The following is a 56,328-nucleotide window of genomic DNA, read 5'->3' on the forward strand; positions in this document are numbered from 1 at the left end:
CCGCGACACCGTGCTGCCCGAAGTGATCATCGAGAAGCGCTTCAAGCCCTTCGTCGAAGACCGCCTGCCCGCGCTGGCCGCCGGCAGCCTCGGTCTGATCGGCCACCCTGGCCCCTGGCCCGAATGCCCAAGGGCGCTGAGCGAGCCGGTAACCCTGGCCATCGGCCCGGAAGGTGGCTGGATTCCCTACGAAGTCGACAAGTTGCGCGAAGCCGGTCTGAACCCCGTGCAACTGGGCGAACGCATCCTGCGCGTCGAGACCGCCGTGACCGCGCTTTTGGCACGCCTGTACTAACGGGAAATGGCTAGAGGCCAGTAACCACGCGGCCTCCAGCGTGAACCACCAGTCAGAAAATTACCGCAAAACCCTTCAGTTCCCCGCAGCGAAGCCGATATCAGCGGTACCGGTCGTCCCCACTCTGCGCATTTCCTGCTCAGCCATGCGTACCGGCCCTGTTCATCGCTGGAGCGCCGCCTTCATGTTTCGCTGGTTCAACAACCTGACTGTCAAACTCAAACTCGCCTCGGGCTTCGGCCTGGTGCTGCTGCTCACCCTGCTGATCGCCCTGACCGGCTGGATCAACCTGGGCAACGTGATCGAACGGGGCGACAAGCTCGGCGAGATCTCCGAGCTGATCGCGATCGCCAAGGACCTGCGCATCGCCCGCCTGAAATTCCAGTCCACCCGCGCACCGGAGGATGCCAAGGCAGTGGTCGATACGCTGGACCAGCTCGATGCACGCCATCGTTCATTGAACGAGCGGTTCACCGAGGCCGAGGATCGTCGTGTCATCGACCAGCAACACGAGCTGAGCGTGGAGTACCGCAAGCTGTATACCCAACTGCTGAAGTCCTATGAAGAGCGCGACGCCGCCAAGCAGGTGCTGATCCAGGCTGCCGGCGCGGTCAGCGAAGGCATGCAGAAGGCCGAGCAGAAGCTGGTCAACAGTGCCAGCGCGGAAGGCCTGCAACACCTGCAGGACCTCGCCGGCCTCGGTCGCAGTGTCATGCAGGCGCGCCTGCAGGTCATGGCCTACACCAGCACCGATGCGCAGAACCTCGAGCAGCCCGCCTTCGCCGGCCTGCAGAAACTGATCGACGGCGTGAAGAGCGATATGAGCACTTCGCCGGCCGAGCTGAACGGCGAGTTCCGTGCCACCCTCGACGCGCTGGAGAGCTACCGCAACGCGCTGACCAACTACCGCAACGAGGTCAACGACAGTCAGGCCGCCCGCGACCGCATGCGTGACGCCGGCCAGCAGATCGAGAAGCTCAGCGCCGAGCTGACCACCACCCAGACCGCCAAGCGCGACGCCGGCGTTGCCCAGGCCAAAACGCTGCTGGGGCTGGCCGCGGCAATTGCCCTGGTGCTGGGCAGCATTGCTGCCTGGATCATCACCGGGCAGATCGTCAATCCGCTGCGCGACGTGCTGAGCCATGCCGAGCGCATCGCCGACGGCGACCTCAGCCGCGACATCCCCACCAACCGTCGCGACGAACTGGGCCAACTGCAGAAGAGCATGCAGCGCATGAACCTGTCTCTGCGCGAGCTGATCGGCCGCATCCATGACAGCGTGACCCAGATCGCCAGCGCCGCCGAGGAGCTGTCCGCGGTGACCGAGCAGACCAGCGCCGGGGTGAACAATCAAAAGGTCGAGACCGACCAGGTCGCTACCGCCATGAACGAGATGGCCGCCACCGTGCAGGAAGTCGCGCGCAACGCCGAGGAGGCTTCCGAGGCCGCCTCCACCGCCGACCGCCAGGCCCGCGACGGCGAAGGCGCAGTGACCGAAGCGGTGACCCAGATGGATCGCCTGGCCGGTGAAGTTGGCCGTACCAACGAATCGGTGCTCAAGCTCAAGCGCGAAAGCGAGAAGATCGGCAGCGTGCTGGATGTGATCAAGGCGGTCGCCGAGCAGACCAACCTGCTGGCGCTCAACGCCGCCATCGAAGCCGCCCGCGCGGGCGACGCGGGCCGTGGTTTCGCTGTGGTGGCTGATGAGGTGCGCGGCCTGGCGCAGCGCACCCAATCCTCCACTGAAGAGATCGAGGAGCTGATCGCCGGCCTGCAGAGCGGTACCCAACAGGCCGTGCAGATGATGGAAACCAGCCGCGACCTGACCGTCAGCACCGTCGACCTGACCCGCCGCGCCGGCGAGCGCCTGGGCGCCATCACCCGCACCGTGTCGACCATCCAGTCGATGAACCAGCAGATCGCCGCCGCTTCCGAACAGCAGAGCGCGGTAGCCGAGGAGATCAACCGCAGCGTGATGAACGTGCGCGATATCTCCGAGCAGACCGCCGCCGCCAGCGAGGAAACCGCCGCCTCCAGCGTCGAGCTGGCACGCCTGGGCAACGAGCTGCAGGTACTGGTGAGCCGCTTCCGCGTCTGATCCGGCCCCACCACGAAAAAGGCCCGCGCACTGCGGGCCTTTTTTATTCACCGACACTCCCGGACACCGCCCAGCGGCTTTTCGTAGGAGCGAGCTTGCTCGCGAACCTACTCCGCTGCGGGGCCGGCTCGCGAGCAAGCTCGCTCCTACAAGAGCCCGCACACTGGAAACATCGCTACTAATTCCCGCTTCAGTTTCCTATTTCGCCGCCGATAGCCTCTGACGCACGAAGATGCGTCCCGACAATTCCGCCTCGCCTCTGCACACTCGTTCTTGCCAGCCACGGGCCGTCGATCCCGTGGCGACGCCTGCCTGGAGTTTTCGACATGTACGATTGGCTAGTGGTACAGCTGGGACGCCTGAACGTCAGCCTGAAGCTGGTAGTGGGCTTCGGCATCCTCCTCTTCCTCACCCTGCTGGTTCTGCTCAGCGGCCTGCACAGCCTGGACAACCAGGCCGAGCGCGGCGGGCAGATGGCGACCATCACCGAACTCAACGACCTCAGCCAGCAGGCCAACCTCGCCCGCCTGCAGTTCGAACTGGGCGGCGACCACAGCCAGGCCGAACGCGTGGAGCAGCACAGCACGAAGATGCTGGAGCTGATCGAACAGCGCCTGAAAGGCAGCGACATCGACGCCAAACAGCTGGAGGCTGCACGCCAGGCCGTCAGCCAGTACCGCGAAGCCTTCACCGCCCTGACCCGCGCCGTCGATCAGCGCACGCAGGCCCGCGGCACCCTGGTGGGAAGCGCGCAGAGCGCCCTGCAGGCTTTCGAAGCTCTGGACAAGCAACTCTTCGAGCTGCTCGCCGAACAACCCGGCGACGCCCAGTTGCTGCATGGCGCGCAGGCCGTTGGCCAGCTGCACCAGCAACTACTCGTGGTGCGCTACCAGGTGCGCGGCTACGTCTTCGAACAATCGGCCAGCGCCGAGCAGGCCGCGTTTACCGCCTTCGACAAGCTGCGCGACACCGGCACGAGCCTGCAGAGCCAGTTGCCGGCCATCGCCGCCGACGGCCTGGGCACTGCGCTCAAGGACCTGCAGAACTACCGCAGCGGCATCGAGCATTTCCGCGAAGGGGTGAACGCCACCCAGCAGGCACGCAAGGCTCTGAGCGGCGCCAGCGAAGCGCTGCTCGCTGCCGCCAGCCACCTCTACGATGACACCCTGGCGCGCAACGATGCCGAGACGGCCGCGGCCAAGACCCGGCAAATCCTCATCGCCGTGCTTGCCCTGGCCTTTGGCTTGCTCTCCGGCTGGGCGATCAACCGCCAGATCGTCCGCCCTCTGCACGAGGCCCTGGAACTGGCCGAGCGCATTGCCCAGGGCGACCTCTCCCAGGGTCTGTCACGCGACCTCAACCTGCAGCGCAGCGACGAGCTGGGCCAGTTGCAGCGGGTGATGCTGCGCATGCGCGAAAGCCTGGCGCAGCTGCTCGGCCACATCGGCGGCAGCGTCAGGCAGCTGGCCACCGCGGCCGACGAACTCTCCGCCGTCACCGAGCAGACCCGTGACGGCGTAAACAGCCAGCGCGTGGAGACCGAGCAGGTCGCCAGCGCCATCCATGAAATGGCCGCCACCGTGCAGGAAGTCGCGCGCAACGCCGAGCAGGCTTCCGCCGCCGCCCAGCAGGCGGACCAGCAGGCCCGCGAGGGCGACCAGGTGGTGCAGGACGCGGTGAACCAGATCGGCCGCCTGGCCACCGAGGTGGATCGCTCTGCCGAGGCCATGGAGCTGCTGCGCAAGGAAAGCGAGAAGATTGGCAGCGTGCTCGACGTGATCAAATCGGTGGCCGAACAGACCAACCTGCTGGCGCTCAACGCCGCCATCGAGGCCGCCCGCGCCGGCGAGGCCGGGCGCGGTTTCGCCGTGGTCGCCGATGAGGTGCGCGGCCTGGCCCAGCGCACGCAATCTTCCACCGCCGAGATCGAGGGCCTGATCGCCGGACTGCAGCGTGGCGCCCAGGAAGCGGTGACGCGCATGGACGACAGCCGCCGCCTGACCGGCAACTCGGTCGAACTGACCCGCCGTGCCGGCGAGGCGCTGGGTGTGATCGCCCGCACCGTGGCCGACATCCAGGGTATGAACCTGCAGATTGCCTCGGCCGCCGAAGAGCAGAGCAGCGTCGCCGAGGAGATCAACCGCAGCGTGGTGCAGGTGCGCGAGATTGCCGACCAGTCCGCCGCCGCCAGCGAGCAGACCGCCAGCTCCAGCACCGAGCTCGCGCGCCTCGGCAACGAGCTGCAATTGCAGGTGGGCCGGTTCCGCCTGTGAGGCGCCAGTCGGTCGGTGCGCCCGCGCCGGCCGACATTGGCAGGACAGCTGTCATGCGCATGGCGTAGGATCGGTCACTCGCCATATAGGGAGAGTGACCATGCGCCCGCTGACCATCGACCTCGACGAACTGGCCTTCGCGCTTGATACCCAGGGTATCGATCACTACCTCGATCTGTTCAGCGGCCAGGTGCTGCTGATCCCCGAAGAAGACCCGGACCCGGAACTGGCCGAGTTGCTGCACCGCGAGCCGGAACGCCTACTGCCCATCGACCCGCTGAGCAGCGGCCAGTCGCTGGACCTGATGCGCGACTTCCTGCGCGAAGTGTCCGAACCCCACGCCTATTCCGCCCTGGCCAATGCCATCGAGGGGCGCAAGCCGTTCAAGGCTTTCCGCCATGTGCTGATGGGTTACCCCGAGCTGCTACAGGCATGGTACGTCTACCAGGGAGAACGCCTGCGCGAATGCGCGCTGGACTGGCTGGCCGACAACCAGATCCAGCCGGCCGGGCGCGGCGCGATGCTGTAGTTCGCAGGTTCGCGAACACCGAGGCAACCCGTAGGGCGCATAACGCCTAAGGCGTTATGCGCCGCCAACACGGCGCACCAACGAAAACGCCGCCCCGAGGGGCGGCGTTGTTGTTTCCAACCGAAGAGGGTCAGCCCTTGGGCGCCTCGCTGGAGATCGGCTTGGCTTGCGCCGCCGTCGCCTGCCAGCCGCCGCCGAGGGCCTTGTACAGGTTGACCTCGCTGGTCAGCTGGTTGAGGCGGTCAGTGATCAGCTGCTGCTGGGCACTGAACAGCGAGCGCTGCGCATCGAGCACGGTGAGGTAGTTATCCACACCGGTGCGGTAGCGCTTGTCGGCCAGGCGGTAGTACTCGCTGGTGGCGTCCACCAGCGAGCGCTGCGCCTGCAGCTGCTCATTGAAGGTACCGCGTGCGGCGAGGCCGTCGGCAACCTCGGAGAAGGCCGTCTGGATGGCTTTCTCATACTGCGCCACGTTGATGTCCTTCTGCACCTTGGCCAGGTCCAGGCTCGCCTGCAGGCTGCCGGCGTTGAAGATCGGCAAGGTGATCGAAGGCTTGAACAGCCAGCTGCCGGAGCCGCCGTCGAACAGACCGGACAGGTCCGGGCTGAGGCTGCCGGCGTTGGCGGTCAGGCTGATGTTCGGGAAGAACGCCGCCCGCGCCGCGCCAATGTTGGCGTTGGCCGCCTTGAGCTGGTGCTCCGCCTGGAGGATGTCCGGGCGGCGCTGCAGCAGATCGGAAGGCAGGCCCGCCGGCACCGTGGCCAGCAGCTCGTCGGACAGCTGGCGGCCCTGGGGCAGATCGCCCGGCAGGCCGGAGCCCAGCAGCAGGACCAGCGCGTTCTGGTCCTGCGCGACGAGACGGGTGTACTGCGCCAGGGTAGCCCGCGCGCTTTCCACCGAGGTCTGCGACTGGCGCAGGTCCAGGGCAGAGGCGACACCGACTTCGTAGCTGCGTTTGGTCAGGTCGTAGCTCTTCTGGTATGTAGCCAGGGTGTTGCGGGTCAGCTCCAGTTGGGCCTGGTCGGCGCGCAGCGTCAGGTAGGCGTTGGCGACGTTGGCCACCAGGCTGGTCTGGGTGCTGCGACGGGCCTCTTCGCTGGCGAAGTAGGTTTCCAGCGCCTGGTCACGCAGGGCACGCAGGCGGCCGAACAGGTCGAGCTCCCAGGAGGTAACGCCCAGGGTCGCGCCGTACTGGCTGCTGATCATCGAGCTACCAGTGGTCGACAGGTCGGCCGGCAGGCGCTGGCGGGAGCCGGTGATGCTGGCGTCCACCGCCGGGAACAGGTCGGCCCGCTGGATGCGGTACTGCGCCCGGTAAGCTTCGATGTTCAGCGCGGCGACGCGCAGGTCGCGGTTGTTTTCCAGCGACACTTCGACCAGTCGCTGCAGTTGCGGGTCCTTGAAGAACTCGCGCCAGCCGATGTCGGCACCGGCCGTGGCCGGCTGCCCCGCATCGTAGGCTTCGCCCTGCGGATAGGCCGCGGCCACGGGCGCCTCGGGGCGCTCGTAGTCGGGGATCAGCGAGCAGCCGGACAACACGCCGGCTGCTATCGCGAGGGACAGTAAGGACTTTCTCATATCAATGCCCCTTCTCGGTGGATTCCTGCTCCTTGGACGCCGGGTCCTTGAACAGGGTACTGACCACCACATAGAACAACGGCACCCAGAAGATCGCGAGGACGGTCGCGGTGACCATGCCGCCGATCACGCCGGTACCGATCGCGTGCTGGCTGCCCGAGCCTGCGCCGGTGGAAATCGCCAGCGGCAGCACGCCCAGGACGAAGGCCAGGGAGGTCATGATGATCGGGCGCAGACGCATCCGGCACGCCTCGATGGCCGCCTCGACGATGCCCTTGCCCTGCTCGTGCAGTTCCTTGGCGAATTCGACGATCAGAATCGCGTTCTTCGCCGACAAGCCGATGGTCGTCAACAGCCCCACCTGGAAGAACACGTCGTTGGACAGGCCGCGCATGGAGGTCGCCAGCAGCGCACCGATGACGCCAAGCGGCACCACCAGCATCACCGAGAACGGGATCGACCAGCTCTCGTACAGCGCCGCCAGGCAGAGGAACACCACGATCAGCGACAGGGCATAGAGGGCGGGGGCCTGCGAACCGGACAGGCGCTCCTCGTAGGACAGACCGGTCCAGGCATAGCCGACGCCCTTGGGCAGTTGCTTGACGATGTCCTCGACCGCCGCCATGGCCTCACCGGTGGAGCGGCCCGGGGCCGGTTCACCGAGGACTTCCATGGCCGGCACGCCGTTGTAGCGCGCCAGCTTCGGCGAGCCATAGCTCCACTCGCCGGTAGCGAAGGCACTGAACGGCACCATCTCGCCGGCGCTGTTGCGCACGTACCACTTGTCCAGGTCTTCCGGGCTCATCCGCGCATTCGGCCGGCCTTGCAGGTAGACCTTCTTCACCCGACCGCGGTCGATGAAGTCGTTGACGTAGTTCGAGCCCCAGGCGATGGAGAGGGTGCTGTTGATGTCCGCCAGCGAGATACCCAGCGCACTGGCCTTCTCGTCGTCGATCAGCAGCTTGTACTGCGGTTCGTCGTTCAGGCCGTTGGGACGCACGCGCTGCAATACCGGGTTCTGCGCGGCCAGGCCGAGGAACTGGTTGCGCGCCTGCATCAGCACTTCGTGGCCGACGCCGGCCTGGTCCTGGAGGAAGATGTCAAAGCCCACGGCGTTACCCAGTTCGAGTACCGCCGGCGGGGCGAAGGCGAACACCATCGCGTCCTTGAAGCTGAAGAAGTGCATCTGCGCACGCTGGGCCAGCGCGAACACGCTGTTCTCCGCACCAGGACGCTCTTCCCAGGGCTTGAGCATGATGAACGCCATGCCCGAGCTCTGGCCGCGGCCGGCGAAGTTGAAGCCGGTCACGGTGAACACCGAGGCCACCGAGCTGCTTTCCTTGTCCAGCAGATACTCACGCATGGAGTCCACCACCACCTGGGTGCGCTCGGCGGACGAACCAGCCGGGGTCTGCACCTGGGCGAACAGCACGCCCTGGTCCTCGTCGGGGAGGAACGCGGTCGGGATGCGGGTGAACAGGTAGATCATGCCGCCGAGGATCAGCACGTACATCAGCAGGTACGGCACGCGGTGCTTGAGGATCGAGGTGACACCGCGCTCGTAGCCGTGGGTGGTGGAGAGGAACGCACGGTTGAACCAACCGAAGAAGCCGCGCTTGTGTTCGCCGTGGTCGCCCTTCTCGATGGGTTTGAGCATGGTGGCGCAGAGCGCCGGGGTCAGCACCAGGGCCACCAGCACCGACAGGGCCATGGCCGAGACGATGGTGATGGAGAACTGGCGGTAGATCACCCCGGTGGAGCCGCCGAAGAAGGCCATCGGCAGGAATACCGCCGAGAGCACCAGGGCGATACCCACCAGCGCGCCCTGGATCTGGCCCATGGATTTGCGCGCGGCTTCCCTGGGTGACAGGCCTTCCTCGGCCATCACCCGCTCGACGTTTTCCACCACCACGATGGCGTCGTCCACCAACAGGCCGATCGCCAGCACCATGCCGAACATCGTCAGGGTGTTGATCGAGAAGCCGAAGGCGGCGAGTACGCCAAAGGTGCCCAACAGCACCACCGGCACGGCAATCGTCGGGATCAGCGTGGCGCGGAAGTTCTGCAGGAACAGGTACATCACCAGGAACACCAGCAGGATCGCTTCGCCCAGGGTCTTCACCACCTCATGGATGGAGGCGGAGACCACCGGGGTGGTGTCGTACGGGTAGACGATCTTCATGCCCTGCGGGAAGAACGGCTCCAGGGTACTCAGGGTCGCGCGGATCGACTTGGCGGTGTCCAGCGCGTTGGCGCCGGTGGCCAGCTTGATCGCAATACCCGAGGCCGGCTTGCCGTTGAACTGGGCGTTGATGCTGTAGTCCTGGCCACCCAGGGCGACGTCGGCGACGTCCTTCAGGCGAACCTGGGAGCCGTCGGCGTTGACCCTGAGCAGGATGTCCTTGAACTGCTCGGCGCTCTGCAGGCGGGTCTTGCCAATGATGGTGGCGTTGAGCTGCTGCCCCTTCACCGCCGGCAGGCCGCCCAGCTGGCCGGAGGAGATCTGCACGTTCTGCGCCTGGATCGCCGTCTTCACGTCGCCCGGCGTCATCTGGAAGCTGTTGAGCTTCGCCGGGTCGAGCCAGATGCGCATGGCGTACTGCGAACCGAACACCTGGAAGTCGCCCACACCAGCAGTCCGCGACAGCGGGTCCTGGATGTTGGAGACGATGTAGTTCGACAGGTCTTCCTTGGTCATGCTGCCGTCTTCGGAGACGACGCCCACCACCATCAGGAAGTTCTTCACCGCCTTGGTCACGCGGATGCCCTGCTGCTGGACTTCCTGCGGCAGGAGCGGTGTGGCCAGCTGCAGCTTGTTCTGCACCTGGACCTGAGCGATGTCAGGGCTGGTGCCCTGGTCGAAGGTCACGGTGATGGTCATGCTGCCGTCGGAGTTGGATTCCGAGGAGATGTAGCGCAGATGGTCGAGACCGTTCATCTGCTGCTCGATCACCTGCACCACGGTGTCCTGCACCGTCTCGGCGGAGGCGCCCGGGTAGCTCACCTGAATGGCGATGGCCGGCGGCGCAATGGCCGGGTACTGGTTCACCGGCAACTTGAGGATCGACAGACCGCCCGCCAGCATGATCACCAGGGCGATCACCCAGGCGAAGATGGGCCGGTCAATGAAAAACTTCGACATTACGAATCCCCTTGATTAACCCTGCTTGGCCGGTTGAGCGGCGGCGGGCTTGTCGGCGGCACCCGCGGTGGGCGCCACGTTCTTCGCGGGTACGGCCTTGGCCTGGGCGCCCGGCTGGACATACTGCAGGCCTTCGGTGATCAGGCGGTCGCCGGCTTTCAGGCCATCGCTGACCAGCCAGTAGGCACCGACGGTGCGGTCAGCCTTGATGGTGCGCAGCTCGACCTTGTCCTCGGCATTGAGCACCAGTGCGGTCGCCATGCCACGGAAGTCACGGGTCACGCCCTGTTGCGGCGCCAGGATGGCCTGCTTCTTGATGCCCTCTTCCAGCTGCGCATGGACGAACATGCCCGGCAGCAGCTCCTTGTTCGGGTTGGGGAAGATGGCGCGCACGGTCACCGAGCCGGTGCCCTGGTCAACCGAGACCTCGGAGAACTCCAGCCTGCCCTCGACGGGGTATTCGGAGCCGTCTTCCAGGTACAGCTTGACCTTGGCGGCGTTGTCGCCGGCCTTCTCCAGCTGTCCGGCGGCCAGCTCGCGGCGCAGGCGGATCAGCGACGTGGAGGACTGGGTGACGTCGACGTAGATCGGGTCCAGTTGCTGCACGGTGGCCAGTGCGGTGCTCTGGCCGTTCTGCACCAGGGCGCCTTCGGTCACGTTGGAGCGGCCGATGCGGCCGGAGATCGGCGAGTAGACCTTGGTGTAGCGCACGTTGATCTGCGCGCTGTCTACAGTGGCCTTGGCCTGCAGGTAGGCAGCCTGGGCGTCGGCGTACTGCTGCTTGCTCACTGCCTCGTCCTTGACCAGTTCCTTGTAGCGCTCGGCCTGCTGCTGGGTGGATACCAGGTTGGCCTGGGCGCTCTGCAGCGTCGCCTGATAGGTGGCCGGGTCGATCTGGTACAGCTGCTGGCCTTCCTTGACGTCACTGCCTTCCTTGAACAGGCGCTTGAGGATGATGCCGTTCACCTGCGGGCGAACCTCGGCAATGCGATACGCGGTAGTACGGCCCGGCAGTTCGGTGCTCAGGGTGACTTCCTGCGGCTGCAGGGTCACTACACCGACCTCGGGGATCTGCTTCTCCTGCGGCGCCTGGGCTTTGTCGCAGCCGGCAAGAGTGGCCATGGCGACGAGCAGGGCCGGGACCAGGGCGCGCATGGCTGGCTTTCGTTGCATATCGTTGTCCTCGTGAGCAAAGCATCCGGTTTGGCTGTGGGCTTACCGGTCCGGAAAAGCTGGCAAAAATACTTACATTCAGCTGTGTTTGTAAACGTCCGAAAGCCCTGAGGGAAACCTACTGAAACGTTTTAGCCAAAGGCTGATATCGCAGTAGGTTTCCCGCAAGGCAGTCGCGGCGGCGTACAAAGTTGATAACATCAACTAAAATACGAAAAAATGGTTGAGCCAATCAACCTGATTTACACAACACTTACCGTGACCGAGCCAATGACCCACAGCGTGAATCCCGACCTGCCGCAGACCCTGATGAAGGTCCTCGAACACTTGCGCGAGAGCCTCCAGGACCAACTGTGCGCGGAGGGCATCGATCTCACGCCGCCGGATATCCGCCTGCTCGAACTGATCGGCGCCGATGCCGGCCAGAGCCTGCAGAGCCTCGGTCGCAAGATGTGCCGCGACAAGGCGCTGGTAACCCGCAAGATCCGCGAGATGGAGACACTGGGCCTGGTGCGGCGCGAACGCAACCCTGACGACCAGCGCAGCTTCCAGCTATTCCTTACCGAAACCGGGAGCCGCATCGACGAGCGCACCCAGGCCATCCTCGCACGCACCCATGACAGTCTGTTCGCGCCGCTGGACGACGAGGAGCAACGCACCCTTACCCAGCTCCTGCGGCAGTGCCTGCAGGGCCACACCGACTGACAGCACAAACGAAAACGCCGGCATTAGCCGGCGTTTTCGCAATCCTGCGTCTTACTGACGCACCCCTTCTACCGACAGGGTCAGCTCGACTTCCTGGGAAGCCGGGCCGAGATCGCGCTGGATGTTGAAGTCCTTCAGCTTGAGGGTGGTGGTGCCGAGGAAGCCGGCACGGTAGCCGCCCCACGGGTCATCGCCCTGGCCGATCAGTTCAGCCTTGATGGTGACCGGCTTGGTCACGCCGTTCAGGGTCAGGTTGCCGGTGATCTCGGCATTCTTGCCCTCGGCCTTCACGCCGGTGGATTCGAAGGTCGCGGTCGGGTTCTTCGAGACGTTCAGGAAGTCCGGGCTGCGCAGGTGCTTGTCACGCTCGGCGTGGTTGGAGTTCACGCTGTTGGTGTTGATGGTCACCTTGACCTTGTCGGCGGACGGGTTCTTCTCGTCGAAGGTGAAGGCACCGTCGAAGTCGTCGAAGCGGCCGTACAGCCAGCTGTAACCCAGGTGCTTGATGCGGAACTCGATGAAGGCGTGCTGGCCTTCCTTGTCGATCTTGTAGTCGGCGGCCATGGCCTGTCCAGCGGAGAACAGGGCGGTACCCAGCGCCAGAGCGGCGAACGTCTTCTTCAGCATTGAAGCAATCTCCCTTTGAGGTGAGGTGTTATTTCGCGGCACGACCGAGCATGCGGACCAAGGTCTCATCACGGTCGAAGAAATGGTGTTTGAACGCCGCCAGGGCGTGCAGCGCGGCCAGCACCACGAGGGTCCAGGCCAGGTAAAGGTGGATGGCGCCGGCGATATCGGCCTGGTCGGTGATGCCGCTCAGGGTGGCGGGCACGTTGAACCAGCCGAATACGCTGATGGGCTTGCCTTCTGCGGTGGAGATCAGGTATCCGGCGATGATCACCGCGAACAGCAGCGCGTAAAGCGCCAGGTGGCCGAGCTTGGTGGCGAGGCGGGTCATCTGGCCGTGGTTGGCCGGGGTCGGCGGCGCCGGACTGATGAAACGCCACAGAACGCGCACGATGAGCGCGATGGCCAGGAGGATGCCGATGCTTTTGTGGATTTCCGGCGCGCGGTGGTACCACGTGTCGTAGTAATCCAGCTCACGCATCCACAGGCCCAGGCCGAACAGGCCGAAGATCACCAGCGCACTGCCCCAATGCAGGAACAGGCTGACCAGTCCGTAGCGAGCAGGGGAATTACGCCATTGCATCGATCGACTTCCTTGAAAACGGGAGTTCAAGACTAGCGGTTAATCCATCGAAGAAAAGCAGAAAAATCTGCTTTGAAACATCGACTGACAAGATAGGTCAGGGGCTGAAACACCCGTCCCAGAGCCAGAAACGACAATGCCGGCTTTCGCCGGCATTGTGGATGGAACGGGTGCGATCAGAACGGCAGCCAGGACATGATGCCCTTCTTCTCGCCCTTGGCATCGGCCGGCTTTTCGCTGGCCGCCGGCTTGTTGTCGGCCACCAGGGACGCGCCTTCGAGCACCGGCGTCTTGCCGGCGTAGAGGTCGCGGACCTGGCTGGCGGCACGCTTGCCGCTGCGCAGGGCGCCTTCGATGGTGCCCGGATAGAGCGCATCGGTGTGCTCGCCGGCGAAGGCCACGCGGGACACCGGGGTCTCCCACACACGCCAGAAGCGGCTGATCTGGCCCGGGCCGAAGGCCAGGTAGGAACCGCCGGTGCCGGCGTCGGTGCTGTAGCGACGCATTTCGTAGCCGTCGTAGGCGCCGCGCATCTTCGGGTAGTACTTGTTCATGCGGATCAGCACCTGCTCGGAGAGCTGGCGGTCACCGAAAGCCTGCATCACGCGGGCGTTGTCGCCGGACAGGTTGATCAGCACGTTGGCGCCGCCCTTGGTCGCAGGCTCGACCCAGATCATGCCCAGGCCCTGGTCGCTGTAGATCTCGCCGGACAGGCGCGACTTGTCGTCCCAAACCGGGCGTTTGAACTTCATCAGGATCTGGTCGCGCCAGCCGTAGTTGGTGCCCTTGAGGGCCGCCAGCTGCTTCTCGTTCAGGCCCGGAGTCAGGGTGATGTTGCCCAGGGCGCGCAGCGGCACGGCCAGCACCAGGTAGTCCGCGGTATAGCCGGTGGGGCCGACCTTGACGGTCACGCCGTCCTTGTCCTGGCTGATCGCGGTGACCTTGGCGTTGGTCTTGATGGTCTTGATCTGCTTGACGAAGGCCTGGGCCAGCACCTGGCTGCCGCCGGGCAGACGCGACGCGCGCAGATCACGGTCGTCGACGCCGCGGTACACACGGCCCTGCTGGGCGAGGTAGAGCAGCGACAGGCGCGACGGTTCGTCGTAATGCGAACGAATGCGTTGGTTGACCAGCAGGCGCGCGGTCGGCGACAGGTTCAGCTTGTCCAGCCAGCGCGCGGCGGTGAGCTGGTCGAGGGCGAACAGGGTCTTGTTCGCCAGCGGGTTGAGCGGGTCGTCGATGGAGGCGGACAGCTCGTTCAGGGACTTCTCGAAGCGCTCGAGGTCCGCGGCGACGGCCGGCATCTTGGTCTTCAGATCGGCGCTGGTGTAGTAGACGCCGTCGATCAGGTAGCTCGGGGTACGGACGAACTCCGGTGCCGGCACCGAATTCACCTTCAGGGTTTCCAGGTAGCCGTTGAGGGTCGGCTGGACCTTCTTGTTGCCGATCCACTCGCTGGTCGCCAGGCCCGAACGGCCGCCCACCTGCGGCTTGGCTTCGAGCAGGGTGACCTGCCAGCCCGCCTGCTGCAGCTCGTAGGCTGCGGAAAGACCGGCGAGACCGCCGCCGACCACGATGGCGGTCGGTTGTTTGTCCTTGCCCAGCGCCACTACGCTGAACACCCCCAGAGCAAGCAACGCGGCAGCGCGCAGCCATCCCATTTTCATCGCCAGACTTCCCCGAATTGGTGCAAAGGCGCGAAGCATACGTGAGCGCCGGAAAGCCGAATAGCCGTGTTGGTCGGCTGCCCGCAACATGTGCCGTGGGACGCATCCTTGTTCATCTCAGGTGCATTGAATAGGCTTGCCCGATCCGGGCGAGTCGACCGTCTGACGAGCCATCATTTCAAGGAGCAGACCATGGGCCTGAACGCCGAGTGGATGCAGCGCGATCTCGAGGTGCTGTGGCACCCCTGTACCCAGATGAAAGACCACGAGCGCCTGCCGGTAATCCCGATCCGCCGCGGCGAGGGCATCTGGCTGGAGGATTTCGAAGGCAAGCGCTATATGGACGCGGTCAGCTCCTGGTGGGTCAACGTCTTCGGCCACGCCAACCCGCGCATCAACCAGCGCATCAAGGACCAGGTCGACCAGTTGGAGCACGTGATCCTCGCCGGCTTCAGCCACCAACCGGTGATCGAGCTGTCCGAGCGCCTGCTGCGCCTGGCGCCGGCCGGCTTCTCCCGTGTCTTCTACGCCGACAGCGGCTCGGCCGGCATCGAAGTGGCGCTGAAGATGAGCTACCACTACTGGCACAACCTCGGCCAGCCGGAAAAGAAGCGCTTCATCACCCTGACCAACAGCTACCACGGCGAAACCGTGGCGGCGATGTCGGTGGGCGACGTCGCGCTGTTCACCGAGACCTACAAGTCGCTGCTGATGGACACCATCAAGGTGCCGACCCCCGACTGCTACCTGCGCCCCGAAGGCGTGAGCTGGGAAGAGCACTCGCGGACGATGTTCGCCGCCATGGAGCAGGCGCTGGAGCAGCACCATACAGAAGTCGCGGCGGTGATCGTCGAGCCGCTGGTGCAGGGCGCCGGCGGCATGCGCATGTACCACCCGGTCTACCTAAAGCTGCTGCACGAGGCCTGCGACCGCTACGGCGTACACCTGATCCACGACGAGATCGCCGTCGGCTTCGGCCGCACCGGGACGATGTTCGCCTGCGAACAGGCCGACATCACCCCCGACTTCCTGGTGCTATCGAAGGCGCTGACCGGCGGCTACCTGGCGATGAGCGCAGTGCTCACCACCGACACGGTCTACCAGGCCTTCTACGACGACTACGCCACCCTGCGCGCCTTCCTCCACTCGCACACCTACACCGGCAACCCGCTGGCCTGCGCCGCCGCCTTGGCGACCCTGGACATCTTCGAACAGGACAACGTCATCGAGGCCAACAAGGCCCTCGCCGCAAAAATGGCCAGCGCCACCGCGCACCTGGCCGACCACCCGCACGTCTCGGAAATCCGCCAGACCGGCATGATCCTCGCCATAGAGATGGTTCAGGACAAGGCCAGCAAGACGCCCTACCCGTGGCAGGAGCGCCGCGGCCTGAAGGTCTTCCAGCATGGTCTTGCGCGCGGCGCGCTGCTGCGCCCATTGGGCAGCGTGGTGTACTTCCTGCCGCCGTACATCATCACCCCCGAGCAGATCGACTTCCTTGCCGAGGTCGCCAGCGAAGGCATCGATATTGCCACCCGCGACAGCGTGAGCGTGGCGGTCAGCGAACGCTTCCCCGAGCATCGCGATCCGGGCTGATCGGCTACAAGCGGCAGGCCGAAAGCTTTAAGCTTGCCGCTTTCCCCCATCAGTTCGACATTGCCATGCGCCTTTCCCGCTTCTTCATTGACGCCCCGCTCTCCCTCGGCCAGCACGAACTGCCCGAAGCCCAGGCCCACTACATCGGCCGCGTGCTCCGGCACACGGTCGGCGACGCCGTGCAGCTGTTCGACGGCTCCGGCCAGGAATACCTGGGCGAACTGATCGAGGTCGGCAAGAAGAACGTCCGCGTGGAACTGCGCGAAGTCTTCGCCGGCCAGGCCGAACCGCCGCTGCGCGTGCACCTGGGCCAGGGCCTGTCCCGCGGCGAGCGCATGGACTGGGCGATCCAGAAGGCCACCGAACTGGGCGCCAGCGAAATCACCCCGATCGTCAGCGAACGCTGCGAAGTGCGCCTGAAGGACGAACGCGCCGACAAGCGCATGGCCCACTGGCGCCAGATAGCGATCAGCGCCTGCGAACAATGCGGCCGCTCGGTGCTGCCGGTGCTCAACGCGCCGCTCACCCTTGCCGAATGGCTGGCGAGCTGCGAGGCGCAACTCAAACTGGTGCTGCACCCAGTCGCCGAACCACTGAGCAGCCATGACAAGCCGGCCAGCCTGGCCTTCCTGATCGGCCCGGAAGGCGGCTTGAGCGATGCGGAAGTGGAACAGGCCAAGTGCGCCGGATTCCATGCCGCGCGATTGGGGCCGCGGGTGCTGCGCACCGAGACTGCTCCGGTGGTTGCGCTGAGCGTGGCGCAGCAGCTTTGGGGTGATTTCTAGAGCCTCTGCGCTTGAAGAGCCCGTCTCCCTGAGGGAGAGGGGACTGTCCTCAGCAAGATGAAACCTAACCATCAGCCGGCACATTCGGCTCCCTCTCCCTCTGGGAGAGGGCTGGGGGAGGGTAAACCGACGGCGCCGATGTTAGGCGGGTTCGCGAGCGAATCAGATTCCCCGCAACGCCAACCCCGCCAGCACCAGCAGTACCAACCCGCACAACGCATGGCTGACCCGGTGCCAGCGCGGTGAGGCGTTGCGCCGCAGCCAGTCCACCAGTGCCGCGCAGAGGAAGCAGCAGAGCACCGAAGCCGTCATGAAGCCGGCGAAGAACACCAGCGAGTCCGCCAGCGACGGCACGCCGTTCACCAGTCCGGCCATGGCACCGCCCAGCGCGCCCCAGTAGACGATGTTCTTCGGGTTCGACAGCGACAGCATGGCCCCAGACGCGAAAGCCCCGGCGTTGTGCTCGCCGCTATCGCCCTCCTCCGCCAGGCCAACCTGGCGAGCATCCAGCAGGCTCTGCACACCCAGCCAGGCCAGATAGGCCGCGCTGGCCAGTGTCAGGGGCAGGCGCAAGGTCTCGTGGCCCAGCAGCAGCGCCAGCCCGGTGAGGCCGATCAGCGCCCACACCGCGTCGCCGATCAGCGAGCCGAACTGCACCAGCAGCGCCGGGCGAAAGCCGCCCTTGAGGCCCCGGCGCAGGGTTTCGGCGAGCACCGCGCCGGGGGACAGGCAGAAGACGATGCCGAACAGCAGGGCGGCGAAGAACAGGGTCATGGATCAGCTCTCGAACAGGATGGCGATGGTGTGATTCTGCCTGGACGAAGGCCGCCGCACTTGAACCGGATTGCTCAGCGCAGGGCGCGCTGGAAGTTTCCCGGCGAGACGCCATAGGCGGCGCGGAAGTGCCGGTTCAGGTGGCTCTGGTCGGCGAAGCCCAGTGTGTGCGCCACGTCGGTGGCCGGCAGCCCCGCGCGCAGCAACGCCTGGGCGCGCCGGGTGCGCAGTTGCATGGCCCACTGCCGCGGGCTCAGGCCGACCTGCTTCTGGAAGCTGCGCAGCAGGTGGAAGCGCGACAGGCCGAGATAAGTCGCCATTTCATCGAGGCTGGGTTGTCGCGCCAGATCGGCGGCCAGCCACTCCTGCAGGTCGGCAATCCGGCCACCGTTCCCGGTAGCCTCCTGCGGCAACCGCACGCCCATGGCGCGGATGATCTCGGCCAGCAGCAGCGTCAGGCGTTCCTCTCCGTGCAGGCGAACGAAGGCGTCTTCGCCCAGCGCGCGCTCCACGGCATCGGCCATGGCAGCGGCCAGGACGGGCAGGCGGTCGGTGGGGCGTTCGAACTCCAGGCGTTGCAGTCCCAGCATCGCGGCCAGTTGGTCTGGCGCAACGTAGAGGCTGACGAATTGCCAGGGCTGGCCTTCGTCGACGCCGCCGCCCTGAATCTGCCCGGGGTTGTAGGCGGTGATGGCGCCGGGGCCGGCGTCGAAGGTGCGGCCATCCAGCCACACGCTTTCCTCGCCGTGCAGGTTGGCGCTGATGACGAATTCGTCGTGGCTGTGGCGTTCGAAACGGTGGCCGCCGAGGGTGGCGCCGGCGACCTCGAAGCCGGGTTGCCCCCCGAGCTGGGCGAGGCGCAGACCGGCGGTCATGGCGGGCTCAGATCAGGCCGGAGTCGGCCAGCTTCTGCTCCAGCGCGGCCAGGTCGGGGATGCGCGCCTGGGCGTCTCCCAGGTCCACCGCGTCCAGCTCCAGCGGCGCCAGCGGCACGTCGGCGCGCTTGAGGTCGCTGCCGACCTTCACCGAACGCGGGATGCCCTGCACCAGCAGGGCGAAGAACTTCACGTTGGGCCGCCCGCCGAGGGCGTTGACCACGATCACCCGCGCGCCGGGGCTGACTTCGGCCTGGCCGTCGGAGGCCGCCTCGAAGGACAGCAGCGGCAGGCGCAGGTCGCGCCAGGCCACCTGGCCGAGGTACCAGGAAGGCAGGCCGTCCACCGGGTGCGGGGCACGGTAGGTGATCAGCTCGGCCACCGCCACGTTGGGCAGCAGCAGGTTACGGTCGGCCAGCGGCACCAGCAGCGCGGTCAGGCTGTTGGGAGCGGCGTTGGCCGCGGCACCATTGGCAACGGCGGTATTGGCAACGCCGGCATTGGCGACGGGAAGATCACTCATCGGGCCTTATCTCACTGCGTGACTACGCCGACGCATTGCTCGGCAAGGTGATTGACCAGCGCCGCCGCGAGTTCGCGCGGGTCGCCGGAAAGGGTGCTGTAGCCGCCTTCGCGCAGGCTGTCGGGCATGCTGGAGCAGGCGCAGCTGTCGGCGCGCTGGGTCCAGATCGGCGCGCCCTGGCGGCGTACGTAGGCCGCGGCGGCGCTGCCGTCGCTACACATGCCGCTGAACACGATCACGCCACAACGATCACCGTACTGCTGGGCGAGGTTGAGCATCATCTGGTCGATGGACGGGCTGTAGGGCTCCGGCCAGCCGCGATCTTCTATGCGCATGCGCGCCGAGCCGTCGAAGCCCAGTTCGCGGGAGATCGGCACCACCACGACTTCACCGCAGCGCACCGGGTCGCCGTCGCGCACGGGGTTGACGTGCCACTGGCTGTGACGGCCGACTGCTTGTGGCAGGTTGGCCTCGAAGGAAGCGTCGATGTGTTGGGCATACAGGAAGCCAACCGGCAGGCCGCCGGGCAGCGCATCGAGGAAAGTCTTAACCGCCGCCGGACCACCCAGCGAGGCGGCCAGCAGCCAGACCTGCGCAGCCGGTTCGCCGGCCTTGAGCGGGGAGGCCGCTAGGTCATCGGGCAACGCCACGCGGGTCGGGCGCTGCGCTTCGTCGAGCAGCGCAGCCAGGCTGCAGCCAACGCCGGCGCTGGGGTCGCCTACCAGCTTGCGCAGCTTGGACACCAGCCGGCGTTCCCAGCGCGGGTAATGTTCGGAATGCCGCTCCGGCGCGTGGCCTTCGCCGAACAGCACGGGCACCCGCGACTGTTCCAGCAGGTTGTCCACCAGCGGCGAATCTTCCTGCTGCGCCAGGTCCACCAGCCACAGGTCGGTCTCGCAGGCGTCCAACTGGTCGCTTTCAAGGCGCGCCGGGTCAGCGTTGAGCACCACCTGGTAGCCATGGCCGGCCAGGGCCTGCGCCAGCACGTGGCGCTGCAAGGAGGTATCGGCAATCACCGCAATCCGCGGCGTGCTCTGCTCAGACATGGGCCTTCACCAGCTTGTGGATGTTCTCCAGCAGCTCGGATTCCTGGTACGGCTTGCCCAGGTACTGGTTGACGCCGATGGCCAGGGCACGGTCGCGGTGCTTCTCGCCGGTACGGGAGGTAATCATGATGATCGGCAGGTCCTTCAGCTGTTCATCGTGGCGCACCAGGGTGGCCACCTCGAAGCCGTCCATGCGCGGCATCTCGATGTCCAGCAGCATGATGTCGGGCTTGTGTTCCTGCAGCTGGGCGATGGCGTCCACCCCGTCCTTGGCGGTGAGCACGTTCATGCCGTTGCGCTCGAGCAGGCGGCTGGTGACCTTGCGCACGGTGACCGAGTCGTCCACCACCATGACCAGGGTCGGGCGCTGGTGCTCGATTTCCGCGGCAGCCGGGCCGGCCAGCTGGCGGCGCGGGGCGTGCTGGATGAGCTGGGCATGGAGCACGCGGATGGTCGCCAGCAGGTCGAGAATCACCACCACGCGACCGTCACCGAGGATGGTCGCACCGGAGATGCCGCTGACGCCGGCGAACTGCGCACCGAGGCTCTTCACCACGATCTCGCGCGAGCCCGCCAGGGCATCCACCTGCACTGCCACGGCGTGGTCCGCCGAGCGCACGAGGATCACCGGCAACGGCAGCGACTGCCCGACCAGCTTGGGATGCTGGCCGTTGTTGAGCAGGTCGCCCAGGTATTTCAGTTCATAGCTCTGGCCCGCGTATTCGAAGCTCGGCGCGGCGCCGGTCTCGTCGGCGGCAGCCTGCTCGTAGAGGGCTTCGAGCTCGTACGGGGAGACCCGCACGATACCTTCGATGGTGTTCAGCGGCAGGGCGTAGAGGTCTTCGCCGGAGAGCACCATCAGCGCGCGGTTCACCGACACGGTGAACGGCAGGCGAATGTCGAAGCGGGTGCCTTCGCCGATGCTGGAGTGGATGCTCATGGAGCCGCCGAGCTGCTTCACCTCGGAGTTCACCACGTCCATTCCCACGCCACGGCCGGAAATCTGCGTGACCTTCTCGGCGGTACTGAAGCCGGCCTCGAGGATGAACTGCAACACCTCGTGGTCGTTCAGCTCGCTGTCGTCGGTCATCAGGCCGCGCTCGATGGCCTTGCGGCGCACCGCTTCGAGGCGGATGCCGGCACCGTCGTCGGCGAGGGTCAGGAGGATGTCGCCACCCTCACGGCCCAGGGTCAGGCGGATGGTGCCCTGCTCGGGCTTGCCGGCGATGCGGCGTGCCTCGCCGGACTCAATGCCATGGTCGACCGCGTTGCGCAGCATGTGCTCCAGCGGCGCGACGATGCGTTCGAGCACGGTACGGTCCATCTCGCCTTCGGCGTTGCTGACGACGAACTCGACCTGCTTGCCCAGCTCGCTCGCCACCTGGCGGACGATCCGGCGCAGGCGCGGCACCAGGCGGTCGAAGGGCACCATGCGGGTGCGCATCAGGCCTTCCTGCAGCTCGGTGTTGACCCGCGCCTGTTGCAGCAGCAGGGTCTCGGCGTCGCGGTTCTTGGCGGCCAGGGTTTCCTTGAGGTCGAACAGGTCGGAAGCAGACTCGAACAGTGCGCGCGAGAGCTGCTGCAGCTGCGAGTAGCGGTCCATTTCCAGCGGGTCGAATTCTTCGTAGCCGGCGCGCTCGGCGTCGGCCTGGTGGCGCGAGAGGATCTGCGCCTGGGTTTCGGTATCGAGGCGGCGCAGCTGATCGCGCACCCGCTCGATGGTGGCGTCCATCTCGCCCAGGGTCGAACCGACGTCGCTCACCTGCTGCTCGACGCGACCGCGGAAGATGGAGGTCTCACCGGCGAGGTTGACCAGGCCTTCGAGCAGTTGCGCGGGCACCTTCACCAGTTCCTGCGGCGCGCGGCGCGCAGCGGCTTCCTGGGCGGCTTCCTGGGCACGGCGGACGAAGGGCAGCACTACCGGCGCATCGATGCGCTGCGGTACGGCCGCAGCCATGATGGCTTCGGGCAATACCGGCAGGTTCACCGGGGCCGGCTGTTCGGCAACCGGCTCCTCGGCGAGGTCTTCATGCTGGCTTTCGGCGATTTCGACTTCACCCAGGTGCAGGCGCAGCTGGTCGACTTCGGCCTGCAGGCCTTCGAAGCCGGACTGCGCGTCCATCAACAGGCTTTCCGGCCAGGGCGCGCCCTGCTGCTGGGCTTCGCCCAGGTGCTGTTCGAGGTCGTGGGCCAGGTCGCCCAGGCTGGTCTGGCCAGCCAGGCGCGCACCGCCCTTGAGGGTGTGGAGAATGCGCAGCAGCTCGTCGAGCGCACCGTTCTCGCGCTCGGCGTCCCAGCGGCCCAGGGCCTGTTCCATGGCTTCCAGCAGGTCATCGGCCTCTTCCAGGAAAATATCCAGGATGTCGGCTTCCGGGCCTTCCGGCGCGGCATGGGCGGAGCTGATCGCGTGCAGGCTGACGCTGCTGGGGATGCTCAGTTGTTCGTCGGGGTTGGCACGAAATCGGTGGATCGCGTCAATCAGCGATTCACCTCCCGGAACCCGGCGATGCTGCTGGACCGCTTCGAGCATCTCGGCGAGACGATCGTGGCAGCGCTGCAGCAGTTCGAAGAGGGTCGGGCTCGCGCGCAGGCGTCCGCCGCAGAGCCCTTCGTAGAGGAACTCCAGTTCGTGGGAGAGATCGCCGATGGGGCGGATCTCGGCCATCCGCGCGCCACCCTTGAGGGTATGCAGGTCGCGTTGCAGCGCTTCCAGCTCGACGCTGTTGTCGGGGTTTTCCATCCAGCGGTGCAGAGCAGCGGAGGAGCTTTCGAGGATGTCGAAACCTTCCTCGAGGAAGATTTCCACCAGTTCCTGGTCGCGGTCTTCGTCCAGCTCGTACTCGCTGTCCTGCACGCCCGAGGCTTCAGGGACAGCAGCGTCCGGCTCGGCCGGCTGCGCTCCGGCAACCTCGGTGTCGGCGGCTTCGAGAAACGCCTGCAGGTCGAGATCCTGCGCAGTGGCTTCCAGATCCGGCTCGATGCTTTCGAAATCGACGGTTTCCAGGTCGATGCTTTCGAAATCGCCGGCCTCAGACTCAGCTACTGCGTGCTCGTCGGCGGCTTCGGCTTCCGGCGCTGCCTCGGCGGGCAGCTCCAGCTCGATGTCGTCTTCGATGACGGGCGGCAGTTCGAGGCTTTCGTCCTGCTCGGCCACGGCGCCCTGCTGCGCGGCCAGGGCCTGCGGCAGACTCAAGCCGGCGGCCGGGTTCTGGCGGAAGGTGCGGATGGTCTGCACCAGGTCGGCCGGGTCGGTCAGCGCCTGGCCGGCCTGCAGTTGGTCGAGCTGGGTCGCCAGACGGTCGTGGCAGGTGCGCAACAGGTCGCCCAGCGGCTGGCTGTGCTGGAAGCGGTGGTCCAGCAGACCTTCATAGAGCGATTCGAGTTCGTGGGACAGGTCGCCGATCTCGCGGATTTCCGCCATGCGCGCGCCACCCTTGAGGGTGTGCAGGTCGCGCTGCAGAGTCGAGAGCGCGGCGAGGCCTTCGGGCGAGGCCAGCCACTGATCCAGCGCCTGGCCGGCGTTGTCCAGGATGTCGACCGCCTCTTCGAGGAAGATCGCCACCATTTCCTCGTCCAGCGCCCGCGGCGGTTGCTGCGGGGCGGGATGGGCATGCGGGGTCTCGGCGGTGATGACGTCATCGTCGTCATCGTCGGCGGCGCCTCGCGGCGCGCCGTCATTTTCGTTGCGTGGCGACCAGCTCAGGCCGTCGGGCAGGTTGTCGTCGTCCACCGGGCGGCTGTCGAGGAGGAACTCCTCGTCCTCGGCAGGGAAGTCTTCTGCAGTCAGGCTTTCCAGGTCGACGAACTCGATGTCGGTGGCGTCCTGCTGGTCGTTCTCCGGCTCGTCCGGTGCGGCGACCGGGGCGTCCAGCAAGCGATGCAGCGCTTCGACCTGTTCCGGGCGGGCGCTGACCTGCAGGGCCGCAGCCACCTGGTCCATCATGCCGATCAGCGCCTCGTGGGCGGTCTCGGCAGCAGAGAAGAAGGCGTCCCCGGTTTCCAGGCGACCCTGGCGTACGGCACCGTAGACCGCCAGCAGCGCATCGGCGAGTTCCGCCATCTGCGGCAGCTCCGCCATCTGCGCGCCACGACTGAGGGTTTCCAGCTCGTCATACAGGGCGCCCAGCTCATGGCGCTCCTGCGGGTGTTCACGCCAGCGGCGCAGCAGGTCCTCGGCGTCGAGCAGGATATCCATGCCCTCGGCGAGGAACATGCCGATCAGCTGCGGGTCGTTGCCGCTTCCCTCGCCGCTTTCACCGCGACGCTTGGCCTCGGCAGCGTCAAGGCGCTCCTGGTGGATCTGCGCGATGCGCGCCAGCAGCTCCGGGCTGCCTTCGATGGGCGCCAGCGGGCGGCCTTGGACGAGCTGGTCGAGACCGACGCGGAACAGGCCTTCGGCGGCGTGCAGCAGCTCGGCCTCGCGCAGGTCCACCTGCAGCAGGTTGGTCTTGAATTCCTTCACCAGCCGCTCCAGCGGCGTGGCGATTTCAGCGATCGGCAGGATGCCGGCCATGTGTGCGCTGCCCTTGAGCGTGTGCAGGGCGCGCTGCAGGTCGTCGGTCACCGGCTGCGGCAGCTGCTGCGCGCAATCGGCGAGGAAGCCGACCAGGGTTTCCAGATGGGCTTCCGCTTCATTGCGGAAGATCTCCAGCAACTGCGGGTCGAGGCTTTCGTCGAGTCCTTCGTTGGCGGCCTGCGCTGCAATCTCCTCGACATCCGCCAGCTCGGGGGTGATGTCCTCGACCTGCGGCACCGACTCGGGCAGCCCGCCACTCGGCGGCGGCACCGGCTGTCCCTTGGCCAGGGCGTGGGCAGTGGCGGCCAGGCGGTCGACATCGTCGCGCTGGCGCTGGGCGCTGGCGGCGTACTCGTCGACCAGTTCGGGCATCAGCGCGACCACGTCCTGGACCACCTGCAGCACAGCAGGCGACGCGGCGATGCTGCGGTCGAGCACGCGGTTGAGCAGATTCTCGATGGACCAGGCCAGCTCGCCGATCACCAGCGCGCGGACCATCCGGCCACTGCCCTTGAGGGTGTGGAAGGCGCGGCGGATTTCGGTCAGCGAGTCGCGGTCGTCGGTGCTGGCCATCCAGGTCGGCAGGTGCTCGCCGATGGTTTCCAGCACTTCACCGGCTTCTTCGATGAAGACTTCGCGCAGCTCTTCGTCGATCGGTTCTTCGTCGGCGGGCGGCGGCAGCAGGCTGGGCGGCACGTCCTGGGCAGGCGGGTTGATCGCCTGGACCGGGGCAGCCATGACCTCGGCGAGGGACAGCGGCTTGGCCGGTGCCTCGGCGACCGGCTCGGGTTCGGCCGGCGGGCTGGGCAGCTCGACTTCCGGCAGGTCCAGGTCGGCGATGTTCTCGTCGCTCCAGGCTTCGGCCTGGAGGGCAGGCGTTTCAGCTTCGGCCAGCGACTCCAGCGATTCCAGCTGCAGCGGTGCGTCGAGGCTGAGGTCGACGCCGGCATCCAGCGCGGTCGGTTCGCTCAGCTCGCCCAGTGTCCAGTTGTCATCGCTGACCAACGAGGCTTGCGCTGCGGACGGCTCTTCGGCGGACGGCTGGACATCGAAGCTCAGGTCTTCCAGGGGTTCCAGGCTCGCCAGTGGCGCGGGTTCGAGCGCTTCCAGGCTGGCGAAGTTTTCGTCCAGTTCCAGGGACGGCGCGGGCGACTCGGCAGCCGGCTGGCTCAGGTCGATGCTGAACCAGTCTTCCTCGGCGGGCTTCTCACCGGCCGGTTCGAGCGATTCCATGTTCCAGCTCAGCTCGTCCACCGGGGCCGGAGTGGCCTCCAGCGACGGCAGGCTGGCGAAGTCTTCGAGCAGCTCGGGCGTTGCCGGGGTTTCGCCCGGCGCTGTGGACAAGTCCGGAGCTTCCCAGGACTGTTCGGCAATATCGGGCTCAGCCTGAGCCGGCTCGTCGAAGCGCGACGCCTCGGCCAGCGGAGAGGCTTCGTCCAGGCTCCAGCTCAGCTCTTCAGCCAGCGGCTGCGCCGGGGACTCTTCCAGCGTTTCGAGGCTGAACTCGATGCTATCGGCTTTGTGGCTGTCGTCCAGCGACCAGCCTTCGTCGGCCAGGGTGGTGTCGGTGATCGGTGCAGCCGGCTCCAGCTCGATGTCCCAGCTGAGGCTTTCCGGCTCCAGGGTGGCGGCCGGCGCGCTCGGTTCGGTAGAGGCGGCCAGCGGCTCGACCTCGTCCAGGGTCCAGGCGCCCAGCTCAGCAACGGGCTCGGCAGCAGGCAGACCGGAGTCCAGCTCCAGGGGCTCGAAGGTGAAGCTCGATTCGGCTTCGCTGACAGCCTGGCTTCCGGGCTCTGCTGGCAGGTCGAAGTCGGCCAGCGGCGCGGCTTCATCCACTGCAGCAGGTTCGACGACCGGCTCCAGGGATTCGTACGTAAAGGTCTCTTCGCCTTCGACGACGGGTTGCGGCGCGTCGAAGCCGGCCAGGTCGAGGATCGCCTCATCTGAAGGAGCCAGCTCTTCCAGAGGCGCCAGCTGAGAGGGCTGTTCGAACGACAGCTCTTCGAGCGGCGCAACCTCGAAGCTGTCGGCAATTTCCACAGGAGCGGCCAGTTCCGGGACGCCTTCCACCGGCACCGCTTCGGTCGGCTCGGCCAGCGGCTGGGCGGCCAGCACGTCGATCTCGTCGAGCGGATTATCCAGAGGTGCAGGCAGCGGCACGGGGGCATGAGCTTCCGGCTCGGCGTCGAGGATCGACGGACGCGGCTTGAGCGAGTAGCCCAGGCTGTCCAGGCTCTCCTCGGCCACGTCGAGGATCAGGTCGCCCTGGGTGTTGTGGTCTTCCGACAGACGCTCGAGGTAGTACTCGACGCTGGTGATGGCGTCGGCCAGGGTGTCCAGGCTGTGCCAGTCCGGCACGGCCTGGCGCACCAGCAGTTGTTCCTGGATGTAGCGATTGCAGTTTTCCAGCAGTTTCGCCGCACGTTCCTGGGAGATCATCGCCAGGCCGCCGCGAACCTGCGTCAGCAATTCCGGCACGCGGGCCAGGTGCTCGTGGTTCCATTGCGAGGCGATGAACTCGATGATCGCGTCCTTGGCCAGTTCCAGGCCGTTACGCGCTTCCTTGATCACCACCTGGTGGATCTGCTCGACGTCGGTGGTCGGCAGGACGTTCTCTTCGCTGCCCGGCTCTTCGCTCGGGCCGACCATGCCGGCCAGGGTGGCCTCGACATACAGCAGCGCACCGGCGACATCCATCAAGGTGGCGTCGTTGGGCTGGCGCTGGCCATGGGCGAGCGCGCTGACCACATCGATCTGGTCGAGGATGACCTTGCGCGGCTGGCCGAAGCCCAGCACGGCGAGGGTGTCGGCGATCTGCTTGAGCGGCGCCAGCAGGCTGCCCAGCTCGTTCACGCCGCTGCGGTCGCTGCGCACGAAGAGGTCGAGGCTGTCCTTGACCCGCACCAGCTCCTCGCACAGCGCGCCGACGACCGAGCGCATGGCGTCGCGGTCGGGGCCGGCGAGACGGGCGCGCTCCTCGTCCACCAGGGCCGCGCCGGGCAGGGCGTCGTCCAGGCGGTATTCGTCCTTCACCGCACGCACGCGCGGCGACTGGTCGGAGGCCTTGGCCACATAGAACAGCAGATTCTTGATCAGCTCGTCCGGCGCCGGCTGGTTCATGGCGTCGGCGCCCTGGTCGACCAGACGTTTGAACTCGCGATCGACCTGGCGCAGCAGGTTACGCACCGAGGTGCCGTTGGCGATGCTGCCGTTGGCCAGGCCTTCGATCATCGCCGAGGCGATCACCCACAGGCGGCCCAGCGGGGCGTCCTTGCACAGGGATTCGAGGCGGGCGAAGACGCGCGCCAGGTAGCCCAAGTTGGTCGGCAGGTCCTGGTTGCGGATGACGCCGACCAGGGCGACCTGCAGCATCTGCCGCAGCTTGCGCAGCAGTGCCGGCAGTTCGGCGGTACGCAGGCGCGCCAGGGCATCTACCGGCAGGACCGGGGACTCTTGGGACAAGTCGGGGGAGAACAGGCTGGTTTCCGACAGCAGCTTCTCGCCACGGGCGGTGCGCAGGTCGTTGAGCAGCGGCAGCACGACCATCGGCAGGTCGCGGCGGGCGCTCTGGATGCGCTCAAGGTACGCCGGCAGTTGCAGGATGGCCTGCATCAGCACTTCCAGCGCTTCACTCTGGCTGGAAGTCTTGCCGTCGATCAGCGCCTGCGTCAGGTATTCCATTTCCTCGGCGAGCAGGGCCGCGCCGTAGAACTCCACCATCTGCAGAGTGCCGCGCACCTGGTGGATATAGGCCAGGCAAAAGCCCATCCGCGTCGGGTCCTGGGGATTCTCGACGTAGGATTCGAGGGCTTGCCGCGCCTGCTTGAGCGTTTCGGCAATCTCGCCTTTTACCCATTCCAGGGCGACATAGTCGTGCCGATCACCCATAGCCACTCCACTCATGTGTCTGTGTCATCCCTTCCGGGTAAAAGCCAGAACGCGCTCATCGGCGACCGGTTCGAGCAGCGGGTGGTGCCAATCGGCAACCTCGCCCACTCCGATCACCAGCAGTCCCCCAGGCGCCAGCCGCTCGGCCAGGCGATTGAGGATTTCCCGCCGCCGCCAGCGGCGGAAATAGATCAGCAGGTTCTGGCAAAAAATCACGTCCATGCCGGACATTGGCGCCTTGGCCAGTTCCAGCACATTCAGCCGCGCGCAACAGACGCGCCCGGCGAGATCGGGTATCACACGGTATCGACCGTCATCCTGCGCGCTGAAGTAGCGCGTGGCCAGTTCCGGGTCGATATCCTCAAGCTTGCGTGCCGCATAAGTAGCCTCGCGCGCCCGGTTGAGGGCATTGAGGCTGATGTCGGTGCCGGTCACGCCATACAGCGGCGCAAGACCTGCGTCTTCCAGTACCTTGGCGGCCACCATGGCGAGGGAGTAAGGCTCCTCGCCGCTGGAACAGCCGACGCTCCACAACGCCAGCGGCCGGTTCGGGCCGACCTGCTCGAGGCGCTGGAGCAGGAAGCTTTCCAGCACGTCGAAGGATGCCTTGTGGCGAAAGAAACGGGTTTCCTGAACGGTGAGGCGGTCCAGCAGGTTCGACCACTCGACAGCACCGCGCGGGCCATCGGTGACCTGGCGGTAATAGGTGCCATAGTCGGCAATGCCCAGTTCGCGCATCCGCGCGCCTAGGCTGGTCTGCAGGAAGGCGCGGCGCTGTTCGTTGACGACAACGCCGGTGCGGTCTTCCAACAATGCCTGCCAGTCGCGGAAATCCGCGGCCGACATGTCGGCCAACGGCTGCAACGACCAGACGCCACTTGCCTGCATGTCGCGCCCCTCGCTCAAGATTGTCGTGCGCTACCCGGCTACGAGCCGCGCACCTCCTCTGCTCAGGCCTGTTCGGCGGTGTCCGGCAGTTTGAAGCCGGATACGGAGTGACGCATCTCGCCGGCCATCTTGGCCAGGTTACCAATGCTGCGCGCGGTGGCGGTGGTACCGGCAGAGGTCTGCGAGGTGATCTCCTGGATCACGTTCATGGTGTTGGAAATGTGGCCGGCGGAGGAGGCCTGCTGACGGGCGGCGTTGGAGATGTTCTGGATCAACGCTGCCAGGGTCTTGGATACCTTCTCGATCTCTTCCAGGGACACACCGGCGTCCTGCGCCAGGCGGGCACCACGGACCACCTCGGAGGTGGTCTGTTCCATCGAGATCACCGCCTCGTTGGTGTCGGTCTGAATGGTCTTCACCAGCGCTTCGATCTGCTTGGTCGCAGCGGAGGAACGTTCCGCCAGGCGCTGTACTTCGTCCGCTACCACGGCGAAGCCGCGGCCCGCGTCACCCGCCATGGACGCCTGGATCGCGGCGTTCAGTGCGAGGATGTTGGTCTGGTCGGCAATGTCGTTGATGAGGCTTACGATGTCACCGATCTCCTGGGACGATTCACCGAGGCGCTTGATCCGCTTCGAGGTGTCCTGGATCTGCTCACGGATGTTGTCCATGCCGGTGATGGTGTTGTGCACCACTTCGTTGCCCTTGTTGGCGATGGCTACGGAACGTTCCGCCACCGCCGAGGACTCGGAGGCGTTCGCCGATACCTGGTCAATGGACACGGCCATTTCGTTGATCGCGGCGGAGGCGCCGGCAATTTCCTGGGCCTGGTGCTCGGAAGCCTCGGCCAGGTGCATGGCGGTGGCCTGGGTTTCCTGGGCGGCGGCGGCCACCTGCACGGCGGTCAGGTTGATGGTTTCCACCAGCTCTCGGAGCTGGTCGATGGAGTAGTTGATGGAGTCCGCGATCGCACCGGTGAAGTCCTCGGTTACCGTCGCGGCCACCGTCAGGTCACCGTCGGCGAGGTCGGCAATTTCGTCGAGCAGTCGCAGAATCGCCGCCTGGTTACGTTCGTTCTTCTCGGCGGTCTCGGCCAGCCGGCGGTTGGTTTCACGCACCATCACCAGGCCGATGAGAATGATCGCGCCCAAGGCGATGATACCCAGCGCGGCGCTGGCAACCTGGTTGAAGACACGGCCTTCAGTCAAGTTCTCGAAGCCGGCGGCGAGGCTGGAAGCCTTGTCCAGCAGGGTCTGCGAGCCACCGAAGATGGTGTTGGCGGCTTCACGGACCTGGAACAGTTCCGGGGAGGTCTCGAGGATCTCGTCCACCGAGCCGGAAACGAATTCGAAGAGCTCGGCGATCTCGTTGAGGCGGTCCACCGCTTCGGCGTTGGTCACCTTGGAGATGCTCATCGCCGCGTTGCCTTCCTTCATGCCCTTGAGTACGCGGCCGAAAAGGCTGGCGTCACGACCGAAGCTGTCGGCTGCCTGCACGGAGTTCTCGTCACCGGCGAGCACCTTGTTCACCGAGCCAAGGATACGTTCGGCCAGCAGCGACTGGCGCTGGGCTACCGCAACCTGGTCGGCCGGGGCGCCGTTCTCCAGCAGGATGTCGACGACCTCTTCGTACTCCACCTGCAGCTGCGGGATGGTTTCGGCGAGGGTCGCGGCTACCTGGTGCAGGGACAGTACGGTCTGTTCGCTGGCGAGAATGGAGTCGGCGTTCTTGCGCAGGGTATCCCAGTCCTTCTGTACGTCCGCCATCTGCGGTTGTACCGATTCCGGGCTCGGCGGCAGGCCGGTAGTCTCGTCACCCTTGGAGAGGATGTTCCATCGCTTCTCGAAGTCGTTGCGCGCCTCTTTCAGCAGCTTGAACGCCTCGCCCTTGCCCGCCGCGGCTTCCGTGGCGTTCTTGGCGATACGCTGGGACAACACGCGCAGTTCGCCGGCATGGCCGATGTACTGCTTATCGTGGTTCGCCTGGGTGTTGAGGTAAGCGAAGTTCGCGAACAGCAGAACGATCGCCACGATCAGGACCACGAAGAGCCCAAGGATCAGCGAGCTGCTACGCGCACCCGAAAAAAGACTGCCTGCCTTTATATTTTTCATATTCGGCCCCCGCCTGGACCCACCACGATTACGGTTTCCATGTCACAACAAGGGCCGGCAACGCCGGCCCAACCGGTCAAACTCTAGCTGGCGACGTCCAGGAACCCCGGGTGTTGAGCCAGCGCATGCGGGCTGAACACGAGCCAGGGTTGCTCCCGGTGGAAGACGCCATGGATAAAGGGCTGCAGGACCGCTTCCAGCGGCGGCAACTGCTCGGAGAAGGTGTCCACCGGGAAGTGCTGCATGCCGAACACCTCATCGACGATGAGGCCCGCGAAGACTTCCTGATATTCCACGACGAGCACGCGCCGCTGTTTGCGCAGAGGCGAAAGCTCCGCGCCGAGGAAACCGCACAGATCCATGATCGGCAGCAGGCGACCGCGCACGTTGGCGACCCCCTTCACCCACTCACGGACACCGGGCAGCAGTGTGTAGCGCGGCTCGTGAAGAACCTCGCCGACCTCCCCCATGGGCGCCACGAACAGACGCCCAGCCATGCGAAAGCCGATGCCGTTCCAGCTCTGCACTACCTCGCGCTGCGCGGGCAGACCCGCGGCCAGCTGACGACAGCGCTGATCGATCTGGACGAGAACCTCGAAAGGACTCTGGACTTCCGCCATGCCGGCCCTGGCCTTCTCTAATAATTATGTTCTGGTGTGCAGGGACGGCTGTATCAGCCGGCCAGCACCGAATTGATGGTCTTGAGCAGTGTGTCTTCATCCACCGGCTTGGTCAGGTAGTCGCGAGCGCCCTGGCGCTTGCCCCAGACCTTGTCGGTCTCCTGGTCCTTGGTGGTGACGATGATCACCGGAATCGCGCTGGTTTCCGGGTCCTTGGACAACTGACGGGTCGCCTGGAAGCCGTTCAGGCCGGGCATGACGATGTCCATCAGGACGACGTCGGGCTTTTCCTGGCGAGCCAGGGCCACGCCATCGGCGCCATTTTCGGCCTTCAGTACCTGGTGCGAGTGCTTTTCCAGCATCGCGGTCAGCTTGTACATCTCGGTCGGCGAGTCATCAACAATCAGAATTCGAGCCATTGTGGTCCCCATACGGAATAGGCGTCACCGGCGCTTGCGCCGGACTTCAGGAAGCGTGCTCCACCGGGGTGAAGTCGGGCACATGGGTCTTGATCGCGCCGAGCAGTTCTTCCTTGCTGAAGGGCTTGGTGAGGTACTGATCGGAACCGACGATGCGACCCTTGGCCTTGTCGAACAGGCCGTCCTTGGAGGACAGCATGATCACCGGCGTGGATTTGAAGGCACTGTTGTTCTTGATCAGGGCGCAGGTCTGATAGCCATCCAGGCGCGGCATCATGATGTCGACGAAGATGATGCTGGGATGGGTATCGGCGATCTTGGCCAGCGCGTCGAAGCCGTCGATGGCTGTGATGACATCGCAGCCGACTTTCTTCAGCAGGGTTTCAGCCGTGCGACGAATCGTCTTGGAATCGTCGATCACCATTACTTTCAAACCGTCGGAATGCTGTTCCATGTTCGCCCTTACCATCTCGGTGAGTCGTTTTTTCCGCTTTTTATATCAGTGCGCTAGCGCCCTGCCACCGTCGGGCTGCGACCCAATCGTGGGAACCTTTTACCACAATCGTCAGAATCTTTACCACGCCCAGCAAATTCAGGCCATAAGACCCCGAACGCGCAGGCTTTTTCCTTGACCGAGCGCACATCCAGCGCCACCCTGAGCGTCCATTTTCAGCCTTTGCGGCGCGGCCCAGAGTCGCAGCCCCAAGCCGACGAATTCCCCCCAGGAGGACATCCCATGAGCGTACGCCTCGGGATCGTGATGGACCCCATCGCGCAGATCAGTTTCAAGAAGGACAGCTCGCTGGCCATGTTGCTGGCCGCCCAGGCCCGTGGCTGGCAGCTCTTCTATATGGAACAGCAGGATCTTTACCAGAAAGAGAACGTCGCTCGCGGTCGCATGCGCCCGCTCAAGGTGTTCTACGATCCGGCCCACTGGTTCGAGCTGGAAGACGAAGTCGACCAGCCGCTGTCGGACCTGGACGTGATCCTGATGCGCAAGGACCCGCCATTCGACAACGAATTCGTCTACTCCACCTACCTGCTGGAACAGGCCGAAACCGCCGGCACGCTCGTCGTCAACAAGCCGCAGAGCCTGCGTGACTGCAACGAGAAGTACTTCGCCACGCTGTTCCCGCAGTGCGCGCCGCCGACGGTGGTGAGCCGCCGGTCAGACATTCTCCGCGAATTCGCCGCGGAGCATCGTGACATCATTCTCAAACCCCTGGATGGCATGGGCGGATCGATGATCTTCCGCCACCGCGAAGGCGACCCGAACCTCTCGGTGATCCTCGAGACCCTGACCCGCCACGGCCAGGAACAGGTCATGGCGCAGCGCTACCTGCCGGCCATCAAGGATGGCGACAAGCGCATCCTGATGATCGACGGCGAGCCGGTGGAATACTGCCTGGCGCGCATCCCCGCCCAGGGCGAGACCCGCGGCAACCTCGCCGCCGGCGGCCGCGGCGTGGCCCAGCCACTGACCGAGCGCGACCGCTGGATCGCCGCGCAGGTCGGCCCGGAACTGCGCAAGCGCGGCCTGCTGTTCGTCGGCCTGGACGTGATCGGCGAGAACCTTACCGAGATCAACGTCACCAGCCCGACCTGCATCCGCGAGATCGATGCGGCCTACGACACGCGCATCGGTGAGAGACTGATGGCAGTCATCGACGAAAAGCTCAAGGCGCGCAGTGCGTCATAGACTTTTATAAGCCTCGTCGGCAGACTTCCGCCCCACCCTGGCCCGTGCGATCCGCAATGAACGCTGCAACCCACCAAGACTTCCCCGTGTCCTCCGGCGTACGTCCGGCGGACCGTCTGGGTTTCACCCTGTTCATTGCGGCCATCCTGCACGTGGCCGTGCTGCTGGGCGTCGGCTTCACCATGCCCTCGCCCAGCCAGCTGAGCAAAACCCTGGAAATCACCCTGGCCAGTTTCAAGAGCGACAAAGCCCCTGAGAAGGCCGACTACCTCGCCCAGATGAATCAGCAGGGCAGCGGCACCCTGGAACACAAGGCAATCCCCAAGACCACCGAGCAGGCGCCGTTCCAGGACACCGAAGTCAAGAAAGTCTCCCCGCCGGCCACCCCGCGCCAGGCCAAGAGCCCCGAAGCGCCCAAGGCCGCCGTCGCCACCCGCACCCCGCGCCCGGACAAGGTGCAGACCAAGCAGCAGACGCCCAAGGCAGAGACCGTCGCCAAGCCCGCGCCGCAGTTCGACTCCGCCCAGCTCTCAGCGGAAATCTCCAGCCTCGAAGCCGACCTCGCCCGCGAGCAGCAGGCCTATGCCAAGCGCCCGCGCATCCACCGCCTGAGCGCCGCCTCGACCATGCGCGACAAGGGCGCCTGGTATAAAGAGGAATGGCGCAAGAAGATCGAGCGTATCGGCAACCTCAATTACCCGGACGAAGCCCGCCGCCAGCGCATCTACGGCAACCTGCGGCTGCTGGTGTCGATCAACCGCGACGGCTCCCTGTATGAAGTACAGGTACTGGAATCCTCCGGCCAGCCCCTGCTCGACCAGGCCGCCCAGCGCATCGTGCGCCTGGCCGCACCCTTCGCGCCCTTCTCCGGCGACCTGAACGACATCGATCGCCTGGAAATCATCCGCACCTGGCGTTTCGAGCGCGGCGACCGCCTGTCCAGCAACTAAGCCAGCGCGCCCGAAGCGTCTACTGACGCTTTCAAGTCTTGTCCCTTTGGTCCCCAGGCCTGAAACTAGCCGGCATGAAAAGCACAGCTGCCAGCTATCTCAAGCACCACTTCCTGATCGCCATGCCGCACATGGCGGACTCCAATTTCGCCCAGACGGTGACCTACCTCGTGGAACACAACGAGCAGGGCGCCATGGGCCTGATCATCAATCGCCCCAGCGGCCTGAGTCTCGCCGACGTGCTCGAACAGCTGCGTCCGGACGAACTGCCGCCAGTGCGCTGCCAGGGCATGACCATCTATACCGGCGGCCCGGTACAGACGGACCGCGGCTTCGTCCTGCACCCCGCCGGACGTAGTTACCAGGCCACCCTGGAGCTGGGCGAGCTGTCGCTGTCCACCTCCCAGGACGTACTGTTCGCCATCGCCGATGGCAGCGGCCCCGCGCAGCACCTGATCACTCTCGGCTACGCAGGCTGGGAAGCCGGCCAGCTGGAAGCCGAACTCGCCGACAACGCCTGGCTGACCTGCCCCGCCGACCCGGCGGTGCTGTTCGAGGTGCCGACCGAGCAGCGCCTGTCGGCGGCCGCCGAGCGCCTGGGGGTAAACCTCAGCCTGCTCACCGCCCAGGCCGGGCACGCCTGATGAACAGCAAACCCCTGCGCCTGCTTCTAGGCTTCGACTACGGCACCAAGCAGATCGGCGTCGCCGTTGGCCAGGCCATCACCGGGCAGGCTCGCGAACTGTGCGTGCTCAAGGCACAGAACGGCGTGCCGGACTGGAACCGCGTCGAAGCCCTGATCAAGGAATGGCAGCCCGACGCTATCGTCGTCGGCCTGCCGCTGAACATGGACGGCACCCCCAGCGACATGAGCGAGCGCGCCGAGAAATTCGCCCGCCGCCTGCACGGCCGCTACAACCTGCCGGTGCACACCCACGACGAACGCCTGACCACCTACGCCGCCAAGGGCGAGCGCCTGGCCCAGGGCCAGCGCGATGGTTACCGCGAGCGCCCAGTGGACGCCCTGGCCGCCGCCCTGCTGCTGGAGGGCTGGCTGGCCGACAACGCCCCCGCTTGATCCACGCGGCCCTGCTGCAGCGTCCTTGACCTGAGGCAGCGCCAGCGCAGCGAAAGCCACTAAGCTTGCCGGACCACTCCTTCCCGGAACGGTCCGCCCCGATGGCCGCCCGTGCCGGGTGGCCTCGCCAACCGAACCGGAGACGTCATGACCCTGCCCAGCCCCGCCGAACTCATCCCCCGCATGGCCACCGACCTGCGCAACTATCTGGCGCAGCGCGGGATCGACTCGCCGCGCTTCGTCGGCATCCACACTGGCGGCATCTGGGTCGCCCAGGAACTGCTCAAGGCACTGGGCAGCGACGAGATCCTCGGCATCCTCGACGTCTCCTTCTACCGCGACGATTTCAGCCGCAGCGGCCTGCACCCGCAGGTCCGTCCGTCGGAACTGCCCTTCGAGATCGACGGCCAGCACCTGGTCCTGGTGGACGACGTACTGATGAGCGGCCGGACCATCCGCGCCGCGCTCAACGAGCTGTTCGACTACGGCCGCCCGGCCAGCGTGACCCTGGTCAGCCTGGTGGACCTGAACAAGCGCGAGCTGCCCATTCGCCCGGATATCGTCGGCGAAACCCTGTCCCTGGCACCCAACGAGCGGGTAAAATTGCGCGGTCCCGCACCACTTGTCCTCGAGCGCACGCTTCTCAGCACCGCGCTGTAACTCCGCGCGCCCGGACCTCCACCCCCAACTTTCAGGGCCTGCCACATGCCGACCGACGCCAAGCGCCCGCTGCAGCTCAACGACCTGGGCCAGCTGCGCCACTTCCTCTCGCTCGACGGGTTGTCCCGCGAACTGCTGACTGAAATCCTAGATACCGCCGATTCCTTCCTCGAAGTCGGCGCCCGCGCAGTGAAGAAAGTCCCGCTGCTGCGCGGCAAGACCGTGTGCAACGTGTTCTTCGAAAACTCCACACGCACCCGCACCACCTTCGAACTGGCCGCCCAGCGCCTGTCCGCCGACGTCATCTCGCTGAACGTGTCGACCTCCTCGACCAGCAAGGGCGAGACGCTCACCGACACCCTGCGCAACCTCGAGGCCATGGCCGCCGACATGTTCGTCGTGCGCCACAGCGACTCGGGCGCCGCGCACTTCATTGCTGAGCACGTCAGCCCCAACGTCGCCGTGATCAACGGCGGCGACGGCCGCCACGGCCACCCGACCCAGGGCATGCTCGACATGCTCACCATCCGCCGCCACAAGGGCAGCTTCGAGAACCTCTCGGTGGCCATCGTCGGCGACATTCTGCACTCGCGGGTGGCGCGCTCGGACATGCTGGCGCTGAAAACCCTCGGCTGCCCGGACATCCGCGTCATCGCCCCGCGCACCCTGCTGCCGGTGGGCCTGGAAGACCAGTACGGGGTGAAGGTGTTCACCGACGCCAACGAAGGCCTGAAGGACGTCGACGTGGTGATCATGCTGCGCCTGCAGCGCGAGCGCATGGCCGGCGGCCTGCTGCCCAGCGAAGGCGAGTTCTTCAAGCTCTACGGCCTGACCGGCAAGCGCCTGCAGCTGGCCAAGCCCGACGCCATCGTCATGCACCCCGGCCCGATCAACCGCGGCGTGGAGATCGATTCCGCCGTGGCTGACGGCGAACAGTCGGTAATCCTCAACCAGGTCACCTACGGCATCGCCATCCGCATGGCCGTGCTGTCCATGGCCATGAGCGGCCAGAACACCCAACGCCAGCTGGAACAGGAGGACGCGCAATGACCGTCAGTATTCGTGGCGCCCACCTGATCGACCCGGCCAGCGGCCTGGACAAAGTCTGCGACCTGCACATCGAGGCTGGCCGCATCGTCGCCATCGGCGACGCCCCCGAAGGCTTCCACGCCGCCCAGGAAATCGACGCCGCCGGCCTGATCGCCGCACCCGGCCTGGTGGACCTGAGCGTCGCCCTGCGCGAGCCGGGCTACAGCCGCAAGGGCAGCATCGAAAGCGAAACCCGCGCCGCCGCTGCCGGTGGCGTCACCAGCCTGTGCTTCCCGCCGCAGACCAAGCCGGTGCTGGACACCTCCGCCGTCGCCGAGCTGATCCTCGACCGCGCCCGCGAGGCCGGCAACGCCAAGGTCTTCCCCATCGGCGCGCTGACCAAGGGCCTGGCCGGCGAGCAACTGTCCGAGCTGGTCGCCCTGCGCGACGCCGGCTGCGTGGCCTTCACCAACGGCCTGGCGCCGATGGCGAGCAACCGCGTGCTGCTGCGTTCGCTGGAATACGCGGCGACCTTCGACCTGACCGTGGTGTTCACCTCCCAGGACGCCGAACTGGCGGCCGACGGCATCGCCCACGAAGGCCCGACCGCCAGCTTCCGCGGCCTGGCCGGCATCCCGGAAACCGCCGAGACCGTGGCCCTGGCCCGCAACCTGCTGCTGGTCGAGCAGTCCGGCGTGCGTGCGCACTTCAGCCAGCTGACCAGCGCCCGTGGCGTCGAGATGATCGCCCAGGCCCAGGCCCGTGGCCTGCCGGTCACTGCCGATGTGGCGCTGTACCAGTTGATCCTCACCGACGAGGCGCTGGCGGATTTCTCCAGCCTGTACCACGTGCAGCCGCCGCTGCGCTCGCACAAGGACCGCGACGCCCTGCGCGAAGCGGTGAAGAGCGGCGTGATCCAGGCCATCGCCAGCCACCACCAGCCCCACGAGCAGGACGCCAAGAACGCCCCGTTCGCCGCGACCGACCCGGGCATCAGCAGCGTCGAACTGCTGCTGCCGCTGGCCATGACCCTGGTGCAGGACGGCCTGCTCGACCTGCCGACCCTGCTCGCGCGCCTCTCCAGCGGCCCGGCCGCCGCCCTGCGCCTGCCGGCCGGCAAGCTGGCCATCGGCGCGGCAGCGGACGTGGTGCTGTTCGAAGCCGACGGCCAGACCCTGGCGGGCGAGACCTGGCACTCCCGCGGCCAGAACTGCCCGTTCCTCGGCCACTGCCTGCCGGGCGTGGTGCGCTGCACCCTGGTGGACGGACATATCGTCCACGCGGTGTGACGCTCCGCCGTCCCATGAAAAAGCCCGCCGATTGGCGGGCTTTTTCTTTTCATACGGCGAATCCCGTGCAGGAGCGCGCGATCGCGGGCATGGCCCGCTCCTACAGGATGCTGCAAGTGATGGGTATCGCTGCGCTCCACACCATCCTACAAATGCGTCTCGTGCTTCAGATCATCGCCAGGGCCTTGGCCAGATCGGCGCGCAGGTCTTCCACGTCCTCCACCCCCACCGACAGGCGAATCAGCGAATCGCCGATGCCCAGCGCCGCGCGGTTCTCCGCCGGGATGCTGGCGTGGGTCATGATCGCCGGGTGTTCGATCAGGCTCTCCACGCCGCCCAGGCTTTCCGCCAGGGCGAACAACTGGACGTTCTCCAGGAAGCGCCGTGAGCCGGCGAGGTCGGTGTCCAGGTCCAGCGAGATCATCCCGCCGAAGCCCTTCATCTGCGTGCGCGCCAGTTCGTGCTGCGGGTGTGATGGCAGGCCGGGGTAGTAGACGCGTTTGACCTGCGGCTGCTGCTCCAGCCATTTCGCCAGGTCGAGAGCGTTGGCGCAGTGGCGCTCCATGCGCAGCGCCAGGGTCTTCACCCCGCGCAGGGTGAGGAAGGCGTCGAACGGGCCGGCGATGGCGCCCACCGAGTTCTGCAGGAAGCCCAGGCGTTCGGCTAGGTCGGGGTTGTCGCCGACGATGGCGATACCGCCGATGACGTCGGAGTGGCCATTGAGGTACTTGGTGGTGGAGTGCACGACGATGTCGAAGCCCAGGTCCAGCGGGCGCTGCACGTAGGGACTGGCGAAAGTGTTGTCGGCCACGCAGAGGATGCCGCGCTCGCGGCAGGTGCGGGCGACGGCGGCCAGGTCGGTCAGGCGCAGCAGCGGGTTGCTCGGGGTTTCCACCCAGACCATGCGGGTCTTGTCGGTCAGCGCCGCTTCCAGGGCGCCGGGCTGGGCCAGGTCGGCGAAGTGGAAATCGTGCCCGGCGCTGCGCCGGCGCACCCGCTCGAACAGGCGAAAGGTGCCGCCGTAAAGATCGTTGCCGGAGACGATGTGCGAGCCGGCGTCGAGCAGCTCCAGCACCGCCGAGATCGCCGCCAGCCCCGAGGCGAAGGCGAACGCCTTGCTGCCGCCTTCCAGGTCTGCCACGCAGCGCTCCAGCGCCCAGCGCGTGGGGTTGTGCGAGCGGCCGTAGTCGAGCCCCTTGTGCACGCCGGGGCTGTCCTGGCGGTAGGTGGAGTTGGCGTAGATCGGCGGCATGATCGCCCCGGTGGATGGGTCCGGCTCCTGCCCGGCGTGAATCACGCGGGTGGCGAAACCGAGGCGGTCGTCGTGCTGGCTCATGGCAGGGTCCTCCGCAAGTGGTTGAGCAGGTCGAATCTTGTGATCAGGCCGTGGAAGCCCGAGGCGTCGGCGATGATCGCCACCAGACCGCGCCCAAGCACCGCTTCCAGTTCGGCGAGGCTGGCACCGGGGGCCAGGGTTTCCGGGGCGTCGCTCATGGCGCTGGAGACTTCGCAACGGTAGTGCGCCGGGTTGTCATGCACGCCCATGAGGATGTCGGACTCGTCGATCACGCCCACCAGGCGCTTGCCGTCGAGTACGGGGAGCTGAGAGATGTCCGCCAGGCGCATGCGCTGGAAGGCGGTGAGCAGGGTGTCGCCGGGGCCGACACTGACCACCCGGCCCTCCTCGAAGCGCCGTGCGATGATGTCGCGCAGGTCGCCGTAGCGCTTGCGCTGCAGCAGGCCCTGGTCGGTCATCCACTGGTCGTTGTAGATCTTCGACAGGTAGCGCGTGCCGGTGTCGCAGACCAGGCTGACCACGCGCTTGGGTTCATTCTGCTCGCGGCAGAAGCGCAGCGCGGCGGCCAGCAGCGTGCCGGTGGAGGAACCGGCGGCGATGCCTTCATTGCGCAGCAACTCGCGGGCGGTGGCGAAGCTTTCCTGGTCGCTGATCGAGTAGGCGTGGCGCACGCTGGAGAGGTCGGCAATCGACGGCACGAAGTCTTCGCCGATGCCCTCCACCGCCCAGGAGCCGGGCGTACCGATGGCGCCGGAGCGCGAATACTCGGCCATGATCGAGCCAACGGGGTCGGCGAGGACCATTTCCAGTTCGGGCTGGACCTTCTGGAAGAAGCGCGTGAGGCCGGTGAGCGTGCCGGCGGAGCCGACACCGACCACCACGGCGTCGAGGTCATGGCCGGTCTGCGCCCAGATTTCCGGGCCGGTGCCGGTCTCATGGGCCAGTGGGTTGGCGGGGTTGTTGAACTGGTCGGCGAAGAAGGCGTCGGGCAGGTCTTTCGCCAGCCGCGCGGCGACGTCCTGGTAATACTCGGGGTGGCCCTTGCCGACGTCGGAACGGGTGATGTGCACCTCGGCACCCATGGCGCGCAGGTGCAGGACCTTCTCGGTGGACATCTTGTCCGGCACCACCAGCACCACCCGGTAGCCCTTGGCGCGCCCCACCAACGCCAGGCCCAAGCCCGTGTTGCCGGCAGTGGCTTCGACGATCACGCCACCGGGCTTTAGCCGGCCGTCGCGCTCGGCGGCCTCGATCATGGCGACACCAATGCGGTCCTTGATCGAGCCGCCGGGGTTCTGTGATTCGAGCTTGAGGAACAGCGTACAGGGTCCGGTATCGAAGCGCGTCACGCGGACCATGGGGGTATTGCCGATCAGGTCGAGTACGGCGGGGCGGGATTCGTTGCTCATGGCAGCCACTCCTTCTGCGGCGCCACGGGGATCGCCCGGCGACGCCTGCTACTGTCCTCCTGACCTTAGGCGGGAGGCACAGGTCGCGCCAGGCGGCGCGACGAAAGACGAGGGTGGACGTGCGTAGGAGCAAGCGGTGCGCAGAGCGTTCATCTTTAGGAGCGAGCTTGCTCGCGAACCGCCCAACGTCGGCGCTCGGGATGTTCGCGAGCAAGGACTGGGCGGCCCCCTCACTCCTACAAAAGAAGGGTCAGATCCGCTGCGGCCCGTTGCGCTCGGAAATCTGGCTGTTCAGCGTCCAGAAGTCATACAGCACGCCGATGAAGAACAGCCCGCCGGTGAACAGGTAGAGGATGCCGGTGAGCCACTTGCCCATGTACATGCGGTGCACGCCGAACACACCGAGGAAGGTCAGCAGGATCCAGGCGACGTTGTAGTCCACGCCGCCGGAACGGTAGCGCTGGTCCGCCGCGTCATCCATGGAGGGAATGAGGAACAGGTCGATGATCCAGCCGATGAAGAACAGGCCGAGGGTGAAGAACCAGATGGTGCCGGTGATCGGTCGGCCGTAGTAGAAACGGTGCGAGCCGGTGAAGCCGAAGATCCACAGCAGGTAGCCGATGACCTTGCTGTGGGTGTCAGGGTTGGCGGACATGCCTTTCTCCCGTTGCGTTACAAGGCAACCAGCATAAACGAAAAGCCCGCACGGGGCGGGCTTCTCAAGGAGCGGGATCAGCGGAAACGGCGATTGGGGTCGTCGTCGCCCATCTCCAGGGTCAGGCCCTGGGTCATGGTGGTCAGGTGGTCGGCATCGGTCTCCGAGCCCAGCTTGATCATCAGGCGCAGGTCGTTCGCCGAGTCGGCGTAGGCCAGCGCATCTTCGTAGGTGATCTCGCCCTGGGTGTAGAGCTGGTACAGCGCCTGGTCGAAGGTCTGCATGCCCTGCTCGGTGGAGCGCTTCATCAGTGGCTTGAGCTCGTGGACCTCGCCCTTGCGGATCAGGTCGGCGGCCAGCGGGGTGTTCAGCAGCACCTCGATCACCGCGCGGCGGCCCTTGCCGTCCGGGGTCGGCACCAGTTGCTGGGCGACGATGGCCTTGAGGTTCAGCGAGAGGTCCATCCACACCTGGCCATGCCGGTCGGCCGGGAAGAAGTGGATGATCCGCTCCAGCGCCTGGTTGGCATTGTTGGCGTGCAGGGTCGCCAGGCACAGGTGGCCGGTTTCGGCGAAGGCCACGGCGTGGTCCATGGTCTCGCGCGAGCGCACCTCGCCGATCATGATCACGTCCGGCGCCTGGCGCAGGGTGTTCTTCAGGGCCACCTCGAAGGTATCGGTATCCAGGCCCACCTCACGCTGGGTGACGATGCAGCCCTGGTGCTGGTGGATGTACTCGATGGGGTCTTCGATGGAGATGATGTGGCCGGTGGAGTTCTTGTTGCGGTAGCCGATCATCGCCGCCAGCGAGGTGGATTTACCGGTACCGGTGGCGCCAACGAAGATCACCAGGCCGCGCTTGGTCATCGCCAGCTTCTTGAGGATTTCCGGCAGTTTCAGGTCATCGATGGTCGGGATGTTGGTCTCGATGCGGCGCAGCACCATGCCCACCAGGTTGCGCTGGTAGAAGGCGCTGACACGGAAGCGACCGACGCCACGGGCGCTGATGGCGAAGTTGCACTCGTGGTTCTCGGCGAAGTCGCGGCGCTGCTGCTCGTTCATCACCGACAGCACGGTCTCGCGGGTCTGCTCCGGCGACAGGGCGGTCTTGGTGACCGGCAGTACCTTGCCGTTGACCTTCATCGAAGGCGGCACGCCCGCCGTGATGAACAGGTCGGAGGCACCCTTTTCCACCATCAGGCGCAACAGCTTCTCGAATTCCATGATCTTTCTCGCCGAGTTCACGCTGACTACGACAGGGCTGTCGGATCACGAAGCGGGTGCGTGTGGCGCGCTCCGTGCGCCGGGCCGCAGGGGCCCGGTGGGGTTAGAAGTTTTCCGGGATCTTGGCTTTTTCTTTCGCCGCGTCGCGGGTCACCAGGCCCTTGGCGACCAGGCCCTTGAGGCACATGTCGAGGGTCTGCATGCCGATCGCGCCGCCGGTCTGGATGGCGGAGTACATCTGCGCGACCTTGTCCTCGCGGATCAGGTTACGGATCGCCGGGGTGCCGATCATGATCTCGTGGGCCGCCACCCGCCCGCCGCCGATCTTCTTCAGCAGGGTCTGGGAAATCACCGCCTGCAGGGATTCGGAGAGCATGGAGCGGACCATGGATTTCTCCTCGGCGGGGAACACGTCGACGATACGGTCGATGGTCTTGGCCGCGGAGGTGGTGTGCAGGGTGCCGAAGACCAGGTGACCGGTTTCCGCGGCGGTCAGCGCCAGGCGGATGGTCTCCAGGTCACGCATCTCGCCCACCAGGATGATGTCCGGGTCTTCACGCAGTGCCGAGCGCAGGGCCTCGTTGAAGCCCAGGGTGTCGCGGTGCACTTCACGCTGGTTGACCAGGCACTTCTTCGATTCGTGGACGAATTCGATGGGGTCTTCGACGGTGAGGATGTGGCTGTACTTGGTGTTGTTCAGGTAGTCGAGCATCGCCGCCAGTGAGGTGGACTTGCCCGAACCGGTCGGGCCGGTCACCAGGACCAGGCCGCGCGGCACGTCTGAGACGCGCTTGAACACTTCGCCCATCCCCAGGTCTTCCATGGTCAGCACCTTGGAGGGAATGGTCCGGAACACGGCGCCGGCGCCGCGGTTCTGGTTGAAGGCGTTGACCCGGAAGCGGGCGACGCCCGGCACTTCGAAGGAGAAGTCGGTTTCCAGGAACTCCTCGTAATCCTTGCGCTGCTTGTCGTTCATGATGTCGTAGATCAGCGCGTGAACCTGCTTGTGCTCCAACGGCGGCAGGTTGATGCGGCGAACATCGCCGTCGACGCGGATCATCGGCGGCAGGCCGGCCGAGAGGTGCAGGTCCGAAGCGCCCTGCTTGGCGCTGAAGGCGAGCAGCTCGGTAATATCCATGGGACTCCCCAATCAAGAGCAAGCAGGTAGAATGCCGCAGAACACGCAGCAGCCGGGCGGAAAAGCGACGGTAATGTCCACGATAGCAGAGAATATTGCAAAGGTTCGCGTACGAATCCGTGAGGCGGAACAAGCGAAAAATCGCACGCCTGACTCGGTGCAGTTGCTGGCCGTGAGCAAGACCAAACCCGCCACCGCGATCCGCGAAGCGTTTGCCTGCGGCCTGGCCGATTTTGGCGAGAACTACCTGCAGGAAGCGCTGCTCAAGCAGACCGAGCTGGCCGATCTGCCGCTGACCTGGCATTTCATCGGCCCCATCCAGTCGAACAAGACCCGGCCGATTGCCGAGCACTTCGACTGGGTGCACTCGGTGGACCGCCTGAAGGTCGCCCAGCGCCTCTCCGAGCAGCGCCCGGCGAACCTGCCGCCGCTCAACGTGCTGCTGCAGGTGAACGTCAGCGGCGAGGACAGCAAGTCCGGCTGTTCCCCTGCCGAGCTGCCCGCCCTTGCCCAGACCGTGGCGCAACTGCCGCACCTGAAACTGCGCGGCCTGATGGCGATCCCCGAACCCACCGAGGACGTTGCCGCGCAGCACGCCGCGTTCGCCCGCCTGCGCGAGCTGATGCAAGCCCTGAATCTCGGCCTGGACACCCTGTCCATGGGCATGAGCCACGACCTCGAAGCCGCCATCGGCGAAGGCGCCACCTGGGTGCGGATCGGTACCGCCCTGTTCGGCGCCCGCGACTACGGCGCCTCGCACTAATAAAGGAAGAGACTCCATGAGCAGCACCCGCATTGCCTTCATCGGCGCCGGCAACATGGCCGCCAGTCTCATTGGTGGCCTGCGCGCCAAGGGCGTCGCCGCGAGCGACATCCGCGCCAGCGATCCGGGCGCCGAGCAGCGTGCGAAGATCGCCGCCGAGCACGGCATCGAAGTGGTCGGCGACAACGCCAGCGCCGTGGTCGGCGCCGACGTTGTGGTCCTGGCGGTCAAACCGCAGGTCATGAAGGATGTCTGCCTGGCGCTGGCGCCGGCGCTGAGCGAGAACGCGCTGATCGTCTCCATCGCCGCCGGCATTCCCTGCGCCAGCCTTGAACGCTGGCTCGGCGAGGTGAACGGCCAGCCGCGCGCCATCGTCCGCTGCATGCCCAACACCCCGGCACTGGTCGGCCTGGGCGCCAGCGGCCTGTACCCCAACGCCAGCGTCAGCGCCGCCCAGCGCGAGCAGGCGCAGCAACTGCTGAGCGCCGTGGGCATCGCCCTGTGGCTGGACGAGGAGCGTCAGATCGACGCGGTCACTGCCGTCTCCGGCAGCGGCCCGGCCTACTTCTTCCTGCTCATGGAAGCCATGACCGCCGCAGGCGAGAAGCTCGGCCTGTCCCGCGAAGTCGCCGGCCAACTGGCCCGCCAGACCGCCCTGGGCGCCGCGCAGATGGCCACCATCAGCGATGTCGACCCGGCCGAGCTGCGCCGCCGCGTGACCTCGCCCAAGGGCACCACCGAAGCCGCCATCACCACCTTCCAGGCCAACGGCTTCGAGGCGCTGGTGGAGAAGGCAGTGGGCGCCGCCGACCATCGCTCCGCCGAACTGGCCGAACAACTGGGCCGCTAATTGCCGCGTCGCAGGCGACCTGGGACGGTCGCCCCGCTCCCGCCTGTGACGGACAACCCCTGATCGCCAGGCGGGGTTGAATTTGCACGTAACGAAACACACTTACACGCGACCGGCGACGATGAATTCCCTACAGTATGGCGTTACAGCGCCGTCGTTGACCGACCGCCCGATTCGCCCGGCCCTGCGCGCCGGCGCCCAACGTTCACCAAGGACCGCCCAATGACCGGACTTTCCACAGCCGCCATCTATGTGATCCAGACACTTGGCAGCCTGTACCTGCTGATCGTGCTGCTGCGCTTCATCCTGCAACTGGTCCGCGCCGACTTCTATAACCCGCTCAGCCAGTTCATCGTGCGCGCCACCAAGCCGCTGCTGAACCCGCTGCGCCGCATCATTCCCGGCTTCGGCGGCATCGACTTCGCCTCGCTGGTGCTGGCGATCCTGGTCCAGCTGGTGCTGATGGTCGTCACGCTGACCCTGATGGGCTATGGCGTGGGCGGCTACATTCTGCAGTTGCTGGTGTGGTCGATCATCGCGGTGACCTCGCTGTTCCTGAAGGTGTTCTTCTTCGCCCTGATCATCAGCGTGATCCTCTCCTGGGTTGCCCCGGGCAGCCACAATCCCGGCGCCCAACTGGTGAACCAGATCTGCGAGCCGTTCCTGGCGCCGTTCCGCAAGCTGCTGCCGAACCTCGGCGGGCTGGATATATCGCCGATCTTCGCGTTCATCGCGCTGAAGCTGATCGACATGCTGGTGATCGGCAACCTGGCGGCAATGACCGGGATGCCGCAGATTCTTTCGCCCTTCATGTAATTGCAGAGGAGCTGCTGCGCGTCGGCGATACTGCGTTGAAAACAGCCGGGGATTGCTCATTTACAGATCGTAAACTGCGCATCCCCGGCTGTTTACGCCTTGTCTCGCTCTAGCTCGCTAGCTCCAAGAGTCCGCTAGGCAGATGAGCTTTTATTTCTGGGACGGCGAGGACCTGATCCTCGACTGCCACCTGCAGCCCAAGGCGAGCCGCGACGAGTTCGCCGGGCTGCATGGTGAGCGCCTGAAGATCCGCCTCACCGCGCCACCGGTCGAAGGCAAGGCCAACGCTCACCTGCTGGCATTCCTCGGCAAGGCCTTCGGCGTACCGAAAAGTGCGGTGAAGCTTGAAAGCGGTGAGCTGAACCGCCAGAAGCGCGTGCGGATCCCTCGTCCGACGAAAATTCCGACAGAGCTCGGGATAGCCGCTCGGTAACCTTGGCTGACCTTACGCGTAGGAATGTGCTGTAGGCCAATTGCTATTCCCCCACTCCGTCGCATAATCCACGCCATCCAATCCCCGCGCAGGACGCGCCAGCCCAAGGAACGCCCGGATGAGCATGGAACGTCTCAGTCAGCAGATTGATGCCTACGTCACCTGGAAGCGCGAGCTGGTCCGCGAGATCACCCGCTATCGCAGCTGGCTGGAGCGCGCCCGGCTGAACACCCCGGAAATCGAGAACCGCCTCGAACGCACCCTGCGCCTGCTACGTGTCGACCACATCACCCTGGCCTTCGTCGGCGAGTACTCGCGCGGCAAGACCGAGCTGATCAACAGCCTGTTCTTCTCCGGCTACGGCCGCCGCATGCTGCCTTCCCAGGCTGGGCGCACCACCATGTGCCCTACCGAGCTGTTCTTCGACCCGCGCTCAGAGCGACCCTACATCCGCCTACTGCCCATCGAGACACGCGTCGCCGATGCCAGCGTGGCGCAGTTCAAGCGCATCCCGCGGCACTGGGTGAATATCCCCCTCGACACTTCCGATCCGGCGAACATGGCCGAGGCCTTCGCCCAGGTTGCCAAGACCAAGCCGCTGCCGGTGGAACAGGCAATCCAGCTGGGCTTCCACCCGGACATGCTCGAAGCCACCGACAAGCCCGGCATCGTGCTGGTGCCGGCGTGGCGCCACGCGCTGGTCAACTTCGACCACCCGCTGCTGCGCCAGGGCCTGCGCATCCTCGATACCCCCGGCCTGAACGCACTGGGCAGCGAGCCGGAACTGACCCTGTCGATGCTGCCCAGCGCGCAGTCGATCCTCTTCCTGCTGGCCGCCGATACCGGCGTCACCGCTTCCGACATGGCGATCTGGCAGGACCATGTGCGTCAGCTCGGCGAGGATGGCCACACCACGCTTTATGCGGTGCTGAACAAGATCGACGTGCTCTGGGATGACCTGGCCGGCGAAGCCTTCGTGCAGAACGCCATCCGCCACATCCGGGACACCACGGCGCGCCAGCTGGGCATCGCCAAGGAGGACGTGCTGCCGCTGTCGGCCAAGCAGGCGCTGCTGGCCAAGGTGCGCGGCGACCGCGAACTGCTTGCGCGCAGCCAGATGGAGTCCCTGGAGGAGCTGCTCTGCGAGCGCATCGTCGCGCAGAAGGAACGTCTGCTGGAGAGTGCCGTGGTCGGCCAGGTGCTGGCGCTGGTCAACAACAGCCAGCACAGCCTGCGCGTGCGCCTGGACAAGGTGAAGGAGCAGCAGGCGCTGCTCAACGACCAGCAGCAGGACAGTGGCCAGCTGCTGTTCGAACTGACCGCGCGGACCAAGGACGACCACAACCTGCACCACAAGCGCCTGCTCAGCCTGAAGACCAACCAGCGCCTGCTGCGCCACCAGGGCGAGCAGTTGCGCGAGGCAGTGCGCGCCGAGCGCCTGGAACAGCACCTGAAGAAGGTCCACGACAAGCTGCGCGGCAGCTGGACCACGGTCGGCATCAACCAGGCCATCCTGCAGTTCTTCCGCACCGTGGAAGGCGACCTGGTCGCCCTCGGCCACGAAGCCGAAACCGCTAACCGCATGGTCGCGGCCATCTACCAGCGGCACAACGAGGAAAACCCGCTCAATGCCCTGGACGCCCCGCAGTTCCGCGTCCAGCGCTACCTGCGTGACCTCGCCAAGCTACAGGACAAGGCCGACCGCTTCCGCCTTCACCTGAAGACCCTGCTCACCGAGCAGCGCCTGCTCACCCGGCGTTTCTTCGCCACCGTCGCCCAGGAAGTCATCGGCCTGCATCAGCGCCTGCGCGAGGAGGCCGAGCAATGGGCCGCCGACGCCCTGATGCCGCTGATGCAGTACAGCCTGGAACACAAGCAGATGCTGGAAACCCACATGCTGCGCCTCAAGGCCCTGGCCCAGGAAACCCAGCAGGCGCGGCAACGCTCGCTGCTGCTGGGGCGCTACACCGAGGAGCTGGAACAGCAGCTCGCCGAGGCTACCGACATCCTCCGTCAGCTGCGCCGCCCGGCACCGCTGCAGCGCCAGGCCAAGGTCGTCACCCTGCCCACCTCCCAGCGCGCCTGAACCCCGCGCCGCGCCCGCCCTGCCCCTTCCGAGTGCGCTTGCCGCAAGGGGCAGCGCTCTTTAGACTGGCCGTCCTTTTTTATTCATGAGCTGGGTCGATGCCTACAGTCTTCCCCGAAGATTCCGTCGGTCTGGTCACCCCCCAGACGCTGCAGTTCAACGAACCGCTGCCCCTGGCCTGCGGCAAGACGCTGCCCGAATACAAGCTGGTGATCGAGACCTACGGCGAGCTGAACGCCACGGCGAGCAACGCCGTGCTGATCTGCCATGCGCTCTCCGGCCATCACCACGCCGCCGGCTACCACAGCGAGGATGAGCGCAAGCCGGGCTGGTGGGACAGCTGCATCGGTCCGGGCAAGCCCATCGACACCCGCAAGTTCTTCGTCGTCGCGCTGAACAACCTGGGCGGCTGCAACGGCTCCACCGGGCCGACCAGCCTCAACCCCGCCACCGGCAAGACCTATGGCGCGGACTTCCCCGTGGTCACCGTGGAAGACTGGGTGCACAGCCAGGCACGCCTGGCCGACCGCCTCGGCATCCATAGCTGGGCCGCCATTGTCGGCGGCAGTCTGGGCGGCATGCAGGCGCTGCAGTGGACCATCAGCTACCCCGAGCGTGTGCGCCATTGCCTGTGCATCGCCAGCGCACCCAAACTGTCGGCGCAGAACATCGCCTTCAACGAAGTTGCCCGCCAGGCCATTCTCTCGGACCCGGAGTTCTGCGGCGGCCACTTCCAGGAGCACGATGTGATCCCCAAGCGCGGCCTGCGCCTGGCGCGGATGGTCGGACACATCACCTACCTCTCCGATGACGCCATGGGCGCCAAGTTCGGCCGCGACATGAAGTCGGAGAAGCTCAACTACGACCTGCACAGCGTCGAGTTCCAGGTAGAAAGCTACCTGCGCTACCAAGGCGAGGAGTTCTCCACCCGCTTCGACGCCAACACCTACCTGCTGATGACCAAGGCGCTGGACTACTTCGACCCGGCCGCCGCCCACGGCGACGACCTGGCGCGAACCCTGTCGGGCGTGAAGGCGGACTTCTGCGTGATGTCCTTCACCACCGACTGGCGCTTCTCCCCGGCACGTTCGCGGGAGATCGTCGACGCGCTGCTGGCAGCGAAGAAGAACGTCAGCTACCTGGAAATCGACGCACCGCAAGGCCACGACGCCTTCCTGATGCCGATTCCACGCTACCTGCAAGCTTTCAGCGGTTACATGAACCGCATCAGCGTATAAGGATCACCATGCGCGCCGACCTGGAAATCATCCAAGACTGGATCCCCGCCGGCAGCCGCGTGCTCGACCTGGGCTGCGGCGACGGCGAGCTGCTCGCCTGGCTGCGCGACCACAAGCAGGTTGGCGGCTACGGCCTGGAGATCGACGCCGACAAGATCGCGAAATGCATCGAACGCGGGGTCAACGTCATCGAACAGGACCTGGACAAGGGCCTGGGCAACTTTGCCAGCGACAGCTTCGACGTGGTCGTGATGACCCAGTCGCTGCAGGCCCTGCGCTACCCCGACAAGGTGCTGGCGGAGATGCTGCGTGTAGGCAAGACCTGCATCATCACCTTCCCCAACTTCGGCCACTGGCGCTGCCGCTGGTACCTCGCGCGCAATGGCCGCATGCCGGTGTCGGATTTCCTTCCGTACACTTGGTACAACACGCCGAACATCCACTTCTGCACCTTCCGTGACTTCGAGGCGCTCTGCCACGAGCAGCACGCGAAGGTGCTGGACCGCCTGGCGGTAGACCACGAGCACCAGCATGGCTGGGCCTCGCGAATCTGGCCTAATCTGTTGGGTGAGATCGGCATCTACCGGATCAGCGGCGCTCGCGTGCAAGACCATCGCATCGCCGTCTGATCGCGGCTATCTGATAGAGCCCGGGAGAAACATCATGCGCCGCCTGCTTACCTTCCTCGCCTGCCTGGTCCTCGCCCTGCCCGCCTTCGCCGAACAGGTGAAGCGCCTGGGCGACCTGCAGGTGCACTACAGCGTATTCAACTCCAGCTTCCTCCAACCCAACGTCGCGCAAGCGGTGGGCGTGGTGCGCAGCAAGGCCCAGGGCGTGGTCAACATCGTGCCGCTGGACGCCAGCGGCAAGCCGGCCAACGTCACTGTCGCCGGCTCCGCGAAGAACCTGATGGGGCAGACCGTCCCCCTGACCTTCAAGCGCGTGGTCGAGGAAGGCGCCGTCTACAACCTGGCGCAGTTCCCCATCGAAGGCCGCGAAACCCTGACCTTCTCCATCCAGGTCCAGTCCGGAAACGAAGCCCCGCAAAGCTTCGATTTCATGCAGGAAATCTTCCCAGACGAATGATCAAGCTCGAACAACTGGTGCTGGCCAGTCACAACGCCGGCAAGCTCAAGGAACTCCAGGCCATGCTCGGCGCCCACGTGAAGGTGCGCTCCATCGGCGAGTTCAGCGACGTGGAGCCGGAAGAGACCGGCCTGTCGTTCGTCGAGAACGCCATCCTCAAGGCCCGCAACGCCGCGCGCATCTCCGGCCTGCCGGCGCTGGCCGACGACTCGGGCCTGGCAGTGGACTTCCTCGGCGGTGCGCCGGGCATCTACTCCGCGCGCTACGCCGACGGCAAGGGTGACGCGGCGAACAACGCCAAGCTGCTGGACGCCCTGAAGGACGTGCCGGACGAACAGCGCGGCGCCCAGTTCGTCAGCGTGCTGGCCCTGGTCCGCCATGCCGACGACCCGTTGCCTATCCTCTGCGAAGGCCTCTGGCACGGCAGCATCCTGCGCGCAGCCCGCGGCGAACACGGCTTCGGCTACGACCCGCTGTTCTGGGTGCCGGAAGCGGAATGCTCCAGCGCCGAACTGCCGCCCGAGCGCAAGAACCAGATCAGCCACCGCGCCCGCGCGATGGCCCTGCTGAAGCAGCGGCTGGGTCTATGAGCCAGGCAGGAAGCCGCGGGCTCGACGCAGGGCCGGTGGTTTCCGGCTTCCGCCTGCCACCGCTGTCCGCGTACGTGCACATCCCCTGGTGCGTGCGCAAATGCCCCTATTGCGACTTCAACTCCCACGCCGCCGGCCCGGAGCTGCCCGAGGACGCCTACGTCGAGGCGCTGCTGGCCGACCTGGCTGCGGATCGCGGCTACGTGCACGGTCGCAAGCTGACCTCGATCTTCTTCGGCGGCGGCACGCCCAGCCTGTTCTCGGCCAAGGCGCTGGGCCGCATCCTCGCAGGCCTGGAGCAGCAAGTCGGGTTCGAGAGCGACATCGAGATCACCCTGGAAGCCAACCCCGGCACCTTCGAGCAGGCCAAGTTCGCCGATTATCGGGCACTGGGCATAAACCGGCTGTCCATCGGCATCCAGAGCTTCCAGGCGGAGAAACTCAAGGCTCTGGGGCGCATCCACGATGGTGACGAAGCAGTACGCGCCGCCGAGATGGCCCGCCGCGCCGGCTTCGACAACTTCAACCTGGACCTGATGCACGGCCTGCCGGAGCAGAGCGTCGCCGACGCGCTGGTCGACCTGCAGCAGGCCATCGCCCTGGCGCCCACGCACCTGTCCTGGTACCAACTGACCATGGAGCCGAACACGGTGTTCTGGAGCCAGCCGCCGGAGCTGCCCGAGGACGACCAGCTGTGGGAAATCCAGGAAGCCGGCCAGGCGCTGCTCGCCCAGGCGGGCTACGCCCAGTACGAAACCTCGGCCTATGCCCGCGAAGGCAAGCGCGCACGGCACAACCTGAACTACTGGTCCTTCGGCGATTTCCTCGGCATCGGCGCCGGCGCCCACGCCAAGCTGAGCACACCGCAAGGCCGCATCCTGCGCACCTGGAAGACACGCCTGCCGAAGGACTACCTGAACCCGGACAAGCCCTTCCAGGCCGGCGAGCGCGACCTGGAAGCGGACGACCTCCCCTTCGAGTTCATGATGAACGCCCTGCGCCTCACCGAGGGCGTATCGGCGGCGACCTTCGCCGAGCGCACCGGCCTGCCGCTGGCCGCCATCGAGCAAGCCTGCCGCCAGGCGCGCCAGGACGGCCTGCTGCTGGACGACCCGCAGCACCTGGCCCCCACCGAGCGCGGCCAGCTGTTCCTCAACGACCTGTTGCAGCGCTTCCTGCCCTGAGTCTCCGACACCAGCAGCGCCGGGCGACTTCATCGTCGTCCGGCGTGTACACTCGCCAGCGACTCTGAATCCCAAGGAGCCCCCATGGACTTCGCGCTCGACCTGATTGCCAACGTCTCCCGCTGGTGCCGCGGCCACCTGTCCGACATCGCCCTGGCGATCATGGCGACCGTGCTGGTGCTGTTCGGCCCGGCGATCAACGCCTGGGTACAGCAGCGCATCGGCAGCCTGAACTTCGTCTTCCGCACCCTGCTATTTGTGCTGATCTGCGCCGTCGGCTATGGCCTGGCGATGGTCTTCGTCACCCCGTGGCTGGCCAAGGGCCTGGGTTACTTCAACAACTACACCCTGGCGCCCGTCCTGCTGCTAGTGTTCTTCGTGATTGGCATGATCGCCGACCGCAGTTGACCTGCGTTCCTCCGGCGGTTGGCCACAAACCCGCCGGAGGACACATGAAGCCGATCAAGCATCTGTACCTGCATTTCTCCGATGGCCAGCGCCTGGCGCTGCGCTTCCCGCAACAGAGCGACGACCCCGCCGAAGTGGCCCGCGGCATCCGCAAGCAGATGGAATCACCGGTCATCAGCATCGAGGTGGACGGCGACCTGCTGATCATTCCGCGCACCAGCATCAAGTACCTGCAGATCAGCCCGGCGCCGATGCGCATGCCGGAGACCACCGTGCTGGGCGCCGAACTCATCGAATAGATCCTGCACCGGATTCGATGCCCTTCGTAGGAGCGAGCCTGCTCGCGAACAGGCTCCCTGGCGGCGCCGATGCAGGGGCGGTTCGCGAACAAGCTCGCTCCTACAATTCAGCTCGGCCACACTGCGGATAGACAAAGGCCGCCTCGCGGCGGCCTCTGCTGGACTCAGTTACCCTCGCGGCGCAACGCCTGCGGAGTGAAGTCGCGCGGCCCCAGCGGGACCTTGAAGTCGTACATCGGCTCGTTGTTGTCCAGGCCGTCGACGAAGTAGCGCGCCCCTTCGAAGTCGTACAGCGCTTCCAGGGTACTGAGCACCATGGGCACGTCGTAGTAGTTGATCGGGTGCACTTCCTGGGCGCGGATCAGCTTGCCGTCGGCGTTGTAGATGTCCGAGGCGAGGATCTGCCAACTGTCTTCATCCAGGTAGAAGCGGCGCTTGGCGAACGGATGGCCCATGCCCTTGCGCAGGGTCGCCTCGACCACCCAGACGCGGTGCGGCTCGTAGCGCAGCAACTCGGGGTTGAGGGTCTTGGTCTTGAGGATGTCGGCGTAGGGGATGCCCTTCTGGTGCACCGCGTAGCTGTTGTACGGCACCAGCATCTCGCGCTTGCCCAGCAGCTGCCACTCGTAGTGATCCGGCGCGCCGTTGTAGACGTCCACGGTGTCGGCGGTGGCCAGGCCGTTGGTGTCCGGCTGCAGAGTGTCGTAGGCCAGGCTTGGCAGACGGCGCACGCGGCGCTCGCCGCTGTTGAAGCGCCAGGCCTTGCGGATCGACAGCACCTGGTCGATGGTCTCCTGCACCACCAGCGCAGAGCCGGCGAGCTTGGCCGGGGCGACGATGTTGTACTTGTAGTAGAACAGCGTGTTGTTCAGGTCCTGCGGGGTCATGCCCTCGCGGCCGTAGTTGAAGTACACGTAGCGGTCGAGCTTGAGCAGGTTGTAGCTGCCGCTGGCGAGCACGGCGGCCTGGTTGGTCACCATGTGAATCTGCTCGCCACGGTAACGCATGATGTGGTTCCAGATGGCTTCCAGGCCGGTCTTCGGCATCGGGAACGGCACGCCGGCGGCGGCGCCCTGCACTCCGTTACCGTCGGCGATCAGCTCGGCGTTCTCGGCGTTGAAGCGGGTGGCGTCATAGATGCGCTGGGGCAAGGATGCGCTGCGGCGGCTCGGGAAGACGCGCAGGTAGTAGTCTGGGTTTTCCCGCAGCAGCGCCTGGGTGCCCGGGGTGAGCAGCGCCTGGTACTGCGCCAGGTTCTTGCTGTCGATCTTGTACTGCACGGCATCGGCAGCGTACGGATCGAGGTGGTGAGTGCCGGGCTGGTAACCCGCCGGGGCGCTGGTGATGCCGCCGGTCCACGCGGGGATGGTGCCACTGGCGTTGCCGGCCATTTCCGCCCCCATCGGCGTCAGGTCGCGGCCCAGTCGAGCGGCCTC

At 66.0% G+C, this 56,328-nt stretch carries 48 protein-coding genes and 2 pseudogenes (2 of these 50 running past the window's edge); 28 read left to right on the forward strand and 22 right to left on the reverse strand.

Features of this window, described 5'->3' with window-relative positions; translation table 11 throughout:
- The 6 genes and pseudogenes from ACIPK7_RS14205 to ACIPK7_RS14230 all read left to right on the forward strand — a co-directional run.
- Positions 1-295, forward strand: partial view of a 16S rRNA (uracil(1498)-N(3))-methyltransferase gene (locus ACIPK7_RS14205; protein WP_401088403.1) — the end only. It extends 413 nt beyond the left edge of the window; only the last 295 of its 708 coding nucleotides appear in the window; its start codon lies off the left edge, out of view; it ends in the stop codon at positions 293-295.
- 184 nt (positions 296-479) lie between these two features.
- Positions 480-1,472, forward strand: a pseudogene (locus ACIPK7_RS14210) (methyl-accepting chemotaxis protein); the annotation flags it as partial.
- A gap of 216 nt (positions 1,473-1,688) precedes the next feature.
- Positions 1,689-2,393: a methyl-accepting chemotaxis protein gene (locus ACIPK7_RS14215; RefSeq protein ID WP_401088585.1), complete on the forward strand. Its 705-nt coding sequence runs from the start codon at positions 1,689-1,691 to the stop codon at positions 2,391-2,393.
- Positions 2,394-2,719: 326 nt separating this feature from the next.
- A pseudogene (locus ACIPK7_RS14220) lies at positions 2,720-3,808 on the forward strand (methyl-accepting chemotaxis protein); the annotation flags it as partial.
- Entirely contained in the window at positions 3,803-4,666 is an 864-nt protein-coding gene (locus ACIPK7_RS14225) for a methyl-accepting chemotaxis protein (protein ID WP_401088587.1), read from the forward strand. The pseudogene ACIPK7_RS14220 and the gene ACIPK7_RS14225, both read left to right, overlap by 6 nt.
- Positions 4,667-4,766: 100 nt before the next feature.
- Positions 4,767-5,195 carry a UPF0158 family protein gene (locus ACIPK7_RS14230; protein ID WP_401088405.1) on the forward strand — a complete coding sequence of 143 codons (429 nt, stop codon included), beginning with the start codon at positions 4,767-4,769 and terminating at the stop codon, positions 5,193-5,195.
- Positions 5,196-5,325: 130 nt separating this feature from the next.
- Here ACIPK7_RS14230 and ACIPK7_RS14235 read toward each other — a convergent pair whose 3' ends face one another.
- Genes ACIPK7_RS14235 through mexA form a run of 3 tightly spaced genes read right to left on the reverse strand, consistent with a single transcriptional unit; the run spans position 5,326 to position 11,089 of the window.
- Positions 5,326-6,774, reverse strand: coding sequence for an AdeC/AdeK/OprM family multidrug efflux complex outer membrane factor (locus ACIPK7_RS14235; RefSeq protein ID WP_192432175.1), 1,449 nt, complete (start codon positions 6,772-6,774; stop codon positions 5,326-5,328).
- A 1-nt stretch (position 6,775) separates the two neighbouring features.
- On the reverse strand, positions 6,776-9,916 hold the full coding sequence (locus ACIPK7_RS14240; protein ID WP_192432177.1) for an efflux RND transporter permease subunit: 3,141 nt from the start codon (positions 9,914-9,916) through the stop codon (positions 6,776-6,778).
- A gap of 15 nt (positions 9,917-9,931) precedes the next feature.
- On the reverse strand, positions 9,932-11,089 hold the full coding sequence (mexA, locus tag ACIPK7_RS14245; protein ID WP_401088408.1) for a multidrug efflux RND transporter periplasmic adaptor subunit MexA: 1,158 nt from the start codon (positions 11,087-11,089) through the stop codon (positions 9,932-9,934).
- 270 nt (positions 11,090-11,359) lie between these two features.
- On the opposite strand from mexA, the gene ACIPK7_RS14250 reads away from it, so the two are divergent.
- Complete coding sequence (locus ACIPK7_RS14250; protein ID WP_401088409.1) at positions 11,360-11,794, forward strand: MarR family winged helix-turn-helix transcriptional regulator; 435 nt, start codon at positions 11,360-11,362, stop codon at positions 11,792-11,794.
- A 51-nt stretch (positions 11,795-11,845) separates the two neighbouring features.
- Here the strand turns inward: ACIPK7_RS14250 and ACIPK7_RS14255 are convergent, their stop codons facing one another.
- From ACIPK7_RS14255 to ACIPK7_RS14265, 3 genes are all read right to left on the reverse strand, one after another.
- Complete coding sequence (locus tag ACIPK7_RS14255) at positions 11,846-12,421, reverse strand: YceI family protein (protein WP_401088411.1); 576 nt, start codon at positions 12,419-12,421, stop codon at positions 11,846-11,848.
- A gap of 28 nt (positions 12,422-12,449) precedes the next feature.
- A complete protein-coding gene (locus tag ACIPK7_RS14260) occupies positions 12,450-13,004 on the reverse strand; it encodes a cytochrome b (protein ID WP_401088413.1) in 555 nt (184 codons plus the stop codon).
- 176 nt (positions 13,005-13,180) lie between these two features.
- Positions 13,181-14,671 carry a flavin monoamine oxidase family protein gene (locus ACIPK7_RS14265; protein WP_401088415.1) on the reverse strand — a complete coding sequence of 497 codons (1,491 nt, stop codon included), beginning with the start codon at positions 14,669-14,671 and terminating at the stop codon, positions 13,181-13,183.
- Positions 14,672-14,863: 192 nt separating this feature from the next.
- Between ACIPK7_RS14265 and ACIPK7_RS14270 the strand changes: the two genes are divergently transcribed.
- Together ACIPK7_RS14270 and ACIPK7_RS14275 are read left to right on the forward strand one after the other, a co-directional pair.
- Complete coding sequence (locus ACIPK7_RS14270) at positions 14,864-16,267, forward strand: adenosylmethionine--8-amino-7-oxononanoate transaminase (protein WP_192432186.1); 1,404 nt, start codon at positions 14,864-14,866, stop codon at positions 16,265-16,267.
- A 65-nt stretch (positions 16,268-16,332) separates the two neighbouring features.
- The gene (locus tag ACIPK7_RS14275) at positions 16,333-17,052 is read left to right on the forward strand and encodes a 16S rRNA (uracil(1498)-N(3))-methyltransferase (protein WP_401088417.1); all 720 of its coding nucleotides are present in this window, start codon (positions 16,333-16,335) and stop codon (positions 17,050-17,052) included.
- 162 nt (positions 17,053-17,214) lie between these two features.
- Here the strand turns inward: ACIPK7_RS14275 and ACIPK7_RS14280 are convergent, their stop codons facing one another.
- From ACIPK7_RS14280 to pilG, 10 genes are all read right to left on the reverse strand, one after another.
- On the reverse strand, positions 17,215-17,826 hold the full coding sequence (locus ACIPK7_RS14280) for a LysE family transporter (protein WP_401088419.1): 612 nt from the start codon (positions 17,824-17,826) through the stop codon (positions 17,215-17,217).
- 74 nt (positions 17,827-17,900) lie between these two features.
- A complete protein-coding gene (locus ACIPK7_RS14285) occupies positions 17,901-18,701 on the reverse strand; it encodes an AraC family transcriptional regulator (RefSeq protein WP_192432192.1) in 801 nt (266 codons plus the stop codon).
- Positions 18,702-18,708: 7 nt separating this feature from the next.
- Positions 18,709-19,224, reverse strand: a complete 516-nt coding sequence (locus ACIPK7_RS14290; RefSeq protein WP_225614838.1) for a chemotaxis protein CheW — start codon at positions 19,222-19,224, stop codon at positions 18,709-18,711.
- An 11-nt stretch (positions 19,225-19,235) separates the two neighbouring features.
- The gene (locus tag ACIPK7_RS14295; protein WP_192432194.1) at positions 19,236-20,270 is read right to left on the reverse strand and encodes a chemotaxis protein CheB; all 1,035 of its coding nucleotides are present in this window, start codon (positions 20,268-20,270) and stop codon (positions 19,236-19,238) included.
- On the reverse strand, positions 20,263-28,674 hold the full coding sequence (locus ACIPK7_RS14300; RefSeq protein WP_401088589.1) for an Hpt domain-containing protein: 8,412 nt from the start codon (positions 28,672-28,674) through the stop codon (positions 20,263-20,265). The genes ACIPK7_RS14295 and ACIPK7_RS14300 overlap by 8 nt, the downstream gene beginning before the upstream one ends.
- Positions 28,675-28,698: 24 nt before the next feature.
- Positions 28,699-29,562 (reverse strand): protein-glutamate O-methyltransferase, encoded by an 864-nt coding sequence (locus tag ACIPK7_RS14305; protein WP_192432487.1) that lies wholly within the window; start codon positions 29,560-29,562, stop codon positions 28,699-28,701.
- Between the two features lie 62 nt (positions 29,563-29,624).
- The gene (locus tag ACIPK7_RS14310; protein WP_192432198.1) at positions 29,625-31,673 is read right to left on the reverse strand and encodes a methyl-accepting chemotaxis protein; all 2,049 of its coding nucleotides are present in this window, start codon (positions 31,671-31,673) and stop codon (positions 29,625-29,627) included.
- 83 nt (positions 31,674-31,756) lie between these two features.
- Positions 31,757-32,293, reverse strand: coding sequence for a chemotaxis protein CheW (locus ACIPK7_RS14315; protein WP_192432200.1), 537 nt, complete (start codon positions 32,291-32,293; stop codon positions 31,757-31,759).
- A gap of 53 nt (positions 32,294-32,346) precedes the next feature.
- Complete coding sequence (pilH, locus tag ACIPK7_RS14320; RefSeq protein WP_192432202.1) at positions 32,347-32,712, reverse strand: twitching motility response regulator PilH; 366 nt, start codon at positions 32,710-32,712, stop codon at positions 32,347-32,349.
- Positions 32,713-32,758: 46 nt separating this feature from the next.
- The gene (gene pilG, locus ACIPK7_RS14325; protein ID WP_015475142.1) at positions 32,759-33,166 is read right to left on the reverse strand and encodes a twitching motility response regulator PilG; all 408 of its coding nucleotides are present in this window, start codon (positions 33,164-33,166) and stop codon (positions 32,759-32,761) included.
- 282 nt (positions 33,167-33,448) lie between these two features.
- Between pilG and gshB the strand changes: the two genes are divergently transcribed.
- The 7 genes from gshB (at position 33,449) to ACIPK7_RS14360 (ending at position 39,417) form a co-directional block, all read left to right on the forward strand.
- Entirely contained in the window at positions 33,449-34,411 is a 963-nt protein-coding gene (gene gshB, locus ACIPK7_RS14330; RefSeq protein ID WP_192293780.1) for a glutathione synthase, read from the forward strand.
- A 56-nt stretch (positions 34,412-34,467) separates the two neighbouring features.
- On the forward strand, positions 34,468-35,361 hold the full coding sequence (locus ACIPK7_RS14335; protein WP_192432204.1) for an energy transducer TonB: 894 nt from the start codon (positions 34,468-34,470) through the stop codon (positions 35,359-35,361).
- A gap of 74 nt (positions 35,362-35,435) precedes the next feature.
- The gene (locus ACIPK7_RS14340) at positions 35,436-36,005 is read left to right on the forward strand and encodes a YqgE/AlgH family protein (RefSeq protein WP_192432206.1); all 570 of its coding nucleotides are present in this window, start codon (positions 35,436-35,438) and stop codon (positions 36,003-36,005) included.
- Positions 36,002-36,439 (forward strand): Holliday junction resolvase RuvX, encoded by a 438-nt coding sequence (gene ruvX, locus ACIPK7_RS14345; protein WP_192432488.1) that lies wholly within the window; start codon positions 36,002-36,004, stop codon positions 36,437-36,439. Before ACIPK7_RS14340 ends, ruvX begins: the two co-directional genes overlap by 4 nt.
- A gap of 147 nt (positions 36,440-36,586) precedes the next feature.
- Positions 36,587-37,099 (forward strand): bifunctional pyr operon transcriptional regulator/uracil phosphoribosyltransferase PyrR, encoded by a 513-nt coding sequence (pyrR, locus tag ACIPK7_RS14350; RefSeq protein WP_081519598.1) that lies wholly within the window; start codon positions 36,587-36,589, stop codon positions 37,097-37,099.
- Between the two features lie 45 nt (positions 37,100-37,144).
- Entirely contained in the window at positions 37,145-38,149 is a 1,005-nt protein-coding gene (locus tag ACIPK7_RS14355; RefSeq protein ID WP_401088423.1) for an aspartate carbamoyltransferase catalytic subunit, read from the forward strand.
- The gene (locus ACIPK7_RS14360; RefSeq protein ID WP_192432210.1) at positions 38,146-39,417 is read left to right on the forward strand and encodes a dihydroorotase; all 1,272 of its coding nucleotides are present in this window, start codon (positions 38,146-38,148) and stop codon (positions 39,415-39,417) included. Before ACIPK7_RS14355 ends, ACIPK7_RS14360 begins: the two co-directional genes overlap by 4 nt.
- A 166-nt stretch (positions 39,418-39,583) precedes the next feature.
- On the opposite strand, the gene ACIPK7_RS14365 is transcribed toward ACIPK7_RS14360, so the two are convergent.
- The 5 genes from ACIPK7_RS14365 to pilT all read right to left on the reverse strand — a co-directional run bounded on the left by ACIPK7_RS14365 (position 39,584) and on the right by pilT (position 45,139).
- On the reverse strand, positions 39,584-40,753 hold the full coding sequence (locus ACIPK7_RS14365; RefSeq protein ID WP_401088425.1) for a trans-sulfuration enzyme family protein: 1,170 nt from the start codon (positions 40,751-40,753) through the stop codon (positions 39,584-39,586).
- Positions 40,750-42,123 carry a pyridoxal-phosphate dependent enzyme gene (locus tag ACIPK7_RS14370; RefSeq protein ID WP_401088427.1) on the reverse strand — a complete coding sequence of 458 codons (1,374 nt, stop codon included), beginning with the start codon at positions 42,121-42,123 and terminating at the stop codon, positions 40,750-40,752. Before ACIPK7_RS14370 ends, ACIPK7_RS14365 begins: the two co-directional genes overlap by 4 nt.
- Before the next feature lie 250 nt (positions 42,124-42,373).
- Positions 42,374-42,778, reverse strand: coding sequence for a TM2 domain-containing protein (locus ACIPK7_RS14375; RefSeq protein ID WP_017520120.1), 405 nt, complete (start codon positions 42,776-42,778; stop codon positions 42,374-42,376).
- Between the two features lie 77 nt (positions 42,779-42,855).
- Positions 42,856-44,001 (reverse strand): type IV pilus ATPase PilU, encoded by a 1,146-nt coding sequence (gene pilU, locus ACIPK7_RS14380; protein WP_192432216.1) that lies wholly within the window; start codon positions 43,999-44,001, stop codon positions 42,856-42,858.
- Between the two features lie 103 nt (positions 44,002-44,104).
- Positions 44,105-45,139 (reverse strand): type IV pilus twitching motility protein PilT, encoded by a 1,035-nt coding sequence (pilT, locus tag ACIPK7_RS14385; RefSeq protein WP_017520118.1) that lies wholly within the window; start codon positions 45,137-45,139, stop codon positions 44,105-44,107.
- Positions 45,140-45,212: 73 nt separating this feature from the next.
- On the opposite strand from pilT, the gene ACIPK7_RS14390 reads away from it, so the two are divergent.
- From ACIPK7_RS14390 to ACIPK7_RS14445, 12 genes are all read left to right on the forward strand, one after another.
- Positions 45,213-45,902 carry a YggS family pyridoxal phosphate-dependent enzyme gene (locus ACIPK7_RS14390; protein ID WP_192432218.1) on the forward strand — a complete coding sequence of 230 codons (690 nt, stop codon included), beginning with the start codon at positions 45,213-45,215 and terminating at the stop codon, positions 45,900-45,902.
- 16 nt (positions 45,903-45,918) lie between these two features.
- On the forward strand, positions 45,919-46,752 hold the full coding sequence (gene proC, locus ACIPK7_RS14395; RefSeq protein ID WP_401088430.1) for a pyrroline-5-carboxylate reductase: 834 nt from the start codon (positions 45,919-45,921) through the stop codon (positions 46,750-46,752).
- A gap of 222 nt (positions 46,753-46,974) precedes the next feature.
- Complete coding sequence (locus ACIPK7_RS14400; RefSeq protein WP_192432222.1) at positions 46,975-47,568, forward strand: YggT family protein; 594 nt, start codon at positions 46,975-46,977, stop codon at positions 47,566-47,568.
- Positions 47,569-47,710: 142 nt separating this feature from the next.
- Positions 47,711-48,001 carry a DUF167 domain-containing protein gene (locus ACIPK7_RS14405; RefSeq protein WP_192432224.1) on the forward strand — a complete coding sequence of 97 codons (291 nt, stop codon included), beginning with the start codon at positions 47,711-47,713 and terminating at the stop codon, positions 47,999-48,001.
- A 118-nt stretch (positions 48,002-48,119) separates the two neighbouring features.
- Positions 48,120-50,087 carry a dynamin-like GTPase family protein gene (locus ACIPK7_RS14410; RefSeq protein WP_192432226.1) on the forward strand — a complete coding sequence of 656 codons (1,968 nt, stop codon included), beginning with the start codon at positions 48,120-48,122 and terminating at the stop codon, positions 50,085-50,087.
- Between the two features lie 98 nt (positions 50,088-50,185).
- Entirely contained in the window at positions 50,186-51,325 is a 1,140-nt protein-coding gene (locus ACIPK7_RS14415; RefSeq protein WP_401088433.1) for a homoserine O-acetyltransferase, read from the forward strand.
- Between the two features lie 8 nt (positions 51,326-51,333).
- Positions 51,334-51,954 carry a methionine biosynthesis protein MetW gene (metW, locus tag ACIPK7_RS14420; protein WP_401088435.1) on the forward strand — a complete coding sequence of 207 codons (621 nt, stop codon included), beginning with the start codon at positions 51,334-51,336 and terminating at the stop codon, positions 51,952-51,954.
- A gap of 34 nt (positions 51,955-51,988) precedes the next feature.
- A complete protein-coding gene (locus ACIPK7_RS14425) occupies positions 51,989-52,411 on the forward strand; it encodes a DUF4426 domain-containing protein (protein WP_138213124.1) in 423 nt (140 codons plus the stop codon).
- Complete coding sequence (gene rdgB / locus ACIPK7_RS14430) at positions 52,408-53,001, forward strand: RdgB/HAM1 family non-canonical purine NTP pyrophosphatase (protein WP_192432234.1); 594 nt, start codon at positions 52,408-52,410, stop codon at positions 52,999-53,001. The genes ACIPK7_RS14425 and rdgB overlap by 4 nt, the downstream gene beginning before the upstream one ends.
- On the forward strand, positions 52,998-54,185 hold the full coding sequence (gene hemW, locus ACIPK7_RS14435) for a radical SAM family heme chaperone HemW (protein ID WP_401088437.1): 1,188 nt from the start codon (positions 52,998-53,000) through the stop codon (positions 54,183-54,185). The genes rdgB and hemW overlap by 4 nt, the downstream gene beginning before the upstream one ends.
- A gap of 84 nt (positions 54,186-54,269) precedes the next feature.
- Entirely contained in the window at positions 54,270-54,593 is a 324-nt protein-coding gene (locus ACIPK7_RS14440; protein WP_017520106.1) for a DUF3392 domain-containing protein, read from the forward strand.
- 44 nt (positions 54,594-54,637) lie between these two features.
- Complete coding sequence (locus tag ACIPK7_RS14445) at positions 54,638-54,892, forward strand: hypothetical protein (protein ID WP_017520105.1); 255 nt, start codon at positions 54,638-54,640, stop codon at positions 54,890-54,892.
- A gap of 164 nt (positions 54,893-55,056) precedes the next feature.
- Here ACIPK7_RS14445 and ACIPK7_RS14450 read toward each other — a convergent pair whose 3' ends face one another.
- Positions 55,057-56,328: the 3' portion of a DUF1329 domain-containing protein gene (locus ACIPK7_RS14450; protein WP_401088439.1), read on the reverse strand. It continues 75 nt past the right edge of the window; 1,272 of the gene's 1,347 nt are visible here — the last part of the coding sequence; its start codon lies beyond the right edge, outside the window; the stop codon is at positions 55,057-55,059.

The sequence above is a fragment of the Pseudomonas sp. NPDC086581 genome (assembly GCF_044746165.1).
Taxonomy (GTDB): Bacteria; Pseudomonadota; Gammaproteobacteria; order Pseudomonadales; family Pseudomonadaceae; genus Pseudomonas.

Bases quoted from the DNA above. Each gene is read 5' to 3' on its own strand.
- ACIPK7_RS14215 (WP_401088585.1), top strand. From the start codon at position 1,689: ATGGCCGCCACCGTGCAGGAAGTCGCGCGCAACGCCGAGGAGGCTTCC.
- ACIPK7_RS14225 (WP_401088587.1), top strand. From the start codon at position 3,803: ATGCGCGAAAGCCTGGCGCAGCTGCTCGGCCACATCGGCGGCAGCGTC.
- ACIPK7_RS14230 (WP_401088405.1), top strand. From the start codon at position 4,767: ATGCGCCCGCTGACCATCGACCTCGACGAACTGGCCTTCGCGCTTGAT.
- ACIPK7_RS14235 (WP_192432175.1), bottom strand. From the start codon at position 6,774: ATGAGAAAGTCCTTACTGTCCCTCGCGATAGCAGCCGGCGTGTTGTCC.
- ACIPK7_RS14240 (WP_192432177.1), bottom strand. From the start codon at position 9,916: ATGTCGAAGTTTTTCATTGACCGGCCCATCTTCGCCTGGGTGATCGCC.
- mexA (WP_401088408.1), bottom strand. From the start codon at position 11,089: ATGCAACGAAAGCCAGCCATGCGCGCCCTGGTCCCGGCCCTGCTCGTC.
- ACIPK7_RS14250 (WP_401088409.1), top strand. From the start codon at position 11,360: ATGACCCACAGCGTGAATCCCGACCTGCCGCAGACCCTGATGAAGGTC.
- ACIPK7_RS14255 (WP_401088411.1), bottom strand. From the start codon at position 12,421: ATGCTGAAGAAGACGTTCGCCGCTCTGGCGCTGGGTACCGCCCTGTTC.
- ACIPK7_RS14260 (WP_401088413.1), bottom strand. From the start codon at position 13,004: ATGCAATGGCGTAATTCCCCTGCTCGCTACGGACTGGTCAGCCTGTTC.
- ACIPK7_RS14265 (WP_401088415.1), bottom strand. From the start codon at position 14,671: ATGAAAATGGGATGGCTGCGCGCTGCCGCGTTGCTTGCTCTGGGGGTG.
- ACIPK7_RS14270 (WP_192432186.1), top strand. From the start codon at position 14,864: ATGGGCCTGAACGCCGAGTGGATGCAGCGCGATCTCGAGGTGCTGTGG.
- ACIPK7_RS14275 (WP_401088417.1), top strand. From the start codon at position 16,333: ATGCGCCTTTCCCGCTTCTTCATTGACGCCCCGCTCTCCCTCGGCCAG.
- ACIPK7_RS14280 (WP_401088419.1), bottom strand. From the start codon at position 17,826: ATGACCCTGTTCTTCGCCGCCCTGCTGTTCGGCATCGTCTTCTGCCTG.
- ACIPK7_RS14285 (WP_192432192.1), bottom strand. From the start codon at position 18,701: ATGACCGCCGGTCTGCGCCTCGCCCAGCTCGGGGGGCAACCCGGCTTC.
- ACIPK7_RS14290 (WP_225614838.1), bottom strand. From the start codon at position 19,224: ATGAGTGATCTTCCCGTCGCCAATGCCGGCGTTGCCAATACCGCCGTT.
- ACIPK7_RS14295 (WP_192432194.1), bottom strand. From the start codon at position 20,270: ATGTCTGAGCAGAGCACGCCGCGGATTGCGGTGATTGCCGATACCTCC.
- ACIPK7_RS14300 (WP_401088589.1), bottom strand. From the start codon at position 28,674: ATGGGTGATCGGCACGACTATGTCGCCCTGGAATGGGTAAAAGGCGAG.
- ACIPK7_RS14305 (WP_192432487.1), bottom strand. From the start codon at position 29,562: ATGCAGGCAAGTGGCGTCTGGTCGTTGCAGCCGTTGGCCGACATGTCG.
- ACIPK7_RS14310 (WP_192432198.1), bottom strand. From the start codon at position 31,673: ATGAAAAATATAAAGGCAGGCAGTCTTTTTTCGGGTGCGCGTAGCAGC.
- ACIPK7_RS14315 (WP_192432200.1), bottom strand. From the start codon at position 32,293: ATGGCGGAAGTCCAGAGTCCTTTCGAGGTTCTCGTCCAGATCGATCAG.
- pilH (WP_192432202.1), bottom strand. From the start codon at position 32,712: ATGGCTCGAATTCTGATTGTTGATGACTCGCCGACCGAGATGTACAAG.
- pilG (WP_015475142.1), bottom strand. From the start codon at position 33,166: ATGGAACAGCATTCCGACGGTTTGAAAGTAATGGTGATCGACGATTCC.
- gshB (WP_192293780.1), top strand. From the start codon at position 33,449: ATGAGCGTACGCCTCGGGATCGTGATGGACCCCATCGCGCAGATCAGT.
- ACIPK7_RS14335 (WP_192432204.1), top strand. From the start codon at position 34,468: ATGAACGCTGCAACCCACCAAGACTTCCCCGTGTCCTCCGGCGTACGT.
- ACIPK7_RS14340 (WP_192432206.1), top strand. From the start codon at position 35,436: ATGAAAAGCACAGCTGCCAGCTATCTCAAGCACCACTTCCTGATCGCC.
- pyrR (WP_081519598.1), top strand. From the start codon at position 36,587: ATGACCCTGCCCAGCCCCGCCGAACTCATCCCCCGCATGGCCACCGAC.
- ACIPK7_RS14355 (WP_401088423.1), top strand. From the start codon at position 37,145: ATGCCGACCGACGCCAAGCGCCCGCTGCAGCTCAACGACCTGGGCCAG.
- ACIPK7_RS14360 (WP_192432210.1), top strand. From the start codon at position 38,146: ATGACCGTCAGTATTCGTGGCGCCCACCTGATCGACCCGGCCAGCGGC.
- ACIPK7_RS14365 (WP_401088425.1), bottom strand. From the start codon at position 40,753: ATGAGCCAGCACGACGACCGCCTCGGTTTCGCCACCCGCGTGATTCAC.
- ACIPK7_RS14370 (WP_401088427.1), bottom strand. From the start codon at position 42,123: ATGAGCAACGAATCCCGCCCCGCCGTACTCGACCTGATCGGCAATACC.
- ACIPK7_RS14375 (WP_017520120.1), bottom strand. From the start codon at position 42,778: ATGTCCGCCAACCCTGACACCCACAGCAAGGTCATCGGCTACCTGCTG.
- pilU (WP_192432216.1), bottom strand. From the start codon at position 44,001: ATGGAATTCGAGAAGCTGTTGCGCCTGATGGTGGAAAAGGGTGCCTCC.
- pilT (WP_017520118.1), bottom strand. From the start codon at position 45,139: ATGGATATTACCGAGCTGCTCGCCTTCAGCGCCAAGCAGGGCGCTTCG.
- ACIPK7_RS14390 (WP_192432218.1), top strand. From the start codon at position 45,213: ATGTCCACGATAGCAGAGAATATTGCAAAGGTTCGCGTACGAATCCGT.
- proC (WP_401088430.1), top strand. From the start codon at position 45,919: ATGAGCAGCACCCGCATTGCCTTCATCGGCGCCGGCAACATGGCCGCC.
- ACIPK7_RS14400 (WP_192432222.1), top strand. From the start codon at position 46,975: ATGACCGGACTTTCCACAGCCGCCATCTATGTGATCCAGACACTTGGC.
- ACIPK7_RS14405 (WP_192432224.1), top strand. From the start codon at position 47,711: ATGAGCTTTTATTTCTGGGACGGCGAGGACCTGATCCTCGACTGCCAC.
- ACIPK7_RS14410 (WP_192432226.1), top strand. From the start codon at position 48,120: ATGAGCATGGAACGTCTCAGTCAGCAGATTGATGCCTACGTCACCTGG.
- ACIPK7_RS14415 (WP_401088433.1), top strand. From the start codon at position 50,186: ATGCCTACAGTCTTCCCCGAAGATTCCGTCGGTCTGGTCACCCCCCAG.
- metW (WP_401088435.1), top strand. From the start codon at position 51,334: ATGCGCGCCGACCTGGAAATCATCCAAGACTGGATCCCCGCCGGCAGC.
- ACIPK7_RS14425 (WP_138213124.1), top strand. From the start codon at position 51,989: ATGCGCCGCCTGCTTACCTTCCTCGCCTGCCTGGTCCTCGCCCTGCCC.
- rdgB (WP_192432234.1), top strand. From the start codon at position 52,408: ATGATCAAGCTCGAACAACTGGTGCTGGCCAGTCACAACGCCGGCAAG.
- hemW (WP_401088437.1), top strand. From the start codon at position 52,998: ATGAGCCAGGCAGGAAGCCGCGGGCTCGACGCAGGGCCGGTGGTTTCC.
- ACIPK7_RS14440 (WP_017520106.1), top strand. From the start codon at position 54,270: ATGGACTTCGCGCTCGACCTGATTGCCAACGTCTCCCGCTGGTGCCGC.
- ACIPK7_RS14445 (WP_017520105.1), top strand. From the start codon at position 54,638: ATGAAGCCGATCAAGCATCTGTACCTGCATTTCTCCGATGGCCAGCGC.